Consider the following 57,671-nt stretch of genomic DNA (forward strand, 5'->3'; position numbering starts at 1 on the left):
GTAATGCTCCTGGATATGTACGATTCGCCATAGAGTCGATAATTGAAATATCTACCGGTGAAGTTGTAAGTGACTTTTTATTACGTTCAACCACTATAAATTTATCTTTTGAGTTAATACCTTCTTTTGGGACAAAACTATCAACCTTGTCACCATTCACTGCTAAAACTTCTCTATTATCGTAGTTCAAGTTTGCGATACCAGTATCAATGTCATTAGATTTGCTTTTGTCACTAACATTAGTATCAAGTGTTTCAGCAAAGGAAATAAACGGATAATTTATGATGCATAAACTAACAGATAAACATACTAGTACTTTTATTACTTTAAAATAATTTCGAATTCCCAAAAACAACACTCCTTTTTTAGGAAATTATACCACAAAACCACCACGTCCAAACATAGTGGCTTAGTACTATATTCAGATTGTTAAAAGTTAACAGATAGTTAATATGACACATCACGCTATCAACTTTAATCACCATAGTCACAACACTTACGGTGATATCTTCATAGTGACGCTCCGATCATTATGTAGAATTCCCACATAAAAAGTAATTATTTAACGATGCATTAACTTTCAAGTATTGTATTTATTTCAATGCTATATTTCTTGAAGAGGGTTCCAGTTGCACTTCATAATCTCCGCTCCCGGAAGCTCCTTTTGTTTCTTTTTTGCTTTGTTGTTTATCATTTACTACAAAGCCGACTGAACGTCTTTACCTGTTGGATTTAAGAAGGAGCGTGACATCAGATTCATCCTCATTCAATGCAATGTCCACATTTCCACTTGTTGTAGTAACGTGAACCTCACTATGCAAGGGTCAAGTTTACGTTACACTGCTACTATTAATTTAGAGATCGAGCGTTTGCAGATCCTTACCAACGACTGTTACCCTCCCCTCTTTGGATCTCATTATAAAAGGTGACCCCTTGTCGGTTCAAGGTTTCTATAAATAATTAATAAAACTCTAAAAAAACCTTGAAGCTTACATTACGTCATTTTGTATACTGTTAAGTAACCACTTTTTTGCAATATCTAAATAAATTAGAAAAATAAGGGGGATTAGATGAAACAGGGAGATATAATTATTTATGGATGTGTCATTATAGGTGCTGGGATTGGACTGGCTATGGATCATGCGTTTCCTGGTGTACTAATTGGCTTGGGAGCAGGGTTCTTACTTAAAACTTTTTTTAGTAAAGAAGAATAAAAGTGGAATGAATAAAACAGTTGTAACACCTGTCAGCTCTCCCACTTTGTTAATGTGTATCAACTGATCAACCTATCTTTCTGTACGTTAATACCTTATCGTTAACAGAACACTACGTCACTCCGATAACATCGGATTATTAAAACCAACATCCAAAACAGAAGGTGGCCATCGTTTATATACACAACAGCAGATTCAATTTTAAAAAAGATTGGATTTCGCTTAAATGAGATGAAGAAAATGCTCGCTTCCAGTGAGTGGGATTGGTCGGATAGTCTAAAGAGTCAATAATCTTTTGTTAAAAGAACAGAATAACTTAAAGAGAATAGAGCAATCCTTATGGGAAATGATACATGAAATTGCTATAGATGGTGAAAAAAACTGGGTTGCGATTCAGAAGATCATGCAATTATCCAGTAAAGATAAAGAAAGCTATAGAAAAAGGTTCCCAATATGACAAGTAACAGCTCTGATTCACTAGAATGAATTTTATATAAAGGACGGTCCTTAATCAATATCATTAGAAGAATGGATGAAAAGCGTTTAGAGGAGTTTGATGGTGAGGATGAATTTTTAGATAAGACGGTGGGAAAGAAGGATGTCGCAAAAGCAGTCAGAGAAACTGCTCCTTATAAGAGGTTGGCTATATTGGATACGTAAAGCCCTGCCACATTAGGGGTCTACTTAACAGATAAGAGAAACTAACCAAACGTTTATTGATTTATTTATTGAATGTTGCATGATTTTATTTTGCTGTTGGAGTTTCACTTATGTTAAGTAGGTTTTTTGTTTGAGATTATTTCTGACGTATTTCAAAATCGAGTTGTAAAGGTAAGAGACTTACTACAATTTATAAGTAGCAAAGCTTTTTAGTTTCAATTTACATCCAATAATTATATATCCATATTTCTTATTTAACAAACGCCCTCGTTTCTTTAAGTAAATTTCTAAAAATATTAGTTTTATAATAGTTAAAAAATATGTTCGCGTACAGGGATTATTTTTGTTGCTAAATCTAATTTTCTTTAATATTGCGCTAAGCACCATTCTTTAGTTTGTTGGTCGGCAAAGGATGCTTCTACACTATTTAAATAGATTTGCCGATAATCTTCTTCACTTAGATTAAATTCGTTGTTAACTAAATGGATTTCATTTGCCATAGTAGTATCTGATACTGTTCTGTTATCCGTATTAAATGTCACTTTTATTCCATCTTTATGAAACTTATAAATCGGATGTTCAGAATAATGGTGAACAGCTTTCGTTTGGACATTACTTGTTGGACACATTTCAAGCACTACCTGTCTTTCTTTCACAATCTTATAAGCCTCGGCACAATCTTTAATAAATACTCCGTGTCCTATTCTTTCAGCACCCAACAGTTCAACTGCCTCTAGTACGTTTTTACCAATTCCCGTTTCACCAGCATGAATAGTGACTCTGTAGCCATATTCTTTTGCTAAAGCGATTGGATCCACGAATACTTCACAAAAACCTTCTTCTTCAGATGCACATAGGTCAATTGCCACCACACCTTTTCCAAGGAACTTTTTCCCCTTTTCAACTACCTCAAATGCACTTTCTACAGACATCGTTCTCATGCAAGACAGGATTATATTTCCCTTTATTTCGTAGCAGCTTTCAGCGTCTCTCATCCCCTCTATAACAGATTGAACAACTTCTTCAACACTAAGACCTTGTAATGTGTGAAGTAACGGGGCAAATCGGACTTCTAAATATTTCACATTTTCTCTTGCTGCATCCTCAAATAGTTCAAACGTAATTCTTCTTAAGTTCTCCTTGGACTGCATGACTAAATTAGGAAGAGAAAATCTTTTTAAATATTCATCAAGGGATTCACATTCTAACGGAGCAATCAGCTCTTTCTGCAGTTCTTCCTTATCAAAAGTGGGTAACTGAATACCTTCCTTCTGTGCAATATCGATAATAGTTTCACCCCTTAGGCTTCCATCCAAATGACAGTGAAGTTCAATTTTGGGCAATGCTAAAAAGTTCATTGTTGACCTCCTACAATAAATTTTCAGATAAATACAAAAAAATTCCTGATTACAAAGAAAATACAAGTTTTGTACTTTCTTCGTAATCAGGAATTTCGGTTCCTGGTAGAGACCCCCAAACCATATTATTGGAGTTATACGAAAATTTATTGATTCCTTAATGTTTTTTAAAATAATAATAAAAAAATAATAGATTGTCAACATAATCCCTAACACCGATTGATTATTGTAAAAGTATATTCTACAATAAAAAATTTCCATTTACCTTTTTCAACAAAACTGCTTCGTTCGTTAAAGTACAAGGTTCTTTTGATTTACATTTCGGAGTTGCTTATGCCAACAAAAGAACTAACTTTATTAGCAAGAACAATTTGATTTTTGCCGAGTTTATCTACAGTATAAAGGAAGCATAAAAAAGTGCTCCCTTCTAAAAATCAATAATATGTGCTATTCCATGTTACCAATATCAGGATTGGTATTTTTGTTTTGATTTTCAATTTGACTAACTATTTTTTTTTTGGGGTTATATTCTTGATTCCAGTCATCACACATAAGGTCTATGATATTTTGCAATTTCGATTGCAAAACTATTTCTTTTTTAGTAACAGAATCTAGTGTTTTACGGACACTATCATTAATCCTTAATAAATCAGTTATTGAAGCTGGGTGTCTTAAACCTGGGATTAAACCTAAAGCATATTGAATCTTTTCCCCTTCAGCATTAATAATATGACTTAATCCCAACTCTTCAAAAGCAATAGATGAAAGTAATAAATTTAATGCCTCGTTCTTGGAAATAGTAATTGAAGCTGTGATATTCGGTATATTAGGAAAACTCATAAAAAAACCCCTTCCATTAGCTAATTTTTAATTTACATGTTTATTGTATGATGTGTATTTCGATTTATGTCATATAAATTGTCAAATCAAGTCGAACAGCTCAGAATCCTTTATAGCAAATGGAGATGAAAATCTTTTTGGGTCCCTTATTGAAATTAGTGTTTGATACGCTCCTCATAAGGTAAAGAGATGAAAAATAAAGACTGTTGTTCTTAAGGGGTATTTACATGTCTTGAAGTAATTATAAAAGTCAACACCAATATGTACAGTTTCTCTCGTTTAAGGGTGTACAAAATCACTCGTTTTTTCCGAAGTTACATAATACTTTAACCGGTAGGAACACAATCGATTATGACAACGCTTGCATGATGTAAAATACGATCTAAATCGCTTTGCTAACTTCGGTTTAGAGAAAATGTAGGAATCTCTTACTCGTGTTTCATAACGAATACCACTATGCAAAGAAGATAAGCGATCGTCTTTCTCAAAGTAATTGCCTTTTACTGTTGGAGCGATAATCCTTCTTATTGCAGTTTCCCAATTTCTAGCCGTTTATAAAGTATGACAAAGTCATCTCCATCGAAGTACGAACATTTATAACGATCTCTACTAGTTCCATCAATGCCTTTTTACACATCCACATTGCCACAAATGATATAGATGTTTTGCACACTCGTACAATCATGCTTCATCGATTACTCAACTCCTTCATGATCGTTTGGATGATGCGTTCGTTTACGCCATTAAAGAAGGAAATTTAGCACCAACTGTTTTTTATGATACAGCTTGGCTCAGAGGAAAATTGCGTTGAATTATTAAAAGAATACTTGTCCGTGATTGGTATCCAGTATCACAGGGACAATTGTTAGTTTCGTAGATGACATAAAGAAGCACCCCCTTTTTTGATGTCTATCATTCCGGGAGTGCATACGTTATTTGATTACGGGCTTACATTCCAATTTAACTAAATTAAATAAATAAGAATCAATCGTTTTGATTTTCAATATCAATTTTCACTTCTTTTGATGTAACTATAAGTAATTAGTCACCTGTCAAAAGATCCACGATGTTTTGCAATTTTGATTGCAAAACCAATTCTTTTCTTGTAACAGAATCTAATGTTTTACGCACACTATTATTAATGCTTAGTAAATCAGGTATTGAAGCTGGTTGGGTTAAACCCGGGATCAATCCTAAAGCATATTGAATTTTTTCTCCTTCTGCATTAATAATATGGCTTAATCCCAACTCTTCAAAAGCAATAGATGAAAGCAATAAATTTAATACTTCGTCCCTAGTAATAGTAATTGAAGCTGTAATATTGGGTATATTCGGAAAACTCATAAAAAACCCCTTCCATTAACATATTTTTGATTACATGTTTATTGTATGATGAGTATTTAAATTTGTTCATATAGATTGTCAAATTAAGTCGAACATAACTCATGATACCTCTGATGATTAGTCAATTTCCCGTTGACACTCACGCATCATACAAAAGGACTTTTTCTTTTTCAAGCTCCTAAAACCCTTCTAACAGGAAGGCCCCTAGAAGCTTCGGTTAATATTTACTAAAAAACCAAATTTATTACTTCGCTGTTATGAATTGTATAACAAGCAGTGCAGAAAGCCTCCAGCGGATGTCATGGAATCGGGAAGGAGTTCTTGTACGAATTTGGAATCAATTATGCCAAGGCATACTTGATTAAAGAATAAAGCTTGGACAATATGAATATATTGATTTGCGTAATTATTTTTAAATCGATGAAGAAAAAATTGGAAAACATTTGAGGTGATTTAAATTGTCGATGCCCAACATACCTGATATCACGCCTGATATAAATCTTAGTAAAAAAGACATTGCAAATTTATTACTTTCATCAATTGCGATGGAAGAATTAGGTTTAGCTGAGATTATTAAAGCACAAGGAAGAAAACTAGATAAGATAACTAAAGAAACGTGTGATATCAATATTTTGTTAGAAGCAAATAGTAATGTAAATCAATTATTAAAAACAATTGTTAAAAAAGAAATGCTTTTATTAATGAAATTAGAAAGTATTGTTGATTTTACTGAGTTACATGAAATGAAATGCAAAAATCATTGTAGGCATGAAAAAGAGTGTGAATGTGAATGTGAGTGTGAATGTGAAGATTATGATTGCAAATAACACGGTCGATTAATGGATGAAGTCACGAAATGAGAGTAACCATTGTTCCCTAAATTTAGTTGGGCATTTAGAGGTGATTGTTGGTGATAAAACGGAGAAAAATGGAGAAAAACTGTCAAACCCATTATACATTAGACTTACAATAGGTGGTATATGCTCATCTGATTGTAGACTTCGGGACACCTCCATGGCACAGGAATCGTTCCTTGAGTTCAGTGAGAATTTTCTATCGGTTGTATGCAGATTCAGTTCTAGGCTAGCGTATCCTTTGAGACATCTTCACGAATGCCAACAACCGCTTCTTTGGACTTTCATGCCGTACTGGAATATACATCGCGTCTAAATAAACGCAGGCTATGTCTGCATTTATTTAGACGTTTATTAGAGGCTACTACCTGTTCTGCGATTATTTTGTCATGTTAGAAATTGCCTATGTCGGTGTAATGATGGCTCTATATTTTTTTATTTAAACCAGTACTTCTGATATCGGCATCCCCTTTGGAAGAGTGGAAGGACTGTTGATTCTAACGTGTCGTTCAACGATTTGTTTGCGGTCCTCATTGTCTAATGCACTAACCAATCTGCATAATTGTCAATGAAGCGCCAAGCGTACCGTTACTGGCCGTCGTAGTATTTGTGTTATCATCATTGAACATCTGTAGAACGTTAACACCAGGTCCCGTGTTCAAAATGTATGCTCCTGATAGTTGTGTATCTACCCCAACAGCGCCTCCGTTGCCTACATGACTCCCAAAAAGGGGAACCCCGTTTAGGCGAAGCGCAAATCCTATACCGCCAGTTGGCGTCTCAAACCCTTCCAAATAGCTATTGATCCAATAGACGCTGTTCGGACTTAGATTAATATCTGGTGATCCAGGTGTATGGGTAATACCGATTCCATTGCTATTTATATTTGAATCAAACATATAAGACGACCCTGGTGTAACTACTTGTTGAATGAAGCTTCCTACCTTGATGTTGTTGGCTGTAAACGCACCGCCTGTAGCTCCAGTGGCTCCCGTTAGCCCTGTAGCCCCTGTGACACCTGTAGCTCCCGTGGCTCCCGTCGGCCCTGCACCTGTTGCACCAGTGGTTCCTGTTGCACCAGTGGTTCCTGTTGCACCAGTGGCTCCTGTTGCACCAGTAGCACCAGTTGTACCTGTTGTACCTACTACAGAAGGAACAGCCAAGATGTTTTCCAGTTTAGATTGAAGGAGCAGCTCCTTCTTAATTAATCCTTGCATGGTAGTTTGAACACTTGCATTAACCTCCAGTAACTCATTGAGGGTCGCCGGAACCGAAAGTCCTGGTAGTGTACCGACAGCGTATTGGATTTTCTCCGCTTCGGCATTAATGATGTGTCCTAGCCCTAACTCTTCAATCGCTATAGAAGCTAATAAGAGGTTCAAGGCGTCATCTCTAGTAATAGTGATGCTAGGGGTTATATTAGGAATATTCGCTTGTGACATTGTCTTCCTCCTTTCTTAAGTTGTCGATCTAATAGAGAGGTCTTCCTCCTTTTAGTCGTATAATGTAGGATATGATTTTGTTTCATTAACGGTATGAGCTTTCAACCCGTAAAGAAGCTATTTTTACAAATACATACCAAAGCAGGAATCTCACTAGAGTTGGACAAAAAGAGCCCGGAATCACCCACGTCCCCGGACTTAGACCCACGTTTCCTATATTCCGATATACTGCATCCCGAACTGAACATGAAGTATAATATCAAATGCCTACGCTTTGTTTACAAAATGAAAGTGATGCATTTAAAGCTACAAAATACGAATATATATATATAAATAGGACCAGCACTCACTTCAATAAGGAGTACTGGTCCGTCTGTGTTCATGCAAATATATGGGAATAAACGTTTTGTATAGCGTATTACAATACCTCCCGCATCATTTAGTAAAGTAGATATATAAGGAGCTTCGATGGTAATTTTTTAAAAAAAAGGTTCTTTACGATAAGTTCTGCTCCATCTAGTCGTACCCAACGCTTTCAATTATTTTGAATTCTTCACTGTATTTTGCCCCCAAAAAACACCCTTAAAGTAGAATTTTGACTTCTAACTTTAGGGGTGCAGGACCTTTTAAGTCTTTTACAGGGTACTTTTATAGATGCCTATGATCGTACAAACACGTAACTTGATTCTCGTTAGATTTTCATCACCGCTAATTCTTCTAAATCCAGAGAGAAAAACCTATACCCCTCTTTTTAACCGTGAAACGATAAATTAGTCATCATCACTACGATTCCATACTTTTTTATTATCTATCCAAATATTTTCCCTATTATTCCTTTGAGAAATACTTTTATCTCGTGGGCTACTAATATTTTCACTTGTAGTATTATTTTGAGAAGATACATTTTTATTTCTTGAGCTAATAATGCTTTCATCTGCATGATTTGTATTAATTAAATCAATTAATTTTGGATCTATCTCAATCAAAAACGTACTGTAATTATGTTTTATTCCTAATATGATAAAATTGAGATGGGTACATTCTACTTTCTTGTTCAGTTGATATTGCTCTAATTTTTTGTTCAGAAGATGTAACAATTTATTTCCAATAACCAACTCTTTTATTAACTTTTCTGTAAATGAAGTTTCTATCACATCATTGAACTCAATAAGTATTTTTTTATAAATACTATATTTTTGCATATCAGATATTTGTTGACCATGAATTTTAGTAAATAAAAAAGTTAAATTTTCTATAACCAAATTATGTTTTGATTCATCGTCAATTGCTGTTTTGATTATTTTTTCAGCTACATTATAAAGATAATGTCTTGAAATTTCCTTTTCGATACAAAATGAAAAATCTACTTTTTTTGAAAGGGCATCGTTTAAACAACTCATTTTCATTCCCCTTTTTGTTTGAATGAACTTTTAGATTTCCATTGCTCTATTTCTTCTAGGTCTTCTTTTCTGTATATATGAAAAGCAGGGTAGGTCGTTTCTACATACATAGAAAAGCCGAGTACTGCTGCTCTTATACAAAAATGACGGTCTTCACCAACATAAGAAACATTATAAATTTTGTTGAAGTTTACACCAGCATTTATTACATTCTTACTTATAAGTGTACACGCACCTAGTCCTCCGACCTTATATATCCCTGGAACTTTCATTTTCATAATAAATTCAATGGATTTAAGTTTAATCTCACTTTCAGAAAGAATATGATTATCTTCTTTATTGAATAGTTGATATTCGTCTTGCATCCAAACTTGTGGCATTTCAATAGCATCGGGTGTCCACTTAGTCCAGAATATATTTGATATAATATCCTTGTTTGCTTTAAGCAAATTAACTAAAGTTTTGGGATGTAACACTAAATCTGAATCTATTAAGAATACATAGTCAAAATCTTTTTCTTTAGCATAATGAAGGATATGATTTTTCATATTTGACACATGATGTACATTATTTGGGGTCCAGTAATGTGTGACATCATTCTTTATATATTCATATTTATTTTTTGTTTCAATAATGGAAACCTCTCGATTAGTAGAGAAGTTTTCTAGTAGTTTCTTTGATGTCAAATCATCATTATCGTCAAAGAATAAGTAATTTACTTGTACTTCATCACTTTTTTCTAAATTATCAAGTGAATGGAGAAAGTGCATCAAAATATCACTATCTTGTTTAATTGGGCTCCCAATCAGTATTTTGACTTTACCTTTTTTATTTTTCTCAACGGTCTCTGCTTCTACTAAATTAAAGATTTGGTTCTTTATGTCATGTTCTACAGATAATTCATTTTCTTCAAGTTGTTGATTAAAAAATTGTTCATTAAAAATAACACTTGGATGTTCTGGCACATAGTATTTCGCATGATCATGATGAAATTCCGAATTTTTCAAGTCCCCCTGCTGAAAATATAATGCACATAGTTGTAGATGAGGATACCACGTCCAATATTGTGGTTCTAAAACCGAATATTCCGCTTCAGGTTTACCAATATTTATTGCTGTTAAATACCAGTACAAAGAACTATTAATATTCCCTTTTTCTTTTAAAATATCCCCCAAAAAACAACAAAATTTCGGCGTGGGTTTAGTATATTCTAGAATGCGTAATAACGCTTGTAGCTGTAAATCTTTCTCGTTAAGTAGACTATAACAGTTTGATAAATTAAAACATGCATTAATATTATCTTCCACCCATCCTTGATTGGCATCTAAAAATGCTTTGTATTGCTCAATAGCTTTTTCATATTTTTTATGATCCAGTAACTCATTGCCAAAATAATAGACATCTCTGGGTGAAAAGTATTCTCCCCTTTCATAGCAATCCATATAGATAAGTAAATTTCGATCTGTGTGTTTTTTTTCTTTTTTATGTTTGATAGCTACATCACTGTGTAAGATATTTCCGGAAACTAATAAGACTTCGTGAACCTTACCTTCCCATTGAAATTGTCGTTCTCGTTTAGCCAACCTATGTCTACGTATCTGATAGCCTACATCACCAAATTCATTAACAGATAATATATAGGGCATACTTACTGTGTCTATCTCTTCGGATAAACTTTCTTTTAGTTTAATTAATTTCAACTGTTCCTTCTCTTCAATTACATCATCTGCATCTAACCACAGAATATAATCCTTGTTTGCTAAACTAAAGGAATAGTTACGAGCTTTAGAAAAATCATTACACCATTCAAAGTCATATATTTTAGCATCGAATTTTTTTGCTATTACCTTAGTATCATCAGTAGATCCTGTATCTACAATAATAATCTCATCTACAATATGTTTTACTGATTGTAGACATCGACCTAAAACCTCTTCTTCATTTTTCACTATCATACACAGACTAATTGTTGCCATTACTTTTTCAACCCCATTTAATTAAATTTGGATCCTTATCTAATATTGAATGATATTGTTCGAGGCACCCATAAACCCCTCCATTATCCAGCTCCATATATCTTTCATACTTTGCTTTTCTATCTTTCTCTGTTGACCATCCGTAATGCTGAATTTTCACGGTACTATAAAAGTGTTTATATTCAAAAATATTTAATGGAAACCGACCGCAGTGCTGCGCTGTCTCTTTCCAGACATATTGATCTGTAGGTTTGAAGCGAACTAGAAAAGGTCTAAAAGTTCTATGTGCATACCAATATTTATCCTCCCTATAATGTGAGTCATTCCACATATCATATAAACGAAAATAGACGGCATCATACATTTGTTGATTTGTAATGATTTCATATTGTGTAAGAAAAGATGATTCCATCATTTCATCACTATCTAGATTTAATATCCAATCAGGGTTTGTTTGTATTGTCTCCTCCCACTGTTGCTTTCTAAGCGTTATTTCATTAAAAAAGCGTGATTCTTTGTTTTCCACAATTTTCAACGGAATCCCAGTGAGTACTTCTTTGCAAATTGAAATAGTATCATCTGTACTAGCATCATCTATAATGACAGCAGCGTTAATAAATGGCTTATGTTGCATCAACGCCCTTTTTAAATATCGATCGCCCTCATTTTTCACCACCATTGATAAAGTGATACTCAACAAAAACACTCCTTTTTCTTTTATTCATATTCATAGAGTTTTAAAGATATACTATTGAGGGAGGAGATTAATTGGATAATTGTTTTGTTTCTATGTGTATGATTGTTAAAAATGAGGAAGAATTCTTACCTAGTTGCCTCAAGAGTGTTCAAGAAATAGTAGATGAAATAATTATTGTGGATACAGGCTCTACGGATTCTTCAATTGAGATTGGTAAAGGTTTCGGAGCAAAAGTAATCTCGCATAAATGGAATAATAATTTTGCAGAAGCAAGGAATATAAGCCTCGAAAATGCGAAAGGTGAATGGATATTAATTCTCGATGCAGATGAAACTCTTGAAAATATTGATAGAACCCTTTTCCATAAATATATTATGGATTCTAATGTAGATATATTTTCATTAGAGCTTGTGAATTATTATGGTGATAAAATAGATCAAAATCGAATTTATACTATGGCACAGTCCAGGCTATTTAAAAATCGCCTAGGTTTAAAATTTGAAAATAGTATTCATGAAACAATAAACTTAAATGATTTGGATATGGATGTTCATAACATTCAACATTTACCTATAAAGATTCATCATTTAGGATACCTTACACAGGTAACAGAGAAGAAGAAGAAAAATGAGCGGAATATGAGTTTGCTTCATTCTGAAATTAAAAACGACAAACATAGTCCGATGATGGAATATCATCTTGCTAGTGAATACTATCGGCAAAAAAAATACGAAACAGCTTTTTTATATTGTAATGAATCTATTAAAAGGTTTTTGATAGCTGGTTTTAAGCCCTCTTCCCTTTTATATAATCTGAAATATTCAATACTAGTAACTTCCGGATCCTTTAAAGAAGCATTAAAAGGGATTGATAAAGCGATTCTCTTATACCCTGATTATGTTGATTTACACTTTTATAAGGCAGTCTCTCTTTATCATGAAGGTATGTTTAATGAGTGTATTCTAACTTTAGATCATTGTCTTGCATTAGGAGAGAAAAACCTTGCCTATTTAACGATGTCTGGTACAGGATCATACCAAGCTTTATTTTATCAAGCACTATGTTTTAAAAGTAAAGGGAATCCATTCATGTATAAAAAATTACTTCTAAAGGCACTAGAAATATACCCTGAGTATAAGGAAGCAAAAGATGAATTATTGGGTTTTAATTAAATTAAATTCAATTTAGAATTTAATACCTCACCAAATTAAAAAAGATATGTAACAATACAAAAATAAAAAATTCCTCTTTTAAGAATGTGCATGGTTATATATTGATAAAGATAAAAAAGAAGCATAAAGTACACTCCAAGTGTCACTATGCTTCTCTTTTAAATGAATCCTTTAATTTTCTTTTCTTTTTTTCATCATTTTAGTTAACCATTCATCAATTTCTTCATCTTTTGTTGGTTTAAAATAAAGTTTGATTAAAAGCATGCTGCAAACGTTGATTTTATAATAGAAGAAACCCATACATTTTGAAAAAAGATTGATCAAAATGTACGAACTCTATAATGTAACACTCCCATTTCTAAACCTCTTTTCAATAAATCGGAATAGAAAAAAATCCATCTAAAGTGAACCAGAAAGTATATTCGGGCAAATGAAGAGTAACCAGATATTTGCGTATTTCCGGCTGTGTGGCTTGTGAAAATTAAGTCTGGGGGTCTGGGGGCATTCACATATTCAAAATCTACTTAAACAAACAACAATAGACCAAAATAAAAAAATGGCGGTTCAGAAATAACCCCTGCACCACCATTTTTTCAGATTTAACATCAAGCTTTGTTCGAAGCGAGCTGTATCTCCAGCAAGCTAATCACTTTTGAGACAGCCTCTTGATTGTAGATAATCCTGGAAGGGATATTGGCGTATATTTGTAGACCAATTATTCACAGATCAGTCGATATGGTATGAGAGATATGGTACGAGTCACTTCCTCCTATTCGATTTATCAAAATCTGAGTGAAGTAAACGGTAAACCCGAACGATCAAGATGGTTCATCCAATTTGAACTATGTTTATATTGGCTGATACAAACTTGGTCATTGTATTTGTATTATTGATTAGTTCCAGAATTTGATTTGGGTCTGCCCCTGTATTAAAGACGGCTGAACCCGCCGCACTTGTAAATATGGTTGATAGATCAGTAAGTGCTGGAGCCAACGATAAACTTTGATTCAAAAATACGTTATTCAGAGATAATATAACACGAACAGCTAACCCTACGATCAAGGGGCACGCAATGAAATTATAAGAAACAAAGTAGGTGGCATTAGGTGCTAATGAGATAGACGTTGGCGTGTTTGATGAAAAATTGATGCCCGTACCGTTAGTTACTTCCGCTTCTAAAAAAGGGATCGGCTCATCAAAACCTACATCTACATACCCATATCCATAAATGCCAGCATTATTGTTGGTTACGGAACCTCCGTTAGAAGGATCAACTTCGACGATCCGAAGGTTAACACTGCTATAGTTGGCTCCCGCCACACCAGAAGGAGGAAATCCAACCAGTTGTAAAACGCTTGGATTCGGTGTAGAAGGCGTATTAAATACGGCTCCACCCGATACACTTGAGACAGGTGTATTCAATCCCGGAGGAATGGTCGATGGGAAGGATAATGTTTGCGATCCTGGTATGAGTGAGCCGTTAAGAGTTAACTCTGAAGATAAAGCAAAACCCACAGTAGGCGTACTAAACTGAACGTTGTATTCAGCCAAATAGGCTGTGTTTGGAGCCAATAAGACGTCGGACATTCCCTGCAACTGGATAGAAGTTCCATTTTGCACAACAGTAAATAGTATAGCTGGTGATCCACTCATAGGGATGGCGCCGCATCCCCCCGAGCAAGCAAAATCTGCGCTACTACTCATATTCTTCTCCTTTCCTTGTACGCCCTATACGAGTTTAATGATACTTAAGTTAGTAAGGTCGTACGATTGAGGTATCGTTCCGTTATTAATCAGCGTTAATATACTTGGAGCTCCACTAGGTGTATTGATGATTGTGTTTGATATCAACGCTGTTTGAGCTTGAACACCGCCAGGTAATGACTGCATGATTGAATCTGAGCCTGGAATCGTTACTCCATTCAACTGCAACGCAACATTGCCAATAATCGTTCCGGCAGTAGATAATTCCGCTTTCGTACGATAGTCGATATAGTAGGTTTGATTAGGTGCGAGAATGAAATCCGTTGAACCGGCTACATGGGTTATCGCTGTACCATTAAGCGTGGTGTTTGTAGGAAATGCTATAGCAGCACCAGGCGCAACGATCGGAGTAGAGCCCAATATAAAGAAGAATCCATTATTCTCCGTAATCTGTACGCCTGTAGCTCCCGTAGCACCTGTCGTGCCTGTTGCACCTGTAGCTCCTGTCGCCCCAATCACGCCAGTCGCCCCAGTCGCCCCAGTCGCCCCGGTAATACTTGCTCCAGTGGCTCCTGTAGGTCCGGTTACACACGGACAAACCCCAGTAGGGCCAGTTATCCCAGTAGCCCCGGTACTTCCTGTGCTACCTCTAGCACCCATGTTGCCTGTAGCGCCTAAAACTCCTGTAGTCCCTGTAGCGCCTGTTGTCCCGATCGTACCAACAGCCCCGGTACTTCCTGTGATGCCTGTAGCGCCTGTAGCGCCTGTAGCTCCCGTAGCACCTGTCGTGCCTGTAGCCCCGATGGGTCCAGTAGCCCCGGTAGGTCCTTTCAAGGGCGTGTTGATAACAACAGCTAATTTATCATTTAGCAGCATTTCATATTTTATAGCTTGCGTGATCGTATCTCTTACACTGCTGTTGATATTCAGCAGGTCACTAACAGAGGCTGGTGTGGTTAGCCCTGGAATGGTTCCAAGCGTATATTGAAGTTTTTCGGCTTCAGCATTAACGATATGACTTAGCCCTAGCTCTTCAAGGGCAACAGATACTAATAACAAATTTAATGCGTCGTCTAAACCAATCGTTATCGTGGGTGTAATATTGGGTATGTTCGCTTGCGACAATGTTATCACTCCTCTCACTTATCGTTAATTTATTTAGCTCAACTTAAGACAATGATGCTTACGTTAACACTGCTAGCAGTACCAACTGAATCTGCTCCGGTGGCAACTTGAACGGTCGAAGCGGTGGTCCCTGTAGCATTTACTATTGCACTACCTCCCAATGTAGCGAAATTACCTGTCGCTCCTGACATATAGGGACGAAGTACCTGCGTACCATTAAATAAGAGCCGGAAGTCAGAGTTTCCTGTGGAAACGAGGTTAAATCCAACCTCAGCCGCAATATAGTAGGTGTGGCCTGGTTGTAGAGAAATAGTCGTACTACCTGGAGTAAGTGAAATAAGGGAACCTTGTAGCAATCTTATCGTATTAAATGGTAGGGGTGTATTGGCGGTGCCTATAGTCAACCCGGATGATATGGTGCTTAGGAAGTTTGTCGTTGCAGGGGATATGACACCTGTTACTCCCGTCGCCCCTGTCGAACCTGTGGCTCCCGTCGCCCCTGTCGCTCCCGTCGCTCCCGTCGTGCCAGTAACACCGTTCGGTCCCGGTACACCTGTCGGCCCTGTCGGCCCGGGTGGACAATCTGTCGGACAAGTACCCGTTGGCCCGATTGGACCGTTAGCACCGGTTGCTCCGGTTGCCCCAGCTACCCCTGTTACCCCGGTAACGCCCGTTGCGCCTGTTGCTCCCGTTGCACCTGTCGCGCCAATTGACCCAGTCGCGCCGGTGACTCCCATAGCTCCTGTCGCGCCTGTCACCCCGGTTGGCCCAGTTGCTCCTGTAGGACCCAGCGCGCCGGTTGCCCCGGTCGGTCCAGCAGCGCCTATGGACACATCCTGCTGCAGGATGTTGTCTAACTTAAATTCCAATAAGATAGACTTCTTGGCTAAAGTACTAATTGTATCCTGAACGCTGTCATTAACCAGCAGCAAATCACTTAAAGTGGCTGGAGTCGTTAATCCGGGCAGCGTACCGAGCAGATATTGAATTTTCTCTCCTTCGGCATTGAGAATATGGCTAAGTCCCAGTTCTTCGATGGCAACTGAAGCGAGTAACAGAGGGATGATCTGATCTTTGGTTAACGTGATCATAGGTGTAATATTAGGCAAATTAGCTTGTGACACTTGGCAGCACTCCTTTCTTTAATTTATTTATTGAAGTGTATAAACTGATACAGAAATATCATTGAACACAGTCGAAGCTCCAGAAGTATTTATTATTTGTAGCGTTCCGGGTGTGCCTCCTGACTGGATAATGGTTTGATTAGCCAACTGTACCGGAGTCCCTGCGGTCGTAATGTAAGTTGCCGTAGTCCCCGCTACAGGAACACCGTCCAAAAAAATAGTCGCCGATGCAGTAGTACCTGTAACGACCGCTTGTGCCGCATAATTGACATAATACGTGTGGTTGGCAGCGAGATTAATCGTCCCTGTACCTGGAGTGTTCGAAATCAGCGTACCGTTAACGGCATTACTCGATTGTAGAATAAGGGGTGCGCCGTTCGCTACGGTTTGCGTACCGACGGTAATGAAGTTCGCGTTTGCATTGGTAATTGTGCCACCAGGCGCACCGGTTTCTCCGATAGCTCCGACACTACCCGTCGCACCCGTTTCCCCGGTCGCCCCGATCGCTCCAGTCGCACCTGTTGCTCCAACTCCAGTGGCTCCCGTAGGACCCGTTGGCCCCGGTGGACAATTCGGCGGACAAGGACCGGTTAATCCCGTAGCACCTGTAGTACCTGTTGCTCCTGTTGCTCCTGTAGCTCCTGTAGCTCCCGTAGCTCCTGTTGCTCCTGTTGCTCCTCTGCTCCCGGTCTCTCCACTCGCTCCCGTATGACCGGTCGTACCTACTACTCCAGTTGTCCCGGTTATCCCTATAGGACCAGTAGGAGCGAGACCAGTTGGTCCAGTGGCTCCAGTTGGTCCAGTGGCTCCGATTGTCACGGTGGAATTAAGCACAGTGGATAACTTGGAATCCAATAGCATCTCTTTCTTTATTACGGTATTCATCGTGTCTCTGACGTTCTGGTTAATACTAAGAATATCGCTAATACTGGCAGGACTACTTAATCCTGGAATCGTACCAACCGCATATTGGATTTTTTCAGCTTCTGAGTTAATGATGTGGCTTAATCCTAATTCTTCTAAAGCAATAGAAGCTAGTAAGAGATTTACAGCGTCATCTCTAGTAAGTGTGATGGTTGGTGTAATATTTGGGATATTAGCTTGTGACATTTACACATCTCCTTTCTATCGCAATTTTCACTTCTAGAGTATAGTATGGAGGAGTAACTGTTAAGGGAAGTACTATAACACAATTCTTGAAAAATAATCGAAAAAGAGCCTGGCACTTATCGCCCAGCCCCTTTCTTACCTCCAGTCAAGTACTTTTGAAAGTATTTTATTGGAATAGTGTAGCTTTAGAATAAAGTTTGATTAAAAGGATACTGTAAACATTGATTTTGTAATAGAAGAAACCCACGCATTTTGAACAAAGATCCATCAAAATGTGTGGGTTAAATTTATGTATTACTACTTTTATAAAAAAGATCAGTTAAAACCTAATCTTAGTAAACTTTCTTAATTAGCCTTCATTTTACATAATTCATTATAAAAGTTTACCCAACTGATTTTGAAAGATTATAAAAGAGATGCTGTTATTTGTTCGTTGATAAAATTGAAAAACTTCACTTTTTGTTTTGCCGGATTCAATTGTGAACTCAAACTTTTTCCTTTAGATTCATATTTTTCTCTAATAAAATGTGTAATAGGTGAGGAACAATAAGGCCAGTTTCTTTATCCTTTACCGCTATAGTAATCGCTATTCTAGGTTCTATTAGTTGTTACCGAGTAAATGTTCTATTACTGTTTGTTTAGTAATCCATCTATATTTATCTAAACCCATATCTATAAATCTCTCTTAATTTAATTTTAAAAATCAATATTGATTTGAGAAAATACAGAATTCAAACCTCACTCAAAATAACCAAGGTAATAAATCCCATAACAAAATATTTCAGGTAAAAAGAAAACACCTGAATATACTAGATATATCAAGTGTTATACTATCATCAATTTAATATTATTCTTTTTCTCCCAAAACTAAACACACAATAAAAGGAATTGACAAAGCGATTCTCTTATACCCTGATTATGTTGATTTACACTTTTATAAGGCAGTCTCTCTTTATCATGAAGGTATGTTTAATGAGTGTATTTTAACCTTAGAGCATTGTCTTGCATTAGGAGAGCAAAACCTTGCCTATTTAACGATGTCTGGTACAGGATCCTATCAAGCTTTATTTTATCAAGCACTATGCTTTAAAAGGAAAGGGAATCCATTCATGTATAAAGAATTACTTTTAAAGGCATTAGAAATATCCAGGGATATATTGTAAGATGCTAAATAAAACGTCTCTCACAGACGGACCAGTACTCCTTATGAGTTCTGGTCCTATTTTTTATTAGTTTCACTTTTTTGTTTCTTGTTCGTTTTAAAATAATCCCGTAACCCCTCACCAATTTAACCTTCAATTGTAGCTTTAAATGAAATGACTACTTCACCTGCTTCACTTTCATTTTATAAACAAAGCGTAAGTATCTAACTTCATACTTAAGGTTCAGTTCGGGTAAAAAAACGGAGGCAGTATGGAATATAGGAAGCGCGAGTCTAAGACCGGGAGACGTTGGTGATTCTGGGCTCTTTGTGTCCAATTCTAGTGGTATGTATTTGTAAAAATAGTGTATACGCAGGTTGAAAGCTCATACCGTTAATGTTTAAAAATCATATCCTACATTATACGACTAAAAGAAGGTAGACCTCTCTATTAGATCGACAAATTAAGAAAGGATGAAGACAGTGTCGCAAGCAAATCTCCCTAATATAACCCCTAGCATCTATGCAAGAATTAATTAAGAAGGAGCTACTCCTTCAATCTAAACTGGAAAACATCTTGGCTGCTCCTTCTTTAGTAGGCCCAACCGGGGCTACTGGGGCTACTGGCTCTACTGGCTCTACTGGCTCTACCGGGGCTACTGGGTCTACCGGGGCTACGGGCTCTACTGGGGCTACTGGCTCTACTGGACCAGCGTTTGCACTCGTACAGGGAGTATTTTTTGGATTTGACGTTGGCCCATTTAGCAATTTTACTATTATTCCGGTCACATTCAGCAACCCGACGAATACTCCAGGTGCTTTTACGATTAACGGAGATGGCAGTGTAACTGTAAATGTATCCGGTATTTACCTTGTAATCAGTAGACTTCAGGTAGAAGTGGATAACTCAACCGCCATCGTTGTGAATTCATCGCCGGCACAATCTGGATTTTCCCTCATATCCGGTGGTGTACGAAATGGCGGAACCATAATGATCCCAACGATATTCGCTTTGAATGCAGGAGACACAGTATTTAATGAAGTAGTAAGTGCTAGTACAGGTGGTACTGCTATGTTAGGAGCCGTAGGCACTGTTCCTCTAGCACAAACGGCCACTTCGGTAATAACTTTAGTTAAAATACAGGACCTTTAAAATAGTCGTTATGGAGTAATACAGCAGAGCTATTGTGAAATAACCCTAAAGTATTAGACAATAATTTATAATATCAGGCTGGACAAATGTGTTTCAGCCAACAAAAATACCCAACTATTCAATGAAACTCTCATGAAGTGTTTCGGAATAGTTCGGTTTATGAAGGAACAATTTAGTTATGTCCCAGCCTCATGCCCTTCAGCTTTGCCTAGATTGGATATTACAACAAGCCAGCCTTTATTCCCACTAAGGTAATGCTTTACGTTAGTTCCACTTATCCTGCATAGAATATATTTTTACAATTTTCCTTTTAGGACATGGCTACGGGGCTAAAGGTCCTTCCGAAATTTTGCGGCCTTTTGCCAATTCAAATAAAACAAGCATTCAAACTGTTGCAGTTGATGGCGTTACATTTAAGCCTAAAGTTCTGTTAATCCAGTGAAAAAATGACTCAATTGCCCACCGTTCTTTGTACATTTGGAGATTTCTTCCGCTGTCACCTCGCGAATATTTGTGACAACCTGTACACCTTTTATAAAACCCTTGAACAGTTAGCTTAATTGTTAACCGTTCTTTTTATAAAAACAGAAGCCTTTGTTCGCACCCGTTAGCTAATAAAAAATCACTTACAATGTAATAAAAAATGGATGATTATCTTTATCTAAACATCTTAAAAGTTCCTCTTTAAAGTCATCATTTCTTATCAATTTTAATGCATCTTCAATACTAAAAAAACCGACCTCTAAACTTTCTTTACTTACTTTTAAGCTTCCGTTTATAGGTGTTCCTAACCACCACATATTACATATATTTCTTTTTATGTCTTGTGATACTCCACAAAATTCAATAATATCAATGTTTATTCCCGTTTCTTCTTTAACTTCTCTAACTACTGCATTCTTTATATTTTCATTTTCTTCTACAATCCCACCTGGTACCTCCCAACCTCGATCAGGATCTTTTTTTAATAAAATCCTCTTATGTTCATCCAGAACTACTGCACCTGATGTAATAATAAATTTATTCATAAATTCACCACCTACAATATCATTATCTATCTTGAACTAAACTTGCTTAGTAAAAAAAGTGTTACAATTTATTAGAAATGTACCGTCGTTACTTTATGTACAATACTTCACAATCTACTTCGTTTATACAACAAAAATGGCGATTCCTTGCTAAATAAACAAACCTAAATAAAATGTTTTTCAATAATAATCTTTGCTCCTTCATCAAGTTTACAAGGTAATTCATTAATGGGGAAATATTTTAAATCCAAACTTTCACCATCATTCATAGCTAATTCGCCACTTGTATCTTCCGCTAAGTAAACACAAATTACGTTATAGACTTCATCACCGTTAGGATACTTATAATAAAGATTACTTCCTGACAAAGTATCAATAAACTTAAAACTTTTTGCTTTTAACCCTGTTTCCTCAAAAAGTTCACGTTCAGCAGTTTGTTCTAAATTCTCACCAATTTCCATTGCTCCCCCAGGCAAACCCCATTCTTTTGTATCCGAACGGTATTGAAACAAAATTTCTTTTTTATCATTTATAACAATAATAGTAGAACCAACTAAAATTAGTGGTCTATTTCCGATTAGTTTTCTTAATTCCATCGTGTATCCGTCCATTATTACCCAACCCCTTTTTAGTTAAACTAATTCTCTTTAGTTACACAAATGTCCTCCTTGTCATTCTTTAGCTAAACTGCTGCTCCGTTAGTTTGTGGGTCTTTAACTAGTTTAAATTAATTTCAATAGTCTACATGCTCCACATATGTGTTTTAAAAAATTTAATATAAATTATACTCATCAATGTACCTTTGATTTAAACGTGAGTTCTCAAAGTGAGAAACTCTGCAGTTATTTTTGGAACATTGTTTTTTTATTCCAGAATCATGTAAAATGGATTGTACTACAAGGACTTCAACCCCACCCTTATACTGAAATTCTACTGTCCCTCGGCTTGGACATAAATTGATGATATTGAAAGATTCAATACATATAAGGACTTTAAGAAATACTTAGGGGCCGAAAAATACACAATCTGGTACATCGGTATAAGGCCAATAGTGGGGTTCGGGATTCTCGTCGTGTTCTTTATTAGATAGCCTTAATAACTAATGGTAAACCTCAACCTACCGTATTTAAAGCTTGTTATGTAAGGTTGAAGAAATAGTTCGAATATCCATGCGAGAAATTTATAGATAACAAAGAATTTAAACGAAATAAATAACGAGGTGAATTTTAGTGATAGAAGAGATACATAAATCAATAAAAGATTTGAGCGTTAGCGACGCAAAGAACCTATTGTTAAGCATGATGTTTCGACTAAAAATGATGCAGGAATCAAAGAATTTACCAGAGGAAATTTTAGAACAATTAAATTCTATAGACAATTTATTTTTCGAAGCTGTACAAAATAGAAATCTTGTTGAGAGAGATTATTCAACCGTTCATATTGTGTGTGGAGAATCTCCTGCTAGTTCTTTACGAGTAGGATTAGGCCGTGAGAATAAAATAATCGGATTTCCTGATTTCTTTGCTGTTGGTCCAATTTGGGAACTTCATCAAGAGGTTGGTCGTAAGCACAGACATGAATGGTTGAAGGACCATCTCAATTATTCCGAAGACTATTTTGAAGAAGAGTACGAAGATAGATTTTCAAAATCACTTGCAGAAATAGATTGTTTAAACGAAAAGGTCCCCATTGTTTTATGGACTGCTGAAAATTCAAATGAACAAACTGGATTACGCTATCTTTTATACTTGCTAAAAGAAAAAAAGAATGAAATTTTCGTGATTAATACTACACTTGCTTTTCAGGAATTATTTAACACACCTGAATTTGGGTGTTTAGATATCCATACGGGCGAAGTAAATGGGGAACAATTAAACAAAATATATCAAGAAAAAATATCAGCACCATTAACTGATAAGGATAGAACACAATATGAAAGAGAATGGATCGCATTAGCAGAATCAGAGGGTTTGGTGAGGATTTGGGAAAATAACAAAATTAACACTGTCAATGAAGATTACTTTGATGATTTTATTGTGAATACTGCCAGAAATTTACATGCTGAGCAAAGTGAAAAAGATTTTATGAAATCAGCAAGGTTAATCGGGGAAGTATATGGACAGAACAATCAATTAGGTGATGCTTTTATTGAATATAGGGTGAGAAGCCTAATCTATAAAGGAGTTTTTGAAATAAAGGGAATTCCAAAAGCAATGAGGTATTACAGTGTGAAATTAAGGTGACTCTTTCCTTCTGTGAAGATATATACATTCATATTCTCTTGACAGGAGCGAATGCATAAGAAGTCAGAGGCTCCTTCGATAAGACCGTGAATAAAAGGCTTAGGACTATCTCCTAAGCCTTTCAATCTTTTTATTGTGTCTAATGCACCATCAGAAGCCTCTGCTAGTGCAACTAAAACATCAATTTCCCTTGTGTTTTTGCGCTAGTGGACGGCTCGGTCGAATCGACTATTTGAGCAGTACCACTAATTAAGCCAAAGTTCCAGCCTAATCCAAGTAAAAAAAGAGATACGATTTGCAAACCATATTTATTTGAACAATTGGAGCAAATTTGACTTCTACACATCTGATGAAAAACGTGAGAAATCATTCTAGAAGCATTGATTTCTCACGCTTTTATGGTTTTCGCCAGTTTCACCCTCCTCTTTTAAACATAGACTATTCTGTTACTTTTTCAATGATAGGTGACATCGCAATAGGTGGGAGAGACATAGTCATTGCTTTAAAATAAACATCTAGTTTATCTCCATTGGTATAAGAAATATCATCAAAAACAGGAACAAGTAATATTTTATTTTGGTTGACTAAGTCCCACCAATTTTCTTGATAAAATAGCGCTTCTTCCATCGTCGGCGTATCTACAACTGTCATATAATGATCACCAACAGAAACAACATAACCTGTAAAATGGGTTTGTTGTTGTTTCTCAAAAGATGAACTAGAAATAGAATCTGTCGAAAGTTCATTTGATGCAGCAGATGTAGGTGTTTGCCCGAAAAAAGAAAATCCACATCCTAATGCTAAAGTAGTTGCTAAGGTAACTAGTTTTTGTTTCGCTGTAAACATAATCAATTATCCCCTTCTATAATTCATTTCCTTACATTTCCAATTTTACCATATTATTATTTATAATCAAGTTATTACCTAAATCATTTAATTCCTTAGTTGCGCAGTATTTGGTGTTCAGCAGAAATTTAATCAATTATATTTACTTCTATATTTGTTGTTCGATCAAGCTGGGTTATCACTTTTCATATAATTGATAAAAGTTACTTATTGCGCTGAGAGCGTAATGGCGCAAAAAAAGTAAGCCTGCCCTCCTTGTGGCTAGTGGCCTACTTATCCTTAAAAATATTTATTTGTTTTATCAGCCGATTGCTATTGGGATGTACTCAAATTCCAAAATAATCCTCATGTTTTTTTATCCTGGGCATCACCCTACCACAGTTTATAGTACTCGCAATCCAAAGGCTCAATATTGTTAATTCGTCTAACGTATTCATTCCCCAACATAAATAGTGTCCACTTCGCTTTATTATCAGGCACAAATACTTTTTTGCTGCTATACTCCACCATACTTTCTCCTTTCGCAACACTTTGGGAAAATCCATATTTTCCCTTACCAACAACTTCACCTATAACGAATGGTTTTCTCGGTTACTAAGTGACCTAAACCAACAACAAAGTACGTACCTTACAGTCCTTGGTTACTCCGAAACATTTCCCATATTTTAAAAAGAAATAAAATATTCTGCTATGGCATTTTTAGGGCCATCTGTAGCCTGTTTAGATAAACAGGCTACCAGCACTCGGTGTGGCGAACGCCAACAAAGGGATTTTATTAAATACATAAAACCAATGCTATTTTCATAACTTTTCTTTCATTAGAAAACATCAAAAAGGCTTAGGAATAACTCCTAAGCCTTCTATTTCTATATCAACGGTGTATTACAAGAAGGTGGCTCATATACAATTTCTGCAACATAGTTAACTTTTAATGGTTTAATGGCACAATCTCAGCCGGAACTCCAATAGAAGTAGAAGCTGTAGAAATAGTTACACAAACTTAATGATTAATTTCTAACTAATCGCAAATTGAAAATGTCTAGCCTTTCTTCTACTTTTTGTACAAGGGTCACGTTTATTTCAAGCTACCCTTTATTTTTAATTACCTATCAAAAGCTTCGATTTGAGGTAGTTTTTATACTTTTAACCTATCTGACCTTTTTAATGTCAGTATCCAATTGAGGTTGAAGTACTGAGATATTTTTAATAGCTAATTTAAACAAACTCCATTCTGAAAAATATTATTCAAAATTGAGTTTAACCTTTTTTGTTTAGTATTAGATTTTTAATAAAGTTTGATTATTTTTGTACTCCTTATTTCACTAAAGTACCCGTTAATACGGTGACACTGTGCTTTTCTATGCATGACCTTGTGTGAATACCCCAACGAATAAAATTGAACCTCTCTAAAGATGTCACAAATGATGTGGCTATTTCGTTTTAAGGTAAAGGAGGAATAAAAGATGAAACATATTGTCGTATTGGGTGGAGGATTCGCAGGAATCAATTTGGTAAATGGATTAATAAAAGAGTTTGGTCATTCAATTGGAAAAGATGTGAAAATAACGCTAGTAGATAAAAACTCGTTTCATTTTCGAAAAGTATTATTGTTTAAAATGATTATTGAGGACGCCAATTTAAAAGTTCCTTTAACAAGGTATTGTACAAATGGTGTGGAATATTTAAAGGGAGAAGTTACTACATTTCATCACACCAAGAAAACAATTACGCTTAAAATGGAGAATGAACAAAACAACACCCTACAATATGACTATCTTGTGGTAGCACTTGGTAGTGTTGTTCAGGAGGTCTCTAGTAAACTAGGTGGGATTACATTAAGCAGTATAAAGGCCGCTCTAGATATCAGACAAAAATTACAATCACTCATTCTACAAGCTAAAGCTGAAGAAAATAAAGAAGTGAGGAAAGGTTTATTGTGCGTTGCTATTGTCGGTGGAGGCATTACAGGTATTGAAACAGCTGCAGAACTAACTGCTTGGTTTAAAAAAGAAGTGCAAGAAGCAGGGCTCCATTCTAATGAGGTAGAGGTCATCTTGTTTGATTCAAAGGAGCATTTATTGCGAGGGGTTCCAGTAAAGGTAAGTGAAAAACTAGTAAAAGAACTGAATAGACTAGGGATTACTATTCGTGTTAAAACGAAAGTGAAGCAGTTTGAAGATGGTCAAATCCAGTGCGCTGATGGCACTACTTATAGAGTAGGAGAGTGTATTTGGACGCCAGGTGTAAAAGTAAATCCATTCATTCAAACACTCCAATTCCCTTTGACTAAAGAGCATCAAATATTAGTGACCGATACTTATAGTATACAAGGCTATCCCAATATATTTGCAATCGGGGATTGTGCAAGAATTATATATAGAAAGACAAATCAAGTGGACGGCATGACTTGTAAGGAAGCGATTCCTCAGGCAGCAAGGTTAAGCAAAATATTAAAAAATGAGGTCTATGGTAATTCCCATTCTATAACGCACAAAGCATTTCCGATAAAATTGTATTGTATTAGTCTCGGTCCTGATAATGGCTTTGTTTGGGCTCAGAAGTGGGGATTAGATTTTACTATATCAGGGAAGATGGGCGCACGTATTCGAGAAAAAACATGGGATCAAGCGAGTTTGCTTGTGTAAATATGTAGTGTGCAAAGGAAAGTGAGGGTCTTAATTGTGGAACAAACTGAACTAAGCCGACTTTACGTCGAATACAAGTCACTTTTATTTTCGCTTGCTTATAAAATGACAGGCAGTGTTGCTGATGCAGAAGATGTGATTCAAGATGTGTTTATCAAACTAAATGGATATGAGGTAAAGCACAACCGAAATATCAAAGCGTTTCTATGTAAAATGGTCACTAACCAATGTTTAGATTTGTTGAAATCATCTAGAAATAAAAGAGAACTATATGTTGGAACGTGGCTACCAGAGCCGATAGTTTTTATAAAAAAGGACCCATTACAGGAAATGCTGGTGAAAAGTGATGTTTCTTATGCTTTGCTCGTATTATTTGAACAGCTAAATCCAATTGAAAGAGCGATCTTTATTCTTCGTGAAGTCTTGGAATATGATTATGAAACAATTGCTGAAATTGTACAAAAGAAGGAAGACAATTGTCGAAAAATTTTAAGCAGGCTAAAAAAGATGCTTCCTGAGCTTGAAAAACAAATGGCAGTTGAACAAGTGAAAACAGATCGTGAACATGTGATTACTAGTTTTATTCGTGCTATTCAGCAAGGAAACATAACGCAGGTGATGGAAGTTCTTCAGGGAGACGTAGTTTATTATGCAGATGGAGGCGGTAAAGTAACTGCTGCAGTAAGACCTATTTACGGTGCTACACGAGTAAAACAACTTCTTATTGCTTTAGCAACTAAATTTCTTACGCGAGAAGAGTACTCCATTATGCAGGTAGAGGTCAATGGCAGTACTGGTATTGTAATCATGAATGGGGAAAAAGTTATTGTTGTCATGAGTTTTGAATTTGAAGGGAATAAAATAAAATCCATATTTTCTATTCTAAATCCTGATAAATTGAGTTTTATTCATACACAAACTAGAAAATAATGGTGAATAATATGATGCTCAAATCGTTCTTATGTTATACTTATCGGACGCTAAAATGAAACAAACGAGTGGTCTACATGAGAATCTCCATTATACAAAAAAATATTACCATAACCCTTTGATTGGATCAGTCAAAGGGTTATGTACGTTTAACGATGTCATTACATAGCACATATTCCCAGTATCTTGTTTCTTCAACAACTTCTCAATTTTTTCAGGGTCTGAATTCGGTTTAGAAAGGTTGGTTAGTACCACCACCATTTACATGTAGATTATCCAGAAAAGTAAAAATGATTTACCTGACAAACCGTCATATCTAGAGTTATTTTCTTTTTTAAATGTTTTATCTTGTAAATTATTTTGTTAAGCTCATCAATCTTGTTCCCAATCTGCTCAGCAGCTCATTTGATATACTGCCTGAATTGTTGGCGACATCTGGTGCAGTTAATTCCATTTCACCATCTCTACCAATTATCGTAGCAATATCGCCAACTGCCACACTAGGGATATCCGTTACATCAATTGCAAGTTGATCCATACAAACTCTACCGACTGTTGGTGCATGACACCCATCGATTAGCACATTACCCTTGCCGTAAGATAAATTTCTTGGTACTCCATCAGCATAACCAATAGGCAATATGGCAATTAAACTATCCCTATTTGCAGTAAATGTTCTTCCATAACCGACCGTTTCACCTTTCTTTATCGCTCGAATAAGAATAATCTTGGATTTCAGTGATAAAACAGGCTTTAAGTCTAAATTCAATTTAGTTTTGTCAGTTGGAGAACTAAGGACTCCATATAAAGCTATACCAGTTCTTACATAATCACATTGGAGTTCCGGATAATTCAGTAATCCGTAACTGCTCTGTATATGCACCTTACCAGGGTTATTGCCGCTTTCCGACAACTTACCTATCAAACTATAAAAACGGCTTATTTGAGTTTGTGTAAACTCCACATCATTAGGTAAAAGGCTATCAGAAACACATAAATGCGAATAAATCCCACAAACACCTAATTGCTTTGTATTGTAAATTTCAGAAATGCCTGATAGATCATCAACATCAAATCCAAGGCGTTTCATACCAGTATCAATCTTAATATGTGATTTAAGATTGTAACCTTGGCAGCTCAAAGAAACCGCATAATTATAATCAATAAGGCTTTGTATAAGGTTGTATTTATGAAGTTCTTGCGCTCTAGTTGGACATGTATAGCCTAAAATTAGTATTTCACCTTGAATACCATATTTGCGCAATTCAATACCTTCATCTATAGTGGCTACAGCAAAGGCTTTTACACCTATTTTATTTAGGGATGTCGAAACTTCAAATGTACGATGACCATATGCATCTGCCTTAACGACAGCCATCAGTTCGCAGTCTTTCGGCATTGCTTTTTGTAAAATTCGTGCATTATGCTGAAGATTGTTCAAATCAACCTCAATCCATGATCTACCCTTACCTTTTTGTACCTTTTGAACCTTTTTACTGCGACCTAGACGACTATAAAGGCGCAAAAGTACAATGGATGCAACGACAGAAAGGACAGATACAACAACATAATGGACTAGACTATTTTCTATTAAAATAGACTGCATACGTAAGATTGTTGCACACATACGTACTATAACAATGATCATTGGATGAATAATATAAACGATTAAAGTTAATGAGCTGAGTGCCTTCATTCTTTGTCCCTTCCAATATGTAAGGGCATTAAATAAAAAGAACATACAAGGTACAAGCATAATATACATACTGTCGTGTCTCTGTACGCCCAAATGGTGCAGTATCATTCCCTCGCCTAACATAAATGCGAGAGATATTACAAACCCAACAACACTTTTTTGGAAAGTAACTTTTATTGCTTTATCTTTATCCGCTATAATGCCGCCAAGGACAAAGAATAGTGGGGCAAGAAAAAGTCCATTTCTCGTATAATCCGATACCTCAAAAATCAACGCGAACATTTTTTGAAGAAACGGTATTTTTTCTGTAAACCCATAATAGCTATCACCAAGCATTCCTACTACATAAAGAGTAGAAGTAACGATGAGTGCAACACTCACCCCTACTCTTTTTACAAGATACCACGCAATTGCAGCACCGATAATCGATGCAGGAAGATACCATAAATGATATAAAGTACCATCGAAAACTATATCTTTAATGATATTTGGAAGTAGGTTATCCATCGAAAAATAGCCATTGTAAATGTTTAATGGTAAATACAGCAATATGGCAATTCCATATATAATGGACGTCTTTTTGATAAAGCTTTCCAATTTATCGGAATTGTAATTGTACCTTGAAATCAGGAAAAAACCTGTTGTCATAAAGAAGAAAGGTACAGCAATTCGTGCAATAATCCGCGTTAAGACGAAATCGCCTGTTCCACTGTATGAAAGTAATGGAGATGTATGGACGGCAATAACTAGTAATGCGGCAGCAAACCTAAAATAATCAATGCCTGCATACGTTTTATTCCTGTTCATTTTGTCTCCCCCACACCGTTACAATAAAGCCGTCTACATTATTGCCAGATACTTGATAAATAGAATGCTCGGGTAAAGTAATTTCCACTTTTTCTGTATGACAAGGAACGAAGAATATTTCGATTTCTTTTCCTTCATTGCCCACTATACGAAGATGTTCTTTGTTATAAGTGAAATTCCTTATATATTCAATGTATTCCTCAAATGACAGATGTTCTTTATCCATCACTTCGGAATGAGGATACCCAACAAAACGAAAATGCCATGGTTCATGAGAAATCCCTGTAATCTTTTCTTTGTCTGATTGATAACGCTCAATAAAGCCGTAATAAGGTGCCGTTTTTCTAAACTCATTGCAGATACCCTCATACGGAAAATCTGGTCGAATAAAATCTATTACCTCTTGTTTTAATCCTAAGTCAATTGCAAGTCCCGTATGATGCTCACTATGGTTAGGCAAAGCAACGTAGCTTTCAGTAAAGCTTCGACCATTATCACGCATTGAACCATCATATATTTCTTCTTGTTCAGCTAGCGATCGGTGTCCACTAACTGCAACAATTTGATCCGCACAGCCGATTTTCTCAAAAATGCACTGTAATGCATTTACAGCATTTCGCTTCATACGCACATCAGAATACTTTTCATCAACCATTGAAAACCCTTCTACGCTATGAGAGTGAACAGGATAGTGGGCATTCACAAGGATTAAGTCCCCTTTATAAATTTGAGATTTATTTAGAATGATCGTTTTCATTTTGTGTATAAACCAATCAGCTTGTCTAAAATTTCTTCATAAGACAGACCGATGCCTTTCATCATATTTGGATAACGACTATGAGAAGTGAAGCCAGGAATAGTATTTACCTCGTTAAATACGATCTCTCCCGATGGTGTCAAAAACATATCGACTCTTGCAAAACCTGAGCAGCCAAGTGTTTTATAGATAGTTTTTGCAGTTTCCTGAATGCTCTTTTCGCAAGCATCATCAATGCGTGCTGGCATATGAATTTTTGAAGTTTTTAGGCTATATTTCTCTGCGTAGTCAAAGAAACCGTTAGATAATTCAATTTCGTCTACTCTGCCTACTAGTAAGTCATCTATTCCTAAAACAGCACACCCAACTTCAAATCCTTCAATAGCTTCCTCGATAATAACCTCATAATCATGTTCAAACGCCAAATCAACTGCCGCCTGCAATTCGGATTGTTCGTAAACCTTTGAAATCCCAAACGATGAGCCTGCACGAACGGGCTTTACAAACAACGGATATGCTAAATCTTTTGATAAGCTAAGCGCTTCATGCATTGTAGATTTTCGCAGTGTTATTGCGTTTGGCGCAGCAATACCTGCTGCTTGAACAAGTTTATGTGCTCTATCCTTATCCATACATAAAGCAGAAGAAAGGGTATCACAACCAATAACCTGTATTCCTGCTAATTCAAATAACCCCTGAACAGTTCCATCTTCACCATTTTTCCCGTGTAATAAAGGAAGAGCAAAATCAAGTTTAGTAACACGGATACCTTCTTCTGAAAGCTCCACAATTCCACCCACTGAATAATTTTGAGAAACGATAATTGGGGTAAGGTTATCGGTGTCATCGAGCCATGAGTTATTAAGAATATGTTCGAATTCTCCATCATAACGATACCAATCACCTTGTCTTGTAATACCAATTGGAATAATTGTATATTTCTTAGCGTCTAAGTTTTCCAAAATCGAGAAAGCACACTGTAACGATACGGGATACTCCGAAGAATTCCCTCCGAAAATTACTGCAATATTAGGTTTCATTTTTTATTTCCTCCATGTTTTATGATTTCAATGTCATCAGGTAGCTCGTAACCTATTTCACAAGTATTGTTATATAAAAAGGCTTGTTCGTTTTGTCCTGTTGTAACATCTGTTCTAATACGATCAACAGAAGCCTTTTGAAATAGTTGGCTACCAACTTTGTAATATGAAATAGATTGATTAAAAATCTTATATTTATAGGTTTGCTCCTTGTCAGAACGGATGTGACCGTACATAAATTCTTCGTCAAAGGAGATGTTGATTTGAAACGTATTATCTGTTTCATTTCTTACTTTCAAATCTAACCAACCTTCATTAATAGTTGCATCAGTTCCAAAGGGTAAACCCTCTGTTGTGGACGGGAAGGATTCAACAGCGTGTCCGTGTCGCTCTACAATCGTTAGCGGAGTATGAAGGAACATCCAGAACAGCATATTACTGAGCTGACATATACCCCCACCGTATGAGCCTACAATTTTCCCATCCACTAGATTTAAACCGTCCTTGTATGGTTGCAAACGGTCTGCATACCGTACAAGTTGCCAGAATGAAAAAGTTTCATTCGGTTTTATAATGAACTTGTCGAGCGTTTTTGCGGCAAGTTTCAAATTGTGTACTTTGTTTACTTGGTACTTCATATCAAATCCGCTGTTTTTATTCAGCATCAATGATGAGGTTGAAAACACTTCATAGGGCAAATTAATTACGGCGGTTTCCTTTGCATATTCGTTGCCGTCGAAGCGCATCTTTAAATAGAAAAGTTGCTTCCTTTGCCATTTGCGTAATGGAAGCAGAAACGGAAACAACTGTGTTACTCTTTTCCGTGACACTGTGTACACTCCTTTGTTTAATTCCTTTCAAAACAAAAAGCACCCTTGTTTTGATACATTAATTGTATCCATAACAAGAGTGCCGTTTATTTGTTTATCACGACGACTTTCTACTATTTTTATATTGAATTTCTTACAAATTTCCTACGAAAGAGGGAAAATCACTTCAAAACAGGTTAATTCATTTTCACTGTATGCCGATATTGTACCTTGATGAAGTTCGACAATCTCCTTAGCTATCGCAAGCCCCACCCCTGCTCCACCGCTATTTGAACTACGGGCAGTATCCAGACGGTAGAATTGCTCAAATATTCGTCCTAGTTTTTCTTCTGGTATTGTATTGCCACGATTAGTAAACTTTAATGTTATATAACTGTCATCCTGCTCGGCAGATACTTCGATCGCAGTGTCCTCAAAGCTGTAATTAACAGCATTACGTAAAAGATTATCAAAGACACGTTGTACTTTATCCACATCACATTTCAGCATTATATCCGGTGCTGCATGCAAAGTACATGTTAAGTTTTTCGTTGCGAACATCGGACGGAATTCAAACACGAACTGTTCAAGCATTCGTGTCAAATTTACTTTGCTATATTCAAGCGTAATATTCGAAAGGTTAAATCTGGTGATTTCAAAGAACTCATTGATCAAATCTTCAAGACGCTCTGCCTTATCCAATGAAATGGATAAATATTTTTCTCGTAGTTCTTCAGAAATTTGGTTTTCATCTCTGAGGAGAGTAAGATACCCTATTACAGATGTGAGTGGTGTTTTTAAATCGTGAGCAAGATAAACAATGAGGTCATTTTTACGTTGTTCTGCGAGCTGGGTGTCCACTTTCCTTTTTTCTAGGGTATGTTTAATCTGATTTATCTTTTTTTCAGTAGCAGATAATTCCCGGGATAGTATAACATCTCCAGTGTCCTCTCTAATTAACGCATCAATACCACGATTGACCTCAATGAAGTACTTCGTAAATTGATTAAGATAAAATCGTAAAAGGATAAAAAACACACCGGCGCACGCGGCTAACATAATTAATTCTTTATTATTCCCAAAGATTTGCTGATATACAGTCATTGCAACATCGTAATCTATTTTTAGCACACGATTAAGAAACCAAACTACACCATTTGCAAATCGCCCTTCTAGCACAACACTAAAGAGTAAAAAGAGAATAACAGCGCCAGAGAAAACGATAATGGCTGCTCTGGAAAACAGTTTATTCCGCAACTCTTTATATTCCCTATTATAATCAATCTTTTTATTTTTCAATTGTGTAACCTACCCCCCAAACTGTTTTAATGAACTTTGGTTTTTTGGCAGGTTCGTTCAGCTTTTCACGCAATCTTCCGATATGGGCCATAACAGTATTATTATTATCAAGATATTTTTCGCCCCAAACAGCTTCAATTAATTCTTCCGAAGAAACTACTTTACCTTGACGGTCAAATAAATACCAAAGAACAGAGAACTCTTTGGGCGTTAACGAAATTTCCTTTCCAAACAAATAGCATTTGTGAGTTTCTCTATTAATTAGTAATCCTTTTAATTCATATTCATTAACAATCTCAGATTCGGATGTATTGTTATACATCTTATAACGTCTTAGTTGGGTCTTAACTCTCGCTAATACTTCTAACGGGTTAAATGGTTTTGTTATGTAGTCGTCAGCTCCAATAGTAAGTCCCATTATTTTATCGCCATCCTCAACCTTTGCCGTCAGCATAATAACGGGATAGAAGTACTTCTCTCGGATTTTCTGACAGATTTTAAACCCTTCAATATCAGGAAGCATAACATCTAAAATAGCCATATCAAGTTTGATAGACTCAATACATTTTAAAGCATCCACACCATTGTAGAATTTATATACTGTATACCCATCATTTTTAAGATAAACCTCAAGCAAATCGGCAATCTCTTTTTCGTCGTCAACAATTAAAATATGTTCATTCATACTTGTATTTTTCCTTCCTTGTTATCGGGGATAGCTTCCATAATATCTCCAAAGTCGCATTCAAGAACTTGACATATGCCAAGTAAGACGGGAAGCGTAACATTTTCATTTTCCCCACTTTTTGCAAAGGTGCTTTTACTTGCACTGACAGCTACATGAAGTTAGCTTTTTTCATACCTTTATCTATTAATAGCTTCTATAGCCTGTTATAACTGCTTTCATTTAAACCTCCACGATTGAATGATAATAATAATTTCAATATAACACAAATAATCGGCCTTTATACAAAACCCTTTAGACTGTGTATTCAAACATTAAATACAAGCTATACTACTTTTCAAGCAAGCTCTATCGAACAAACTACTAAAGATTAATTAGGCTGGTTATACAAATAAAAAAAGCATTTGTGTAAATAAAGGTTGGTTAGTTCCACCGCCATTACATGTAGATTACCCAGAAAAATAACAATATTTTACCTGACAAACCGTCTCCCCAGTATTACACTGGGGTTTTTTATATCTTTTTTTATTGTCCGAGCTTGTCAGAACCCTCTCCTTCAATAAAAAAGATACTTTTGATGAACACTTTTGAAGTATAGAGCGCTAACAAAGGAATCTTTTTAAATACATAAAACCAATGCTATATTCATAACTTTTCATGAAAGCATCTAAAAAGGCTTAGGTATATCTCCTAAGCCTTTCAATCTTTCTATTATTGAGTAATGCTTGAGTTGAAATCAAATGATAAAGTAGTTATCAATCCTTATTCCAATCTATTCTTAATGAGATTTTGGCATATGGAGTATCTAATAAAAAAACGTTAGATATCGCCCCAACTCAATAAGGAATTTAGAAGAATGGTATTAAATTAACTAAAGGTGCATTCAACCATGCGGCTCTTCTTCAAGTGCCTAGAGCTTTTTAAAATGTCCTTTACAATGGGTACATTAAAAAAGGAATCGTGATTTTTATTATGTCTGATTCTGTTAATATTTAAATTGACTAATTAGCTGCTTTAGCTCATCTGCCATATGCGCAAGAGCTTGTGCAGAAGCATTAATTTCTTCCATAGAAGCTAATTGTTCCTCTGTAGACGCTGCAACATCCTCTGAAGCAGTTGCATTTCCTTGTGCAGAAAATGCTAAATTCTCCGTAACAGCTGTCACCTCTTGTACACTTGCTGACATTTGTTCAGATGCAGAAGATACCTCTTCCATTTTAGGAGTAATTTTATCCATACTCGACTTTATCACTTGGAACTTCGTGATAGCTTCGTCTGATACATGTAGTCCATTTTGAACATCTTCTGTAACTTTTGCCATGATGTTGACAGATTGTTCTGTTTCTATTTGAATGCCATGGATTAGCTCGAAAATTTGTTGTGCAGACGCCTGTGATTGCTCCGCAAGTTTTCTTACTTCATCAGCAACGACTGCAAAGCCTTTTCCATGCTCTCCTGCTCTTGCTGCCTCAATCGCTGCATTAAGAGCCAGTAAGTTCGTTTGATCTGCAATGCTTGTAATGACATCTAAAATGGACGTAATTTGCTTAGAGCGTTCATGTAGTGTTTGAATTTTCGTATTTGAATCGGCCACTGATAAATGAATAGAATGCATTTGATCTTTTGTATCTCGAACAGCCTTACCACCTTCATCTGCCTGTAGCGTTGCATGCTGTGAAAGATCCGTCACGGTCGAAGAGATCTCCGCGATATGAAGAATAGCCTTCGAAAGCTCCTGTAACGATTCTGCATTCTTATTGGCACTCGTCGTTTGCGTATCTGCGCTCGACGCAACATCTTGAATCGAAATGGCCACTTTTTCTGTAGCAATGCTCGTTTGGTTAGCATTGGCTGTTAACTCTTCTGCCGACGAAGCTACCTCTTCGGCATTTTGTTCAATTTTTTGAATAAGCGTTCTTAAACTGTCTTGCATATCGTTAAAGGCTTGTCCTAGCTGTCCAATCTCGTCATGAGATTTTACCGTCACTTTTTCAGTTAAATCGCCCTTACTTATGGTTACTGCACTATCCTTGAGCGCTTTAATCGGGTTTATAATTGCCTTCATGACAAAGAAGAATACAATCACACTGATTACAATTGCAGCGATTAGTACGAGAAACGTTTTATACAAAATAGATGATGCTGATTGATCAATTTCCTTCGCAAAAATTGTCCCTGTGATTTTCCAATTTGTCAGTTCATTCGTTGTAAAGAACAGAATTCGGTCATCACCGTCAAAGACATAATCATACGTGCCCGATTTGCTGTCGTACATTTTGTCCACGAAGCTTTCTTTTATTTCGCTACCCGGTTCAATCGTCGGGTGTGAAATGACCATTTTATTTTCATCAAGAATAGAAGGATATCCATTTTTTCCGATACTGATAGAACTAGCGATTTTTTGGAGATTTGTCAATTTTATATCAATTGCTATTACCCCAGATTGATCTTTTATTTGACGAGCAATGGTTACGATCAAATCTCCAGTTCCTGCACCTATATAAGGCTCCGTAATTAGGACCTCTCCCTTTAATGCTGTAGCCTCTTTATACCAGTCTCGTTCTAAAGGATTGTAATCGGCGCTATTTGTTTTTGGTTCTAGAAAAAATGCTCCCTCATTGGTTCCAATATAAATGCTCTGAACATCTGGATGCAGCTTTATATATTGTTGAAATTTTGTTTTAACTGCAGACCCCTGCTGTTCATACTTTGAAGAATTGATATCCTCGCTAAAAAAAGTGATATCATTTATTTTTTCACTAATGGTCTTATCGATTAGTGTATTTAAAATTTCTACGCTTTCATTCGCACTAAAAAGTATTTCGTTTTTTATTGAATCTTTTGCTGATAAATACGATAGACTTCCTACAGAAATAACTGGAATTAGTAAGATAAGAGCAAATAATGTGTAAAGCTTGCCCTTAAAGCTTACAAATAACTTTTTCATAAACCGTTCTCCTTTTGTGCATTAGTTTTTAAGATGTGTATTTTGTACAATTTTGTGGTTTAGACTGAAAGAATACTGTTCACAACCTTCCCAAATTTTTCGTTTAAATATCCACCCTAAGCTTTTATCGGACGAAATACTCAAATCCAAAACCCCTTTTTCATTTTTTTGATTTTTCTAATATAAAACCTTCTATTTTTTCACTTCTTCATCATTCAAGTAAAAATAGAGCCCCTACCTACCATCCTGAATACAATCTAACGAAAAATGCATTTATCCACTTTCCTGTAATAAAAAAGATTCTTTTGATACACATTTTTGGATACTGAACGCCCAAAGGAACCTTTTAAATACATAAATATCCACGCTATTTTCTTCTAAAAAGACTTCAAAAATGCTTAGGAATAAATCCTAAGCCCTTCAATATTTCTATTATTAAAGTTATTTTTGATCAATAAGATATATTTCTTTTCAACAAACGCACCCCTATAGTTAGGGTACAACTCTTCACAATATCGTTATAAGAAGAAAGAAATGATAATTGACAATAATTAAAAATTCACAATGGCAAAAAACAATAATGCTTTTTGCCTTTATTTTTTTTGAATGTGCTAAAAGAGGTATATATGGGTCCATGGAAACAAAAGGAATAGATAATTTTTTATAATGGTGTGACAAATGTCCTTTTGCCTAGGGGCGTTTTAGTTTTTAATTACGTTATGGATAAATGAAATGAAGGTGATTTTTTGAAGGGAATATTATTTGCAGTTATTGGAGGAGCATTCATTATACTTCAAGGTACTTTTAATGCAAAACTTAGCTCGGATATCGGTATATGGTCGACAAGTATTATTACACATTTAATTGGTTTTCTTGTTGCAACCTCTGTATTTTTTATAAAGAAAACTGGAACTGTGAAAGATTTAAAAGGTGTAAAAAAAGTGTATTTAACATCTGGCGTATTTGGAGCTGTTATGCAGAAACATTTTCAATTTATGCAATGGGGATTACATTGACGGCTGGAACACTCATGGTTGCTCAATTATTAACAGCTACTATAATTAAAATCTATGGTTTGTTAAATATTAAAAAAACACTGTTGAAAAGTTGGAAATGGAAAGTAAATTGAGCTTAATTATTCATTATTTGAAGGCTTATAATATCTTTGATGTTTTTGCAAACATGAATATAGAATATTTTCAGGTAAATCATTTCAAAAAAGGGACTACCATTTGTGATAAAGACGATGAGATTAATCGTTTATATTTTGTTGTAAAAGGAAAAGTAAAAGTTTATACGATTACACCAGAAGGTAGAAAACTTATCTTACGCTTTATAAATCCTTTGGCAATTGTAGGAGATATTGAATTGATACAAAATAGTAAAGCACATAATGTCGTTGAAGTATGTTCAGATGTAGAAACAATTTCTATTTCTTTTGAGGTTATTAGAAAGACGATGTTGCGTGACCCTATATTTATGAGTTTTTTGCTTGAGAACATAGCAAACACTTTAAAAGTATCGACTTGTTTTACGGCGCTTAATTTACTCTATCCTGTAGAGGTACGTGTTGCTAGTTATTTACTTTCAATCTCAACGGATAGTACGGGAAAAGAAAATAGAGAAGATATAGATTCTGTTTCTGTATCAAGTATTGCAGATTTTATAGGAGTAAGTTACAGACATGTAATTCGAGTTTTACAAAAGTTTTATAAAGAAAATCTAATTGAAAAGAAAAACGGAGCCATTCTAATTAAAGATTTTTGTAAAATGAAAGAAATTGCTAAAAATAACATTTATGAATAATTACATAGAAAAGAAGGAAAATAATGATAGGATTAATTTTTGCCATTTTAGCAGGTGCGTTAATTAGTTTGCAATCTATTTTTAATGCAAAGGTAAATGAAAATGTAGGACATTGGTTAACCACTATAACTCAATTAGTAATTGCATTATGTATAGATACTTTTGGATTATTTGGATTGGAGAAAGTACCTTTTCAAATGAACAAAATAGTTGGTATAGGTCTGTTGATAATAGGTGTTTTGATTTTTAAAGATTTGCTTCCACATAAGAAAAAGGAGGTTTAACCAAAATAATCTGCCAGTATTCGGTAATATTAATTTACTCAAAGTTTAATTAGGTTTATTTCAGTCAATCATGTAATACAAAGATATAACTATTTAATATAAAACAATGTTGCATGATTTGTTATTAGACTAATCATGCAACATTGTTTTATATTTGTTAGTTGAACAACTGATCAGCCCTTCTTATTGTTCAACATGCCAAGAGTATTATCATCAAGATAGATATTCAAAGAACAAAGACCAGGTTCAGGTGAGCCTGGTCCTTACAATTCTCTCTCATCAAAAATTGTTTACCCCACAATATAAAGAATTAAAAGTTTGCCTAACATAAAATTAAGTATATCCTTGCCAACGCGGCGAAGTTAACTTAAAATCACATAATTTTATTGTTGCTTCGAAAATTCCACCAAATCCTGTGACATTGTACCAATTTCATCTGCTGAGGCATTCAATTGTTCTGTAAGAGCCGCTTGCATTTGCGCAAGCTCACTAATTTTATCCATATAGTCAATAATTGTATCAATGGAAACCTTTATTTGCATTAAACTGGATTCAATATTACCTGTTGCCTCTGCAGAATTCACTGCTAATTTTCTTACCTCTTCAGCTACTACACCAAAACCTTTTCCTTGTTCTCCTGCACGTGCGGCTTCAATTGCAGCATTCAACCCTAGTAAATTTGTCTGATCTGCTATCTCTCGAATAAAATTTGAAATCAGCTGTGTTTCATTTGCTAACCCTTTAGCATCATTAGCAGCTCCTGTTGTTTTTTCTTGTGTGTTCGCGAGTTCCTGTGCCTGCATTGTAATAGCATTAATACCTACAACCATTTCATCAATAGAAGCTGATAACTCCTCCATACGTGTCATCGTTTCTTGCACATTTTGCTCTTTCATTTTTTCATGTGTAATATCTCGAATCGTTCCTGCCACTCGCAAAGGAGCTCCCTCACTATCACGAAGTGTTGTACCGCTTGCATGAAACCAGCGATATTCACCTGATTTTAACTGAAGGCGATAATCTACTTTAAATGGCGTACTCCCAGAAAAGTCTAATAAATGTGCACTAAATGAATCTAATGCAAACTGCTTGTCATCTGGATGCAAGCGATCACTCCAAGAGCTCATAATATTCGGAAAATCGTGCTCATTCTTGAAGCCTAATGTTCTTCGAAATTGTTCACTCCACCAAAAGGAATTCTGTGGATTTAATGGATCGCCTTGATCTACAATCATATCCCATGGCGCTTCTATTAGAGCTTTATTAATTAAATCATAACGTGTTACATAGCCCTGTAATTTTTCCACTTTTATTTTTTTGTCATGAATATTCATCATCGTTCCTGTTATTTTATACTGATCATCTTTAAAAAGAGAAACTGTTCCTGTAGTCCGTATCCAGCACTCTTGCCCATTACGAATGCATAACAAATGTTCCATATTAAATGGCGTTTGTGTCGCTAAACTCTCCTCTAGCATCTCTTTAAAATCAGAACGATGCGCCAATGCAATTAACTTCAGAAAATCTTGAAAACTGTCTTTAAGAGCATAACTATTAAATCCTAAGAACTCTTTTAATTCTGTCGAAACTGTAAATATATTGTTTGGGTCAACCAAGCGTCCGTTCAACACTTGTAGTTCCCAAAGGCCCATCTCATTACTTTTCAATACATTATCCAATTTTTTCTGCAATTGCACTTCAGATTCTTGCTGAAGCCTATTTACTTGATTTAAATTATGTACTAACTGTTGTAATTCTTCATTTGTTGTGGCTAATGTATACTCATAATCAAATTGACCCTGTTTAGCCAATTGCAATTGAACCTCACTCAATTTAATTAGATTACCAATTGATGTGTTCTGTTCCTTTTTTAAAAACATTGTTAGTTCCTCCTCTATGTGACTAAATCTCACGATTAATTCAAGAATATTTAGTTATGAATCTTAAATCCTGTTTCGTGCTTTCACATTATAACCGATAAAATAGTTAAAAAGCACTCAGAAAATGTTATATTCGTAGGGGGTTTAATTAGTGATTAGTGAGTTACGCTTGGAGCAAAATCATTGTTACTGCTCTGATCACCATGATAGAAAATTACATCTCCATGTTGTAAGTTAAATGTATAACCATAAGTATCTTGGAAACTATGTGAAAATCCTTCCATATCACTCCATTGGTTCATCACTTTACCATGGATATATTGTAAATATGGATTTTGTACATCACCGTCTCTAATTGATTCAATATCGAAATTAACAATGATGTAACCGTCTTTTAAAAACATTCTATTGTTCTCATTTATACGTCCTACTACAGCCCCTTCAGCAATTTTTGCATCTTTCTCTACAACATAAGTCTTGGAAGGTAAACTATATTCGCCATACCATGTTTGCTCACGAGCCACGATGTCCTTTTTAGGTACCATCGTATTGTCTGGTACTGCATCTTCACCTGGTCCCATAAATGTTCGTAGTTTAGAGTTCAACATTTGCCAACTATACGGCCCAGTACAATAGGTTCTTTTGACCATTTACGTATATACATACGCATAAATGATGTTTCTTGGAATTTACTAGCTTCCTCCTGATACCCCTCAGTATCTGCATGACGGTAATAGTAATTTGCATTATCTATTAACTGCTTTTGTGGGACATTACGGAGTTTTTCATTCAAGACTACAGAACGGTATACTTTATCCTTTTCAGAGCCAATTCTTACAAAGTAATTTTCGTCATTATGATAATACAAATCAACTGGTCGTCTATTTTTCCCATCTTTGTTTACGAAATAGAATGTTGGCTTAATCCGAATGGCATCAGATTGGCCAAACATATTACCTTTCGTTTTCATATCGAAACGGAAAGTATAGCCCGTTTTAGTTGCTACATTTGCATAACCATTAGGATGGCTATTATGGTGTACCGGAAGTGTATATGGAAGTTCATTTCCTCTTAGAGCCCCATCTATTCCATTTTTCCCTACCCAATAGCTATTTCCTGTAGGCGTAAATAAATCACCTTGTCTAAGTACATTTTGCCAATTGTAATCTACTATATCAGTTACATGGAAATCGTATAAACGTCCAATTACATCAATTGCAATTTTGTCAGTAGCAATATGATTATCCATCATTCCATCTGGAGTGCGGAAATTAAGGTTTAAATTGGCTTCCTGCTCAGTAGGATTATTGCTACTAACATGTCCATCAGGTGCATTGATTGCGATAGCACGATAATCAATTGTGTATTCCCCTTCTGGTGTCCATACAGGTAAAAAGAATGTTACAGTCTCCATATCAATTGGTACTGATATCCATGTATTTTTAGGATAGAATCCTTGCTTTGTTTCCGTATAAACGTCAAACGGGAATTTAATTTGCTTATCTTTGTAATATTTAGCAAAATCGCGATTCCCATACCCCGGCTCGTTTAGATGTTGACCGACGGTTGGTAGTGTTACTTTAAACGGTCTATCTTAAGTGCTTGCTTCGGCACTTTGAACTCCAGCTGTACCGGCTACAGCTGCGTTAGCAATTGCTAGAGCCATGAATGTTTTGCCTGAAGGTTTCACATATTTTTTAAAACGAGACTGATTTTTTCTATTACCCTTTTTTTTGAGACAATATTATTTCACTCCTACTGTAGATTCAAAAGATTTAATTGACAGGTACATACTTAATTCCATACTCTACGCTACTAATAATTTCACGATCATTAATCCCAAAGAACAAATTCGAATTTATTTTAAATGTTGAAACACATTTAAGACTTGCCCCTTTGTGAGATAACGCAAGAAAATACCATTGCGTGAATATACCGGAACTTTTGAGTTGGTAACCTCAATTTTCCCGAAGCAAATCTTTGGCTTATTATGATAAATATCCTTAACAAACCTACCATCTGCCAGCTCAGCTATCCCGTCCACAATAGATACAATTTCATGTGTGGTATTTCGTAAGATCCATTCATTTGGTATCCTAATTAACTCGCCCCCTGCTTTTTTAAAGACACTTGTATTCATTGGAAATGTAGCGAGTGCAAGAGGTGTTTTTTCTTCATTTTGATACAACTGCTTTTCTATTCACAATAGCTTGCATTTGTCTCCCCTTCCGTTTTTTGACAATAAAAAAAACCCGCTTCAAATATGACCAAATTAACCAAATTATTGGTTAAGTCATAAAAGAAGCGGGGTGTTCCCGTCATTATATAATTAATTTGTAGCAGAAAATTAGTTTCTTTAAGCAACATTGACTATTACTTAATTATTTCTAATTTATCATATAGCCCTACTGAATACAATTATTATTATATTTAAAGGACGGATTGTAATATTAAGTGCAACACCCAGAAGTCAATATAAAGGAAGCCCATAACGACCTCGTGTAGAATGTAGTTACCACACCAACATTCAAACGGAGGAATCGTTATATTAAAGATATTCAACAGCTAATGAGGCAATCACAATGGGACATAACAGAGTCAATTTCACTTCCCTTTAAAAAGCCCCCAAAGCGTAGTTTGGGGACATGTCTTTGCTTAACGTTGCAAATCCGCATAAACCTGATCTGACGGAACCCCATATATAGTTTGATTCAATAAATAAATATTGGTAAAATTAAATAATATTACCACATTATGACCTCTGACCAAAAAACATCGGTAAGAGGTATAGTGTTTTAAAATTATTAACAGGGAGAGAATTCAGAGACTATATCTGTTATTTTACTATTGAGGTGAAGAAATGGTTAGAAGAAGAGGAACCTATAAAATAAAAATTCGTAACAAGCAGCTTATATGTCCTGCTTGTCAGAATGACAAATTTAAACATCGAGAAGTATACCTGGAAATCGAAGAATTGTCGTTTAATGAGAAAAAGGAAAAGCTTATTTTACAGTCTTTTAATTGTACAATATGTGGTGAGACACGTATGTTTCAAGAAAAAAATCGATATGATCATGCAAACGGGGTACACATATCAATTATTGAATATACGGAAGTGAGTGAAGCATGAGTTATCTTTTTTTTCCGAAGAAAAGTCGGCTAAAGATGTTTAACGAAATTATAATTTGTCAATTTTGTACACATGACATATTTATACCTTATAGTGTGTATTTGAATGTTGAACAACCTGGTATTGGTGTTTTGCATGTTCGTTATTTATTAATTTGTCATCATTGTGGTAATACAAAACTTTTTGATGAACCGACTAGTTCTAATAAAAATAACGTTCCTTGGTCGTTAGAACAGTACTTATGAAAAAAATAAATAAACATAAGTTAGATTGCAAACAAGAATACTACCAAACGTAAAACATTCTACAAATGAAATAACCCTTCACCAATTTACCACAACGGATGGTGAAGGGTTATTATAAATTATTGACTAATCAAATACAGGATAAGCAGATTTAACTACCCAATCATAGTTCGAATAATTTTGAGATTGAAAAGCTGATCCTTTTTCTAAAACTACTCTTACAATCTGGCCGTTTGATGAGGAAGATTTAGCTTGTTTAGTACATGTATTTCCAGTACATCTAAGTTCTTTTGTACCGTTTATAACATCCATGATTATGTCCTTAGTACCTCCAGGGTACCAAGCATATTGAAATTGGCTTTTTGGTACACCACCAATTTTAACTGTTCTATCAAAATCTCCGTTTGATTTTTCCATATGAAGTTTAAAAATATGACAGTAACCATAATGGTCGGATCCATATTTAGTGGGCAATACGATTTTAGAGCCTAGTTTAGATTTAGCACTTTGATCCGCATAAGTAGAAGTAGACAATGCTTGTATATCAGAATTTTCCGTTTTGTTTTTTTCTTCATTATTGTTATAAGTATTTTCATCTTCAATTATTACATATTCATAATTCTCATATGTATCATAGTTTTCAGTTTCGATATCAGTTCCGATACCGTAAAATGCAACACCTGAACTACTGCAATGGTTTTGAGCACCATTCTTTATTTGTACCTGAAACAAATCCCAATTAGCATTTGCCACTCCCAAATTAGTAAACCCAGACACTGAAAAAATAAGAATTGCTAAAGAAAAAATAGTTACAAATTTCTTCAAAATGTATTCATCTCCTTTTTTTCAAAATTATACCATAATATTATATAAGTGTATAGATGTTTGGGTTAAATACTCTAAAAAGGTAATTAGTATCCATAAAAACTCTATTTTTTTAACAAATAAATGATAAATATTTTCAAATTTATCTTATGTGGACGATTTGTGTGTAAAAATTTTAATAACAAATTAGTAGTGATTGTAACAAAACATTTACCTTATACCTCATATCGTCCTGTAAAGATATTGTTACATTCAGGTTTAGCTTGATTGAAATTATTTTGGGACATTATTTAGTCCTGGAAGATGAATTCGTTTGAACATCATGTTGCTTATTTAATCCTTTTATACAAAAGCCCCTTGTATTTGTTAAGCAAAAACTGAGCCACTGTTAAGCTCTTCTTTCGTCATAGGGATGCCGGCATGCTTTTTAAGTTCAAAGAATGCCTCTTTAGTAAGTGTGTTTTTCTATCAATCTGAGAAAAATAGAATACATCCAATAGTGATTGCGCTCTCTATTAAAATTAGTTGGAATAAAAAAGTGAGTTTAATTCTCATTTAGTCAGAATAAACCCCGAAGCATGTTTCTTTAAACCATGTTTCGGGACTTTCTTTACCTTATTATAAATGGGTCATCTATTACAGCTCCCAAGATTTTCAAGGCTTGTTTCGCTGCGATACTAATGTTGCTTAGCGTTAGATTTAATAAGTGATAGTAATTTATTTATCATCTTTCCCACTCCTCCAACAAAATATCAGTTTAATTTCTAACTTTTTTCTGAAAAAAAAAAAAATACACCGAGCCATGTCTTATAGACGATGTCTCGGTGCTTCCGTTTGCATCATAAAAGTTATGTTGTATTTGAATATTCTAAATTTATTATATCCAAATCTCACAAATTATCAACTCTAGTTCGAGTTTAAACACGACATCTCGCGATATCCAGCTGCTGCTGCCTGTTTTTTAGTTGAATAAATTTCATTTACTTTGTAGTTGTAATTACAAGATTTAGACCAGAAACGGCGTTCATTATCTACTACACCCGCATATATAGGATTTTGATAATGTAATCGTGTACCTACAAAGGCGTACCCATTATAAGCAGTAGTATCAACTTTGTATGGATAGCCCTGTATAAATGCAAAAATGGAGATATCATCAACCGTGTTATACCAATCTTCTTTCGGTATCAGCGGTAAGGCAAACTTATATGTTACATCAAGCGCTTTCGTATAAACATTATGCTCATTAATGTAAAAAGCAAGGTTTTCTTGAACAATACTAACGATTGTTTGTCGTCTTTTTTGCTCAAATTCTTTTTCATTTTCCAGAAGCGGTATCGTAATCTCAGGATCCTCAGCTAATTCTGCTCTTTTCCCGAGGTACCACTCCTTTAACTCCGCATCATACACTTCCAGGTCATCATCAACCGTAAAATTAATAATATTTCCTTCATTATCTACATAACTTAGGGGGATTTTAGGTAGCCACACTCGTTCTACTACACTGTCACCGCGTTCGTCTTTATATTCTTTATAAACATTAAGCAGCAATCCATCATAGTCTAAAATCGCAAAGACCGGGACATATCTGTTAAAAAACATGCGTCATTACTAATTTTCTCTAGCTTTGCGCATGCTCAAAAATTAAAATTGCTATAATTCATTAAATTATCATCAAAAAAAGTCTTAGATTAACTGTGAAGAGTGTAATTGGATACCACGCTTACAGAAAATTTAAAATATGGCAATCTTTTCGTGTTGGAGAAAGTTCTGGTGACAAGAACTTTTCGGGTATAAGACTCGGACTTCCAACAGTTAAATGCCTTGCTGCAACAATTAGGATATACAGTTCAAACAACACTATCTAACAATAAAATCAATTTTAAAATTAATTTTGTTAATCTATATTGCTTTAATATGTATTAAATTATACTATTGTCAATTACAAAAATAAGTTAAGTACCATACGATAAACCAGTAGAGGTCGAAAGGAAGGGATAATTAAGGACTGTTTAAAAACTTCTTGTTCATTTCTTGATGGGAATTTGATACAAAAGCTAGGCAATTATTGAAGACCTAACTTTATTCTTTCGAATATAAAAGAAGTCCCCTAGATTTTTCATCATCTAGGAGACTAAAATAGTGTCTCTATTACACTATCTTTTATGCTAATCTTATATTACTTCAAGTGTATAGGGTTGTGTACTAGCTCTACCGTAAGATTCACTTACTTCAATATAGTATGTTCCTTCATCAAGTTGGACTGTACCTACTTCAGCATCACCAGCTCCGTGAAGATCTAAAGTCTCTACTGTTTTTCCTTTTGCATCAATAATACGAATAACGCCATCTAGTGCTTTTTCTGTTTGGAGAGAGAAGAACACATCGCGTTTGCGGTCATTGTTAAATTCAAAATAGTCCTTATCACCAAATGGAACACCTGCATTTAGATATTGAGTAGCAACCCATTTATTGTCTTTTTCCGTAAGTATAGTTGACTTTGTCGGTATACCGTTAACTAACTTAGAATCTGCATCTTCATCTACTCTTTTATGATCAAACAAAGTTAAAGTATATGGTTGAGTTGATACTTGTCCAAGTGCTTCCTCAACAAGAATAATATAACCGTGATCTTTTTTAGCTTTAAAAGAGGTATCTAAGTTGTTTTCACCTTGTCCAAATGGAATTACTGTATCCCCTTCTTTCCCATCAATTACCATATTACCGTTTGTATCTTCATAAAGAAAGCCTGATAGTTCCAAGTCCTTTTGAAGCTCTTTAGGTAATTTATCTAGCTCTTCATTTGTGAATGGTACGGAAGAAACTTGAAGACTCATGACTTCATCTTTACCCTGATGTTTATAATAATAGCCGTCCATATCATCATGATAAATGAGATGATTTTTATAACTGATACCAGGTTGAATCATTTGAAGTGCTTCTTTATTATCTCTATTATAGGCTTCTGGAATAGCTGCTACTTTACTAGTTTTAAGTGTATATGGGTCAGAAGAACGCTCACCAAGATTGGCTACTTTTACAACATAGGTTTTGCCCTTTTTCAACGCAACTGTCATTGTATCATTTTCATTGTTTGTTGATGTTAATGAAGTAACTGGAATTAATTCATTTTTTTTCTCATCATATTCATATATAGTACTATCTAGTACTTGATTCATACCTTTTTTAAATTGGAAACCATATAAGGCATCTTCTTTAACTGTTAATAAGTGGTAATCTTCATCATCTTCGGTTTGGAAGTATGCTTTTTGATTTTGACCAATATCAAAACGAATCGCATTCTTCATAATCAAATCCACGTCTTCTGGATTTCCAGAGCCATCTTGAGGTATGGACTTTAACAGAAGCCCATCTTCATCTTTAGGAATGGTAATGATTTCACTTGTTAATGTGTAAGGAATGATTGATTCACTTATAGTTTCTTTAGTTTCAACGCCGCTAAGTACCGGGTTTCTATTAGTTACGCTTATTACATACTTCTCATCAGGAATCGCATCGACAACAAGGCTTACTCCGTTGCCTTTATCAGTTCCGTAGGATGCTTGGATTGGTTTTGCTTTACCTAAGTCCTCTATTAGATAAAGTTCCAAAGAAGCTGTTGTAACACCTGGAATACTAGATAAATCAAATTTCAGTGTCGTTGGTTTAGTTACTGTAAATGTAAAATAATCTTGGTCTCCTTGATGATCTTCAGAAAGTAGGGTATAGTTTTTTCCCGCTGTACTAAATGGGAATTTTTGAATCTTCTCCATATGCTCCATATCTAATGAATCAAATGGCAATTTTTTAATCGTTTGAACTGTGAAGACGTAGTTAGAATCGCCATTTGTGCTATAGCTGCCATTATAATCTTTAACTCCAATAAGAAGGGTTCCCTTTTGAACTGCTTTATATAGGTATCCTTCTTGCTTGCCTACGCGGACGTCATTGATGTTGATAGGTTCTACTTCTCTGTTGTGACCTTCAGGGTAGAAGTATAAATCAAATGCATAATCGTATTTATTTTCACCTTTTAATGTCAGTTGAGCATATTCATTTGCTTCTAGATCAACCTTGTACCATTTCTTTTCGTCCGGTTGCTTGAATTCACCTTTTTCCGTATTCAATGTATTCTTTTTAAGGACTTTTGCATTTTTCATACGCTCTCCTTTTGTTTCAGAATACTGTTTAGGTAAATTTTTTAAGTCGAATTGCAATGCTTTTACAGGATCGACAAGCCCATGTCCAAATGTAAGATCATAGCCCTTCTCCCCTAAATCCTTTGCGGTCATTTCAAGAATTGCTTCTATTTCATGAGGCTTTAAATTTGGATATTTTGATTTTAGTAGAGACGCTATACCTGCAACTACAGGAGATGCCATAGATGTCCCACTATCTACTTTAAAGGATGATCCTTTTTTCTCATCATAAAATGTACTGTATATATCTTCCCCTGGAGCTACTACGTCAACTGACGGACCATAATTTGAATAGTAGGACAGTTCATTTCGATCATTCGTAGAACCTACGCCAATAACGCCTTCGTAAGAAGCAGGAAAGAAGTAATTATCTGTCGAGTCATTTCCAGCACCTGCAACAATAGTAATTCCTTTATCAATGGCTTTCTGAACGGCATCCTTCAGTAATGAATTTTCTCCATAGCCGCCAAGGCTCATATTGATAACATCAGCACCTTGCTCAATAGCGTAAAGTATTCCTTGTGCAATGACGAAATCATTGGCCCCTTCTCCTCCATTGAATACATCAATTGGAAGAATTTTAGCATTTGGATTAATTCCATGTCCTCCAATACCATTATCTTTTGCCGCGCCAATAATTCCTGCTACGTGTGTTCCATGGCCATCAGGATAAGATGTATTGGCAGGTGCTGCAGCATTATATGGTGGAAGCACTTGAGATTTTAGATCCGGATGTTTAAAATCCACACCACCATCGATAACGGCTACTTTTACCTCGTGATTGCCTGCTAATTCTAGAGTCTTATCAATTTGAAGTAGGTTTAAATGATACGTATCTTTTTTCTTTGGATCTTCTCCTGTGTTAAAGGAATGATACACGTAGCTTGGGGATACACTTCTAACTCCTTTTTGCTTGGCATAATAAGAAACCGCTTTTTCTAAAGTTGTTCCTTTGTTTAGTTTGATAACATCGTATCCTAATGAAGGAATCGATCGGATCACTTTTGAACCAATGTTTTTATGTACATTATTATCAAGCCCTGAATGTTTGACGATAATGGTATCCTTACTAATCCAATCCTTTTGATTTTTCAATGTTCGTTCCTTATTGCTAGCTAGTTTCACTAATTCTTGATTCTTCGCTGTTTTTTGTGGTGCTTCAGCAAAGGCAGAAGTAGTAGGAACCATTAGTGTAGCAGTTGCTACAATAGCAATTGATTTTTTAACCCAGTTCTTCAACTGTTTTACCTCCTTGAGTGTTTTAATGGGAGTCACATCTGTCCTACATTGAATGAATGATAGGTTTTCATTCAATATAGTGTAAGTATATTGGCATATCCTTATAGTAAAATAATGGTCTCCTTAACAAAATCTTAAAAGAATAAGAGAGTTATAGTAGATTAATGGGAATAAATCGAGTTTCTTTTAGTGATTTTATGCTTGGGTTATTTTGCTTGGATATTACCCGAGCATTTACTTATTTTTGAATTTGGAATCCAAGGAATAGCAACCTATGTAGAGAAAACCGACAAAGTATTTGCTACTAGAAGCCACTTAGACATTTATGATTTCCGTGCAAATGTAACGTCTCAGGGCATGGATGATACAGGTTTAGCTTTTTTATTACTGGGAAGTTCTAAGGAAATAATAAAAGAATTTACTATAGATGAAATAAGAAAAAATAGAAAAAAACGAAGCAGTTATTATGGAAATTTACGATGAAAATCGGACGATTGACCAGAAGTAGTCACCAACTTTATAGAAAATATTAAGCCGTTATTATTTGCTGAACGAATCCTTTTTCTTTGGCTAGGTATTCTAGAACATGTGGAAACATATGTCGTTGTAATTCTTCAGCAAATGCTTGAAGTTCGTCAAAAATCAAAAGATTCATAAAAAAACGCCATCCTTTCCTGATTCTACAGAAAGGATAACGTCTTTTTGCTTTATGGATAGTGTAAAATCTTAGCCTGATAGCGATGGGGTAGCGTCAGGAAAATAAGGTTATCTGACGCTACCCCAAGTAAAGTTACAAACAACTAATTTGAATTTAATGCATTATTGACAGTTGCGCTGTCCACGATTTGAATAAATTTTTTAACCTTATCATTCTCATCAAATTCATATAGATGGCAAAAGTCTGCTATAAATGATTTTCCTGTTGCTTTATACGTCCCACTATATTTTCCGTAGACGATAACCGTGTGATTATTAAACGCATAGATTTCATCTTTTGCAGAATAGCCATCCCATTCGGTTCCAAGGCGTTCATGTACGTTTTTCACTACTTCATTTGGACCTACATAAGTACCCGCATAAGGAAATCCAGCAGCTTCTGTCCAAGATACATTATCACTTAAATACGTTTTGAAGGCATCCAATTTGCCTTCACCAGTTAATACATATGTTTCATGTAATAATTTTTGATATTTATTCATAACATTAACCCCAAGGAATTTCTTTCGTTACAACTTTAGCACTTAATGCTAATACGCCTTTATTTGCATAGCCTGGATATGCTGCTTCAAGCTTTGCAACAAAATCCGTAGAAGTTTTACTTACTTCAGAAGATTTAATTGCAGTTTTTAGATAATTGATAGTGGCGATAAGTGCTTGATTATCTAAAGATTTTTCAATTGAACCATGGCTTGGGACGATTATGTTAGCATTTAACCCTTGTAACACTTTCAAGTTCTCAATCCAAGATTCCATTGCTTCTTTTTCGCTAGTATCTGCTAAGAAAACATGAATTTCATTGAATATATCAATGCCACCAATCAATAATTTTAATTCCTTGTTAAATAAGCTCGTTCGGTAATTATCTAAGCCTACAAGTTCAAATGTTAAACCTTGAAAGTCAATAGTTTTTTCTGCTAACACTTGAGGCAATACAACATTACTTGGTGCGTTTTCTCCAAGTGCATCTTTCCAAACTTTTAATTTCCCTAAGACAGAATGAACAATATGTTCAACAGTAGATTCTGTGGCATACGCAATGGCTTCTGGATACGCAGCTTTAATACTTTCTAATCCAAAGTAGTAGTCAGGATCTCCATGAATAATAAAAATTTTATCTAATGATAAGTTATTTTTTTTCAAATAATCAACAATTTCTTTCGAATCGGATTGCGTAAATTTCGTATTTATTAAGAATGCATGTCCTGCTTTTTCAACTAAGGTTGCAGTCACCATAAAACTTTTTTCTTCAGAACTAAATATCGTCAATTTCACATCATTTTGATTTACATCGATTGTTTTAATCATAGAATTTTATCTCCTTTTTGGTGAAGTTATTAGCAATGTAGTTTTATTAGTTGCAAATGAGTTATAATACCCTTACTTTCATAAAATCATTACATTTTTTCTCTTCTTTGTGAGAAAGTATGTGTATTTAACTATAGAAACTTAAAATTGAACCCTCTTTAATACAAATTTTTAAAACGCTCTTCAATTTTATCCGACGTCATTACTCCGCCACCAATTGGAATTAATTGATTATCCTTGTGTAGAAGTAAAGAAGGATAACTAGTTATACCAAGTTGTTGAACCTTATTGAAATCATTTTGAACTTCTAGTATAGTTTCTTCGGATTTTAGCCGCTCTAGCACTTGTTCAGGATCCAAATGATGATCAATAGCTATCTTACGATATGTTTCAGGATCGCTCAGACTTTTCCCATCATAATAAAACGCACTTTGCATAGCTGAAGTAAATTCTAACAAACGGTTCGGTGCTAATGAACGTAAAGCTGAAAAGCCAATTGCAGCATCTATTGAATTCATAGTAAAAGTACCTTCTGACAGCAAAGCCTGATATGAAGGACCAAATTCTGCACCAGTAAGTTGATTAATTCTTTTATTTCCTTCTGATATATATGAGAATTTTTTTATTGGTAGATTATCTAAAAATAATCCTCCGGATAAAACAGTTAACGGCATTTCAGGGTGATTTTTGTAAAAACCTCTAATACTTTCTGAAAATCCATAGCACCATCCACAATATGCATCCCATACATATATTAGGGTGTCTTGTTTTGTCTCCATTAAAAACGCCTACCTTTATTTTTTATTATTAACCAATCTCGCTGCTACTTATCAGCTAAGCTCGTAGAATTGCATCTTTTGTAATCTATTGTGCTTTTTCAGGCGCATTATTATGCCTTCAACATCTATTGCTTAAAAGAAGGGACACCAAAAAAATTTCATCATTACTTAAAGATTTCGAGCCCCATTTCTAGTTCTGCAGCTTGACTTCAAGTAGAAAGCAACACGTGCTTGAATATACAGTGCTTTTCCACCTGTAACAGTTGTTGTTACAACCTGTTGTAACCATTATAGTTACAACTAGAATAAAAGTCAATTCTTATTGACGCAAAAATTAACATTCCTCTATAAATGTTGATATATCAGAGTTTGTTATATTTCTTACCTTCGATGTTTGTTATTGTAGTTTGTGTGAGAATCTACGTCTTAATATTTGTAGTTATGCTAGAACAACTACTTTAATTTTTATCAATGATTACAATTTTATAACGAGGAATTAGATTTAAAAATTATCAAGGAATGAACAAATTAGAACAAGTAACGAATGAATTACTCGAAGCGGGATATACAATCGAAGAAATTAAAGCATCCTTTAATGAGGTGATTAAGGAATCTAATCATACAGAAGCAAATGATAAAACAAATAGCTAATTACATAGTTATTTATTTTTAGTAAGAGGACAAGGTTCTTTTGATTTACATTTCGGAGTACCGAATGTCAACAAAAGAACCTTAAATTAAGTTGTTTTTTTATAAAGTTTTATTTAAATTCACTCTATATTCTTGATTTTTCACTACAAGTTTTAAAACATTGGTTACTTTGAAACTATTTTAGTAACCATTTTTAGTATCATATAATTTATCTCAAGTTTTTCTTGACCAAATGACAACTGGAATAAGGATTAAAGATAATAGGCCTCCAGTTAAAGATAATGTTGCATAGCTTGCATTAGCTACTACCATGCCTGAGAGAGCACCACCAGAAGCCCCTGCTAGTGCAACTAAAACATCAATTTTCCCTTGTGTTTTTGCTCGAGTGGACGGCTCAGTCGAATCGACTATTTGAGCAGTACCACTAATTAAGCCAAAGTTCCAGCCTAATCCAAGTAAAGAAAGAGCTACGATTAATAGAACCATAGAATCACTCGGTGCGAATGCCGCTAATAAACCTGCACATAACAACGTCACTCCCGAAGATATACTCATGGCTGTTCGTCCAATTTTATCAACAAGAACGCCTGTTACGAGCGACGGAAGATACATGGAACCTACATGAAATCCTATAACAATTCCAACCTCCGATAAGCCATGACCATGATGTTTCATATGTACTGGTGTCATCGTCATGATAGCAACCATGACAATTTGAGTAAGTACCATAACCGTTGCACCGACTGCAAGACCTCTTTTGTTGATTGTTTTATGAAAGGATTCCGTCTTATTTCTAAGTTCCAGTTCTTGTTTGTGTGCTTCTATCATTGTAGCAATTTCTAATGGATCAGGACGCAACAAAATAAAAAGCACTAACCCAGCCAATATAAAAGCTATAGATGATAATATAAACGGTCCCGCAAGGGGAGGAACCCCCATTAAAAGTGCAAATCTACCCATACTTTCTACTAAATTCGGACCTAAAACAGCGCCGAAAGTCGTCATTAGCATTGTCGTGCTGATAGCAGTAGCCCGCTGCTTTTCATTAGCTAAGTCTGTACCAGCATATCTAGCCTGTAAATTTGTCGCTGTCCCTGCACCATAGATTAGTAGAGAAGCGAATAATAAAATCACACTATTCATCAAAGCAGCAATTACTACACCAATTGCACCAAGTCCACCGACAATAAAGCCGGTTGATAAACCTGTACGACGCCCATAACGTTGTGATAGTTTCCCTACAATTAAAGCTGCACCTGCCGACCCTAAAGTAAATAAAGCGGAGGGTACTCCTGCATAGGCATCTGTTCCAAGCATTTGTTGAGCTAAAAGAGCCCCTACTGTAATACCTGCTGCAAGCCCCGCCCCACCAAAAATTTGTGAGAGACTAACAACGATTAACACTCGCTTATATAAGTTCTTTAGTTTTTCGGGTGAATCAATATATGTATCCATTGTTTCCTGTGCTTTTCCAAGCATGTTTCAACACCTTCTTTCTACTTTCCTCTACATCTGCACGAAGAAACATCTTTCTTCTGTACCGGGGACAAAAAACGAAATGACGTTAATTAATGGTACGGTCTCGTCTATATTCGTTCATATACACAATGTATCAGTTTTTTAATAAACTGCAACATACATCAAAAAAGAGTGGAATTTCCGGATACTCGAAGCACCACAAACATTTTTGGTTTTAGTGGCATTCCCTATCAGACCCCACGTTTCCCCTCACTTAAAGGATTGGGCTTTCCCGTTCGGAATATCAATAAAAATGTAGACTTAATTAAGCTATAAGAACTGCCAAAGCATTTTACAGATTTGACAGTTCTTTTTTTGTTTATTGTTAATGAGCATGCATAACAACACTCTTTTTCTTTGAAAAGAGTAAAAAAGTGATGGTTAAACTTAGACTAATAATACCAAAAACAAGTCCCAATCCACTTAAACCAACTAAATCTAGCATCATGCCTGTTGACAATAAGACGAACTGAAAGATGACAGAATCAATCATATTACGGAATGAGAAAAATCGCCCATGAAAATCTTTTGGCACTTGCTTTTGAAAAATCACCATTGTCGTCGGGAAAAAACAGCCTACTGAAAAACCAAAAACGCCAAAAGTTGCTAACGCAAAGAATTTAATATCCGATAATAGTAGCATTAGCTCCATCGAACCGATAATAAATGCTAATGTAAAGAGTAGTGTTCCAATGTTCACCCGCTCCGTAAATAATTTCAAAGTTGCTGCTCCTAGCATGAAGCCTATGCCCTCAACTGTATATAATAATCCTGATATTGTCGTTGAATGATGAATCTCAGAAATTTTCATAATAACTAAATTAAAGGAGCCTAAAAATAATGTTGGAATTAACATTAAGACAAGTGTCATTAAAACAACCGGGTGCTCCTTCACCATCGGTAACACTTCTTTAAAGTCTCCCTTTTCCTTAGATGTTAACGATTGATTTGTCGTTTCATCTAATTGTAGGAAGTTCGTAATAACAAACATCAACATATAGACAATAAATGAAATGATGTACAACCATTTCAGCTCAAAGAAAC

General features: G+C 35.3%; 49 protein-coding genes, 5 pseudogenes and 1 riboswitch (2 of these 55 cut by a window edge). Of the genes and pseudogenes, 16 read left to right on the forward strand and 38 right to left on the reverse strand.

The window, feature by feature from the left end:
* Positions 1 to 358, reverse strand: the 5' portion of a protein-coding gene (locus C7Y47_RS00270) for a thiol-activated cytolysin family protein (RefSeq protein WP_142506944.1). The gene continues 1,181 nt to the left of window position 1, outside the view; only the first 358 of its 1,539 coding nucleotides appear in the window; the start codon lies at positions 356 to 358; the stop codon falls past the left edge of the window.
* A 712-nt stretch (positions 359 to 1,070) separates the two neighbouring features.
* Between C7Y47_RS00270 and C7Y47_RS24755 the strand changes: the two genes are divergently transcribed.
* The gene (locus C7Y47_RS24755) at positions 1,071 to 1,214 is read left to right on the forward strand and encodes a hypothetical protein (protein WP_185903351.1); all 144 of its coding nucleotides are present in this window, start codon (positions 1,071 to 1,073) and stop codon (positions 1,212 to 1,214) included.
* A gap of 97 nt (positions 1,215 to 1,311) precedes the next feature.
* A pseudogene (locus tag C7Y47_RS00275) lies at positions 1,312 to 1,845 on the forward strand (MerR family transcriptional regulator); the annotation flags it as partial.
* A 394-nt stretch (positions 1,846 to 2,239) separates the two neighbouring features.
* On the opposite strand, the gene add reads toward C7Y47_RS00275, so the two are convergent.
* The 3 genes from add to C7Y47_RS00290 all read right to left on the reverse strand — a co-directional run bounded on the left by add (position 2,240) and on the right by C7Y47_RS00290 (position 5,416).
* Positions 2,240 to 3,232 (reverse strand): adenosine deaminase, encoded by a 993-nt coding sequence (add, locus tag C7Y47_RS00280; protein WP_142506945.1) that lies wholly within the window; start codon positions 3,230 to 3,232, stop codon positions 2,240 to 2,242.
* 63 nt (positions 3,233 to 3,295) lie between these two features.
* Positions 3,296 to 3,394: riboswitch (purine riboswitch) on the reverse strand.
* A gap of 285 nt (positions 3,395 to 3,679) precedes the next feature.
* Complete coding sequence (locus tag C7Y47_RS00285) at positions 3,680 to 4,072, reverse strand: hypothetical protein (RefSeq protein WP_142506946.1); 393 nt, start codon at positions 4,070 to 4,072, stop codon at positions 3,680 to 3,682.
* A gap of 1,041 nt (positions 4,073 to 5,113) precedes the next feature.
* Entirely contained in the window at positions 5,114 to 5,416 is a 303-nt protein-coding gene (locus C7Y47_RS00290; protein WP_142506947.1) for a hypothetical protein, read from the reverse strand.
* A 464-nt stretch (positions 5,417 to 5,880) separates the two neighbouring features.
* Here C7Y47_RS00290 and C7Y47_RS00295 point away from each other — a divergent pair, with 464 nt between their 5' ends.
* Positions 5,881 to 6,243 (forward strand): hypothetical protein, encoded by a 363-nt coding sequence (locus tag C7Y47_RS00295; protein ID WP_255504946.1) that lies wholly within the window; start codon positions 5,881 to 5,883, stop codon positions 6,241 to 6,243.
* A gap of 572 nt (positions 6,244 to 6,815) precedes the next feature.
* Here the strand turns inward: C7Y47_RS00295 and C7Y47_RS25300 are convergent.
* The 4 genes from C7Y47_RS25300 to C7Y47_RS00315 form a co-directional block, all read right to left on the reverse strand.
* Positions 6,816 to 7,712 carry a collagen-like protein gene (locus C7Y47_RS25300; protein WP_185903352.1) on the reverse strand — a complete coding sequence of 299 codons (897 nt, stop codon included), beginning with the start codon at positions 7,710 to 7,712 and terminating at the stop codon, positions 6,816 to 6,818.
* 770 nt (positions 7,713 to 8,482) lie between these two features.
* Positions 8,483 to 9,112 carry a hypothetical protein gene (locus tag C7Y47_RS00305; protein WP_142506949.1) on the reverse strand — a complete coding sequence of 210 codons (630 nt, stop codon included), beginning with the start codon at positions 9,110 to 9,112 and terminating at the stop codon, positions 8,483 to 8,485.
* Between the two features lie 2 nt (positions 9,113 to 9,114).
* Positions 9,115 to 11,088: a tetratricopeptide repeat-containing glycosyltransferase family 2 protein gene (locus C7Y47_RS00310; protein WP_142506950.1), complete on the reverse strand. Its 1,974-nt coding sequence runs from the start codon at positions 11,086 to 11,088 to the stop codon at positions 9,115 to 9,117.
* A 7-nt stretch (positions 11,089 to 11,095) separates the two neighbouring features.
* Positions 11,096 to 11,785, reverse strand: coding sequence for a glycosyltransferase family 2 protein (locus C7Y47_RS00315; protein WP_255504947.1), 690 nt, complete (start codon positions 11,783 to 11,785; stop codon positions 11,096 to 11,098).
* 71 nt (positions 11,786 to 11,856) lie between these two features.
* On the opposite strand from C7Y47_RS00315, the gene C7Y47_RS00320 reads away from it, so the two are divergent.
* On the forward strand, positions 11,857 to 12,957 hold the full coding sequence (locus C7Y47_RS00320) for a glycosyltransferase family 2 protein (RefSeq protein WP_142506951.1): 1,101 nt from the start codon (positions 11,857 to 11,859) through the stop codon (positions 12,955 to 12,957).
* An 828-nt stretch (positions 12,958 to 13,785) separates the two neighbouring features.
* Here C7Y47_RS00320 and C7Y47_RS00325 read toward each other — a convergent pair.
* The 4 genes from C7Y47_RS00325 to C7Y47_RS24765 form a co-directional block, all read right to left on the reverse strand.
* On the reverse strand, positions 13,786 to 14,661 hold the full coding sequence (locus tag C7Y47_RS00325) for a hypothetical protein (protein ID WP_142506952.1): 876 nt from the start codon (positions 14,659 to 14,661) through the stop codon (positions 13,786 to 13,788).
* A gap of 24 nt (positions 14,662 to 14,685) precedes the next feature.
* Entirely contained in the window at positions 14,686 to 15,786 is a 1,101-nt protein-coding gene (locus C7Y47_RS00330; RefSeq protein WP_436970089.1) for a hypothetical protein, read from the reverse strand.
* Positions 15,787 to 15,824: 38 nt separating this feature from the next.
* A complete protein-coding gene (locus C7Y47_RS25970; protein ID WP_305067632.1) occupies positions 15,825 to 16,619 on the reverse strand; it encodes a collagen-like protein in 795 nt (264 codons plus the stop codon).
* Between the two features lie 318 nt (positions 16,620 to 16,937).
* Positions 16,938 to 18,020 (reverse strand): collagen-like protein, encoded by a 1,083-nt coding sequence (locus C7Y47_RS24765; protein WP_185903353.1) that lies wholly within the window; start codon positions 18,018 to 18,020, stop codon positions 16,938 to 16,940.
* A 965-nt stretch (positions 18,021 to 18,985) separates the two neighbouring features.
* Here C7Y47_RS24765 and C7Y47_RS00345 point away from each other — a divergent pair.
* A complete protein-coding gene (locus C7Y47_RS00345; RefSeq protein ID WP_142506953.1) occupies positions 18,986 to 19,183 on the forward strand; it encodes a hypothetical protein in 198 nt (65 codons plus the stop codon).
* A gap of 501 nt (positions 19,184 to 19,684) precedes the next feature.
* On the forward strand, positions 19,685 to 20,314 hold the full coding sequence (locus C7Y47_RS25205) for a hypothetical protein (protein ID WP_221887661.1): 630 nt from the start codon (positions 19,685 to 19,687) through the stop codon (positions 20,312 to 20,314).
* A gap of 384 nt (positions 20,315 to 20,698) precedes the next feature.
* On the opposite strand, the gene C7Y47_RS26020 is transcribed toward C7Y47_RS25205, so the two are convergent.
* From C7Y47_RS26020 to C7Y47_RS00365, 3 genes are all read right to left on the reverse strand, one after another.
* Positions 20,699 to 20,875: a transposase gene (locus C7Y47_RS26020; RefSeq protein WP_142507279.1), complete on the reverse strand. Its 177-nt coding sequence runs from the start codon at positions 20,873 to 20,875 to the stop codon at positions 20,699 to 20,701.
* Positions 20,876 to 20,940: 65 nt separating this feature from the next.
* Positions 20,941 to 21,342, reverse strand: coding sequence for an NUDIX hydrolase (locus C7Y47_RS00360; protein ID WP_142506954.1), 402 nt, complete (start codon positions 21,340 to 21,342; stop codon positions 20,941 to 20,943).
* A gap of 164 nt (positions 21,343 to 21,506) precedes the next feature.
* A complete protein-coding gene (locus C7Y47_RS00365; RefSeq protein WP_142506955.1) occupies positions 21,507 to 21,953 on the reverse strand; it encodes an NUDIX hydrolase in 447 nt (148 codons plus the stop codon).
* 286 nt (positions 21,954 to 22,239) lie between these two features.
* Between C7Y47_RS00365 and C7Y47_RS26225 the strand changes: the two are divergent.
* Both C7Y47_RS26225 and C7Y47_RS00370 read left to right on the forward strand, forming a co-directional pair.
* Positions 22,240 to 22,488: pseudogene (locus C7Y47_RS26225) on the forward strand (transposase); the annotation flags it as partial.
* A gap of 83 nt (positions 22,489 to 22,571) precedes the next feature.
* On the forward strand, positions 22,572 to 23,585 hold the full coding sequence (locus C7Y47_RS00370) for a DUF1835 domain-containing protein (RefSeq protein WP_255504948.1): 1,014 nt from the start codon (positions 22,572 to 22,574) through the stop codon (positions 23,583 to 23,585).
* A 140-nt stretch (positions 23,586 to 23,725) separates the two neighbouring features.
* On the opposite strand, the pseudogene C7Y47_RS25310 reads toward C7Y47_RS00370, so the two are convergent.
* A pseudogene (locus tag C7Y47_RS25310) lies at positions 23,726 to 23,886 on the reverse strand (MFS transporter); the annotation flags it as partial.
* A gap of 137 nt (positions 23,887 to 24,023) precedes the next feature.
* Positions 24,024 to 24,431: a DUF3221 domain-containing protein gene (locus C7Y47_RS00380; protein ID WP_142506956.1), complete on the reverse strand. Its 408-nt coding sequence runs from the start codon at positions 24,429 to 24,431 to the stop codon at positions 24,024 to 24,026.
* 1,463 nt (positions 24,432 to 25,894) lie between these two features.
* Between C7Y47_RS00380 and C7Y47_RS00390 the strand changes: the two genes are divergently transcribed.
* Together C7Y47_RS00390 and C7Y47_RS00395 are read left to right on the forward strand one after the other, a co-directional pair.
* Entirely contained in the window at positions 25,895 to 27,076 is a 1,182-nt protein-coding gene (locus C7Y47_RS00390) for an NAD(P)/FAD-dependent oxidoreductase (RefSeq protein WP_142506957.1), read from the forward strand.
* A 36-nt stretch (positions 27,077 to 27,112) separates the two neighbouring features.
* Entirely contained in the window at positions 27,113 to 28,006 is an 894-nt protein-coding gene (locus C7Y47_RS00395; RefSeq protein WP_185903354.1) for an RNA polymerase sigma-70 factor, read from the forward strand.
* A gap of 355 nt (positions 28,007 to 28,361) precedes the next feature.
* On the opposite strand, the gene vanT is transcribed toward C7Y47_RS00395, so the two are convergent.
* From vanT to C7Y47_RS00435, 8 genes and pseudogenes are all read right to left on the reverse strand, one after another.
* A complete protein-coding gene (gene vanT, locus C7Y47_RS00400; protein ID WP_142506959.1) occupies positions 28,362 to 30,509 on the reverse strand; it encodes a serine racemase VanT catalytic subunit in 2,148 nt (715 codons plus the stop codon).
* Entirely contained in the window at positions 30,496 to 31,164 is a 669-nt protein-coding gene (locus C7Y47_RS00405; RefSeq protein ID WP_221887656.1) for a D-alanyl-D-alanine carboxypeptidase family protein, read from the reverse strand. Before C7Y47_RS00405 ends, vanT begins: the two co-directional genes overlap by 14 nt.
* A gap of 98 nt (positions 31,165 to 31,262) precedes the next feature.
* Positions 31,263 to 32,306: a D-alanine--D-serine ligase VanG gene (vanG, locus tag C7Y47_RS00410; protein WP_132359593.1), complete on the reverse strand. Its 1,044-nt coding sequence runs from the start codon at positions 32,304 to 32,306 to the stop codon at positions 31,263 to 31,265.
* Positions 32,303 to 33,136: a glycopeptide resistance accessory protein VanW gene (vanW, locus tag C7Y47_RS00415; RefSeq protein ID WP_132359595.1), complete on the reverse strand. Its 834-nt coding sequence runs from the start codon at positions 33,134 to 33,136 to the stop codon at positions 32,303 to 32,305. Before vanW ends, vanG begins: the two co-directional genes overlap by 4 nt.
* A 144-nt stretch (positions 33,137 to 33,280) precedes the next feature.
* The gene (gene vanS, locus C7Y47_RS00420; protein WP_142506961.1) at positions 33,281 to 34,414 is read right to left on the reverse strand and encodes a vancomycin resistance histidine kinase VanS; all 1,134 of its coding nucleotides are present in this window, start codon (positions 34,412 to 34,414) and stop codon (positions 33,281 to 33,283) included.
* Positions 34,404 to 35,099, reverse strand: coding sequence for a VanR-ABDEGLN family response regulator transcription factor (vanR, locus tag C7Y47_RS00425; protein WP_142506962.1), 696 nt, complete (start codon positions 35,097 to 35,099; stop codon positions 34,404 to 34,406). The genes vanS and vanR overlap by 11 nt, the downstream gene beginning before the upstream one ends.
* Positions 35,096 to 35,227: pseudogene (locus C7Y47_RS00430) on the reverse strand (helix-turn-helix domain-containing protein); the annotation flags it as partial. The gene vanR and the pseudogene C7Y47_RS00430, both read right to left, overlap by 4 nt.
* A gap of 857 nt (positions 35,228 to 36,084) precedes the next feature.
* Complete coding sequence (locus tag C7Y47_RS00435) at positions 36,085 to 38,046, reverse strand: methyl-accepting chemotaxis protein (RefSeq protein WP_142506963.1); 1,962 nt, start codon at positions 38,044 to 38,046, stop codon at positions 36,085 to 36,087.
* 746 nt (positions 38,047 to 38,792) lie between these two features.
* Here C7Y47_RS00435 and C7Y47_RS00440 point away from each other — a divergent pair.
* From C7Y47_RS00440 to C7Y47_RS00450, 3 genes and pseudogenes are all read left to right on the forward strand, one after another.
* Positions 38,793 to 39,175, forward strand: a pseudogene (locus C7Y47_RS00440) (DMT family transporter).
* Positions 39,160 to 39,852 (forward strand): Crp/Fnr family transcriptional regulator, encoded by a 693-nt coding sequence (locus C7Y47_RS00445; RefSeq protein WP_142506964.1) that lies wholly within the window; start codon positions 39,160 to 39,162, stop codon positions 39,850 to 39,852. Before C7Y47_RS00440 ends, C7Y47_RS00445 begins: the two are co-directional and overlap by 16 nt.
* A gap of 23 nt (positions 39,853 to 39,875) precedes the next feature.
* On the forward strand, positions 39,876 to 40,136 hold the full coding sequence (locus tag C7Y47_RS00450; RefSeq protein ID WP_142506965.1) for a DMT family transporter: 261 nt from the start codon (positions 39,876 to 39,878) through the stop codon (positions 40,134 to 40,136).
* Between the two features lie 383 nt (positions 40,137 to 40,519).
* Here the strand turns inward: C7Y47_RS00450 and C7Y47_RS25975 are convergent, their stop codons facing one another.
* From C7Y47_RS25975 to C7Y47_RS00470, 4 genes are all read right to left on the reverse strand, one after another.
* Positions 40,520 to 42,016 (reverse strand): methyl-accepting chemotaxis protein, encoded by a 1,497-nt coding sequence (locus tag C7Y47_RS25975; protein WP_142506966.1) that lies wholly within the window; start codon positions 42,014 to 42,016, stop codon positions 40,520 to 40,522.
* A gap of 155 nt (positions 42,017 to 42,171) precedes the next feature.
* Positions 42,172 to 42,624, reverse strand: a complete 453-nt coding sequence (locus C7Y47_RS00460) for a hypothetical protein (protein WP_142506967.1) — start codon at positions 42,622 to 42,624, stop codon at positions 42,172 to 42,174.
* Positions 42,618 to 43,430 carry a hypothetical protein gene (locus tag C7Y47_RS00465; RefSeq protein WP_142506968.1) on the reverse strand — a complete coding sequence of 271 codons (813 nt, stop codon included), beginning with the start codon at positions 43,428 to 43,430 and terminating at the stop codon, positions 42,618 to 42,620. Before C7Y47_RS00465 ends, C7Y47_RS00460 begins: the two co-directional genes overlap by 7 nt.
* A gap of 444 nt (positions 43,431 to 43,874) precedes the next feature.
* Positions 43,875 to 44,204, reverse strand: coding sequence for a hypothetical protein (locus tag C7Y47_RS00470; protein WP_142506969.1), 330 nt, complete (start codon positions 44,202 to 44,204; stop codon positions 43,875 to 43,877).
* Positions 44,205 to 44,876: 672 nt separating this feature from the next.
* Here C7Y47_RS00470 and C7Y47_RS00475 point away from each other — a divergent pair.
* Positions 44,877 to 45,146 (forward strand): hypothetical protein, encoded by a 270-nt coding sequence (locus C7Y47_RS00475; RefSeq protein WP_142506970.1) that lies wholly within the window; start codon positions 44,877 to 44,879, stop codon positions 45,144 to 45,146.
* A 371-nt stretch (positions 45,147 to 45,517) separates the two neighbouring features.
* On the opposite strand, the gene C7Y47_RS00480 is transcribed toward C7Y47_RS00475, so the two are convergent.
* The 3 genes from C7Y47_RS00480 to C7Y47_RS00490 form a co-directional block, all read right to left on the reverse strand.
* On the reverse strand, positions 45,518 to 46,216 hold the full coding sequence (locus tag C7Y47_RS00480; RefSeq protein WP_142506971.1) for a hypothetical protein: 699 nt from the start codon (positions 46,214 to 46,216) through the stop codon (positions 45,518 to 45,520).
* Between the two features lie 906 nt (positions 46,217 to 47,122).
* Entirely contained in the window at positions 47,123 to 47,818 is a 696-nt protein-coding gene (locus C7Y47_RS00485; protein ID WP_142506972.1) for a hypothetical protein, read from the reverse strand.
* A 572-nt stretch (positions 47,819 to 48,390) separates the two neighbouring features.
* Entirely contained in the window at positions 48,391 to 51,654 is a 3,264-nt protein-coding gene (locus tag C7Y47_RS00490) for a S8 family peptidase (RefSeq protein WP_142506973.1), read from the reverse strand.
* Between the two features lie 201 nt (positions 51,655 to 51,855).
* On the opposite strand from C7Y47_RS00490, the gene C7Y47_RS00495 reads away from it, so the two are divergent.
* Entirely contained in the window at positions 51,856 to 52,137 is a 282-nt protein-coding gene (locus C7Y47_RS00495; RefSeq protein WP_142506974.1) for a hypothetical protein, read from the forward strand.
* Positions 52,138 to 52,183: 46 nt separating this feature from the next.
* Here C7Y47_RS00495 and C7Y47_RS25325 read toward each other — a convergent pair whose 3' ends face one another.
* From C7Y47_RS25325 to C7Y47_RS00510, 4 genes are all read right to left on the reverse strand, one after another.
* On the reverse strand, positions 52,184 to 52,309 hold the full coding sequence (locus tag C7Y47_RS25325; protein WP_255504981.1) for a hypothetical protein: 126 nt from the start codon (positions 52,307 to 52,309) through the stop codon (positions 52,184 to 52,186).
* Positions 52,310 to 52,454: 145 nt separating this feature from the next.
* Positions 52,455 to 52,853 (reverse strand): nuclear transport factor 2 family protein, encoded by a 399-nt coding sequence (locus C7Y47_RS00500; RefSeq protein WP_142506975.1) that lies wholly within the window; start codon positions 52,851 to 52,853, stop codon positions 52,455 to 52,457.
* Positions 52,854 to 52,857: 4 nt separating this feature from the next.
* Positions 52,858 to 53,679, reverse strand: a complete 822-nt coding sequence (locus C7Y47_RS00505) for a cytoplasmic protein (RefSeq protein WP_142506976.1) — start codon at positions 53,677 to 53,679, stop codon at positions 52,858 to 52,860.
* Positions 53,680 to 53,837: 158 nt separating this feature from the next.
* A complete protein-coding gene (locus tag C7Y47_RS00510) occupies positions 53,838 to 54,458 on the reverse strand; it encodes a DsbA family protein (protein ID WP_142506977.1) in 621 nt (206 codons plus the stop codon).
* Positions 54,459 to 54,977: 519 nt separating this feature from the next.
* Here C7Y47_RS00510 and C7Y47_RS25330 point away from each other — a divergent pair.
* A complete protein-coding gene (locus tag C7Y47_RS25330; RefSeq protein ID WP_255504949.1) occupies positions 54,978 to 55,109 on the forward strand; it encodes a hypothetical protein in 132 nt (43 codons plus the stop codon).
* Positions 55,110 to 55,322: 213 nt separating this feature from the next.
* Here the strand turns inward: C7Y47_RS25330 and C7Y47_RS00515 are convergent, their stop codons facing one another.
* Together C7Y47_RS00515 and C7Y47_RS00520 are read right to left on the reverse strand one after the other, a co-directional pair.
* Positions 55,323 to 56,588, reverse strand: coding sequence for an MFS transporter (locus tag C7Y47_RS00515; RefSeq protein WP_142506978.1), 1,266 nt, complete (start codon positions 56,586 to 56,588; stop codon positions 55,323 to 55,325).
* 364 nt (positions 56,589 to 56,952) lie between these two features.
* Positions 56,953 to 57,671: the 3' portion of an MFS transporter gene (locus C7Y47_RS00520; RefSeq protein WP_142506979.1), read on the reverse strand. It continues 469 nt past the right edge of the window; 719 of the gene's 1,188 nt are visible here — the last part of the coding sequence; its start codon lies beyond the right edge, outside the window — the gene reads right to left on this strand; its stop codon occupies positions 56,953 to 56,955.

Origin of the sequence: Lysinibacillus sphaericus, assembly GCF_006864135.1 — a bacterium.
Classification (GTDB): Bacteria; Bacillota; Bacilli; order Bacillales_A; family Planococcaceae; genus Lysinibacillus.

Bases quoted from the DNA above. Each gene is read 5' to 3' on its own strand.
- C7Y47_RS25300 (WP_185903352.1), bottom strand. From the start codon at position 7,712: ATGTCACAAGCGAATATTCCTAATATAACCCCTAGCATCACTATTACT.
- C7Y47_RS00325 (WP_142506952.1), bottom strand. From the start codon at position 14,661: ATGAGTAGTAGCGCAGATTTTGCTTGCTCGGGGGGATGCGGCGCCATC.
- C7Y47_RS00475 (WP_142506970.1), top strand. From the start codon at position 44,877: ATGGTTAGAAGAAGAGGAACCTATAAAATAAAAATTCGTAACAAGCAG.
- C7Y47_RS24765 (WP_185903353.1), bottom strand. From the start codon at position 18,020: ATGTCACAAGCTAATATCCCAAATATTACACCAACCATCACACTTACT.
- C7Y47_RS00290 (WP_142506947.1), bottom strand. From the start codon at position 5,416: ATGAGTTTTCCGAATATACCCAATATTACAGCTTCAATTACTATTACT.
- C7Y47_RS00310 (WP_142506950.1), bottom strand. From the start codon at position 11,088: ATGGCAACAATTAGTCTGTGTATGATAGTGAAAAATGAAGAAGAGGTT.
- C7Y47_RS25325 (WP_255504981.1), bottom strand. From the start codon at position 52,309: ATGAATCTTTTGATTTTTGACGAACTTCAAGCATTTGCTGAAGAATTA.
- C7Y47_RS00485 (WP_142506972.1), bottom strand. From the start codon at position 47,818: ATGTTTTTTAACAGATATGTCCCGGTCTTTGCGATTTTAGACTATGAT.
- C7Y47_RS00445 (WP_142506964.1), top strand. From the start codon at position 39,160: ATGGAAAGTAAATTGAGCTTAATTATTCATTATTTGAAGGCTTATAAT.
- C7Y47_RS00500 (WP_142506975.1), bottom strand. From the start codon at position 52,853: ATGAATAAATATCAAAAATTATTACATGAAACATATGTATTAACTGGT.
- C7Y47_RS00345 (WP_142506953.1), top strand. From the start codon at position 18,986: ATGTTTAATGAGTGTATTTTAACCTTAGAGCATTGTCTTGCATTAGGA.
- C7Y47_RS00435 (WP_142506963.1), bottom strand. From the start codon at position 38,046: ATGAAAAAGTTATTTGTAAGCTTTAAGGGCAAGCTTTACACATTATTT.
- C7Y47_RS00515 (WP_142506978.1), bottom strand. From the start codon at position 56,588: ATGCTTGGAAAAGCACAGGAAACAATGGATACATATATTGATTCACCC.
- C7Y47_RS00285 (WP_142506946.1), bottom strand. From the start codon at position 4,072: ATGAGTTTTCCTAATATACCGAATATCACAGCTTCAATTACTATTTCC.
- C7Y47_RS00405 (WP_221887656.1), bottom strand. From the start codon at position 31,164: ATGGTTGATGAAAAGTATTCTGATGTGCGTATGAAGCGAAATGCTGTA.
- C7Y47_RS24755 (WP_185903351.1), top strand. From the start codon at position 1,071: ATGAAACAGGGAGATATAATTATTTATGGATGTGTCATTATAGGTGCT.
- C7Y47_RS00465 (WP_142506968.1), bottom strand. From the start codon at position 43,430: ATGGAGACTGTAACATTCTTTTTACCTGTATGGACACCAGAAGGGGAA.
- C7Y47_RS00450 (WP_142506965.1), top strand. From the start codon at position 39,876: ATGATAGGATTAATTTTTGCCATTTTAGCAGGTGCGTTAATTAGTTTG.
- C7Y47_RS25330 (WP_255504949.1), top strand. From the start codon at position 54,978: ATGAACAAATTAGAACAAGTAACGAATGAATTACTCGAAGCGGGATAT.
- vanT (WP_142506959.1), bottom strand. From the start codon at position 30,509: ATGAACAGGAATAAAACGTATGCAGGCATTGATTATTTTAGGTTTGCT.
- add (WP_142506945.1), bottom strand. From the start codon at position 3,232: ATGAACTTTTTAGCATTGCCCAAAATTGAACTTCACTGTCATTTGGAT.
- C7Y47_RS00365 (WP_142506955.1), bottom strand. From the start codon at position 21,953: ATGGACGGATACACGATGGAATTAAGAAAACTAATCGGAAATAGACCA.
- C7Y47_RS00505 (WP_142506976.1), bottom strand. From the start codon at position 53,679: ATGATTAAAACAATCGATGTAAATCAAAATGATGTGAAATTGACGATA.
- C7Y47_RS00510 (WP_142506977.1), bottom strand. From the start codon at position 54,458: ATGGAGACAAAACAAGACACCCTAATATATGTATGGGATGCATATTGT.
- C7Y47_RS00380 (WP_142506956.1), bottom strand. From the start codon at position 24,431: ATGTTTACAGCGAAACAAAAACTAGTTACCTTAGCAACTACTTTAGCA.
- C7Y47_RS00305 (WP_142506949.1), bottom strand. From the start codon at position 9,112: ATGAGTTGTTTAAACGATGCCCTTTCAAAAAAAGTAGATTTTTCATTT.
- C7Y47_RS00460 (WP_142506967.1), bottom strand. From the start codon at position 42,624: ATGTTGAACTCTAAACTACGAACATTTATGGGACCAGGTGAAGATGCA.
- C7Y47_RS25205 (WP_221887661.1), top strand. From the start codon at position 19,685: ATGCAAGAATTAATTAAGAAGGAGCTACTCCTTCAATCTAAACTGGAA.
- C7Y47_RS25975 (WP_142506966.1), bottom strand. From the start codon at position 42,016: ATGTTTTTAAAAAAGGAACAGAACACATCAATTGGTAATCTAATTAAA.
- C7Y47_RS00390 (WP_142506957.1), top strand. From the start codon at position 25,895: ATGAAACATATTGTCGTATTGGGTGGAGGATTCGCAGGAATCAATTTG.
- vanG (WP_132359593.1), bottom strand. From the start codon at position 32,306: ATGAAACCTAATATTGCAGTAATTTTCGGAGGGAATTCTTCGGAGTAT.
- C7Y47_RS00360 (WP_142506954.1), bottom strand. From the start codon at position 21,342: ATGAATAAATTTATTATTACATCAGGTGCAGTAGTTCTGGATGAACAT.
- vanR (WP_142506962.1), bottom strand. From the start codon at position 35,099: ATGAATGAACATATTTTAATTGTTGACGACGAAAAAGAGATTGCCGAT.
- C7Y47_RS00295 (WP_255504946.1), top strand. From the start codon at position 5,881: ATGCCCAACATACCTGATATCACGCCTGATATAAATCTTAGTAAAAAA.